Raw genomic sequence first — 57671 nt, 5'->3', positions numbered from 1 at the left:
GTTTCATAATTTTTTCAGCTTTATTATCTAATTTACAATAATTTTTCACCCCTTTAGCAGTTAATTGGCCATTAGAAAAAATATCTTCATTAAAATATCTTTTTAGCTGAATTTCTCTTGCTTTATTAACTCTCTTTTTTATATCTTGGGAAGATTCTGTTTTTGTATTTCTACTTAAATCATTGTACTCTACTGGCATAACTTCTATATGTATATCTATCCTGTCTAACAAAGGTTGACTTATTTTTCCTAAATATTTATCAATACTATTTATAGTACATGTACATTCATGATGTGGATCCCCTAAATATCCACATGGACATGGATTCATACTAGCTACTAACATAAATTTTGATGGATAATTTAAGGTTGCATTAACTCTAGATATTGTTACATTACCATCTTCAATAGGTTGTCTTAAAGCTTCCAATACATTCTTTTTAAATTCGGGAAGCTCATCCAAAAATAAAACACCATTATGAGCTAATGAAACTTCTCCCGGTTTAGGAATTCTTCCTCCACCAATTAAAGATGACGAAGAAGCAGTATGATGGGGTGATCTGAAAGGACGTTTATTTATTAATGAATTTTTATTTAATAATCCTGCCACACTATATATTTTAGTTGTCTCTATAGATTCTTCAAATGTAAGATCTGGAAGTATAGTAGGAAGTCTTCTTGCCGACATAGTCTTTCCTGAGCCTGGAGAACCTATAATAATTATATTATGAAAACCTGAAGCAGCAACTTCCAATGCTCGTTTCAATCCTTCTTGCCCTTTTATATCGGCAAAATCTTCTTCTGATTTTTCTTCAATTTTAAGTAATTTACTTATATCCCGTCTATAACTTTTTATCTTCCTATTACCCTTTAAAAAACTTATTAATTGATTTAAATTTTTAACGGGAATAATGTTTATATCATCTATTATTCCACATTCATCTTTATTTTCATAAGGTACTACTATACTTTTTATTCCCTTTTCTCTTAAAGATATAACCATAGGCAATGCGCCTTCAATTTTATTGACTTTGCCATCTAAAGCCAGTTCACCAATAAAGGCAATATTAGAAAAATTGCATTCAACAACTATACCCATAGCCGATAATATCCCTACAGCTATGGCTAGATCAATTTGAGAACCTTCTTTTTTTATATTTGCAGGAGCTAAATTAATAGTAATTCTATTTAAAGGAAACTCATATCCACTATTTTTTATAGATGTTCTAACTCTCTCTTTAGATTCTTTTATAGATATATCAGGAAGACCCACTATATTGAAAACTGGAAGGCCCTTAGATATATCCGTCTCAACCTCAACTACAAATCCGTTTAAGCCTTGCAGTACACATGTTTTAACTTTTGAATACATTGTTAACCCCTTTTCTGACTTATTTAAATATTCTTTATTTTATAGGCCTTTTAAGACCTATTTCCCCCTACTATACAAAAGCATTTTCATAATGATTTATTTTTTTAATTTTACCCAAATAAACCTCTATAATGTCAAATCTTAATTGATAACCTTTCATTCTATTAAATTTAATATAATAAAAGGCAGTATTCATAATTCTTCTTTGTTTCTTTCTATTTACAGCTTCATAAGCATATCCATAGTCAATACTAGTCCTAGTTTTTACTTCTACAAAGATTAGCATATCTCCTTTTAAAGCAATAATATCAATTTCTCCCGTTTTACTCCTAAAGTTTCTCTCTAATATGTAATAATCTTTGCCTATTAAAAAGTTAACTGCTATGCTCTCTCCAATTTTCCCTCTATCTATATGATTACTCATCTAAATCACCTTTTTTCTTATCTAAATAATAAACATAAGTAATTATCTGAGCTACAACATCATAAAGTTCAGGAGGAATTTCTTGTCCAATTTCTATTTTCATAAGATCATTCAAAAGTTCTTTATCTTCATATATTTCTATTTTTTCTTCTTTTCCTTTTTTAATTATATTTTCTGCAACATACCCTTTCCCTTTTGCAGTTATAATTGGTGCTGTATCATCTTTCGAATATTTTAATGCAATAGCTTTCTTTCCTTTTTTATTATTGTTTTTTTTCATATTCTACACTCTCACATCCAAATAATAATAAGGATTCTTATTATCTACTAATGTGTCTAAAAAATTCATCTCTTTATCTTCTATATAATTTATATTATTTAGTTTATACCCATTTTCTTCTATAATATTTTCTAACATTGTTTCATTCTTTTTAAATAAAGAAACATTTTCTTTCGTTAGATCAAAACTAATACTTACCAATTCTGCTTTAAACTCACAATATATCTTTACTCTATTTAAATGGCTCATATCTAAATTAATAAATATACTTATCTTATCACCTTTATTAAAGTTTTCTTTTCTTTTTTTTAATATAGATATAGCCCCTTTGTTTTCTTGATTTTTAATTGTTATTGGTACATAAATAAATGCCATATCTTTATTTATATTATTTAAAAAATCTAAGCTATCGCTTAGTTTCTCAAAAGTCTCTTTTGTGTTTTTATCTACTTTTGAAATACCATTTTTAATTTTATTATTTATCTCATCTATTTTTTCATTCAATTCATCATAATAGTTTTTAATATATTGACTATCTTTTCCTGTAAAAGTGAGAAGACTTCTATCCTTAAAACTCAAACTATATTTTTCATAGCCATCTTCTTTATCTAAAAAACCCAAAAGATGATCTACATCATCTTTTGAAATGATTTCCTTGCCTTCTAATATTAAAAAAAACTTTTCTAGATTATTTATTGAAATCTTCATATCATTTTTTAAAATAAACGCAATAGATTTTATACACCAACTAGACATTTTTTCTTCTGGAAGCATGTCTTTAATATGGTCATATATATAATTTAAGTCTTCCTTTTCAGGATATTCTTCTTTGTTAACAATTAAAAAGTTTCTTATCTCTTCTTTTATAGGATCATTAATATTATTAAATAATATTATTTTTTCTTCATTTGCTTTTCCTAAAATCTCTTCTATTTTACCTATAGTTTTAAGTCCCTTTATAATATTTTCCTTATTTATAGGTACATTATACTCCAACAAACTTTCTATAAATTCTTCCGATATTTCATCTTGTGAAATATTATACTCATTAAATATTTTATCAGTAATTTTTTTATTTTCAAACTTTTCTAAGCTTAATTTTGGATCTTTAATGTCTGAAATAGGGGCCAATTCTAATTTTCCATTAGAAATAGATTTAACTAAAAAACTTATTTTTTTAAACTTTGGATAATCAATATCAAACTCATTTTTACCCTTTACTTTTCCCACATTTTCCAGATCTAATAATATTGTTTCTTCCGACATATCTAGTATTTCTCCAGTGATTATGTCTCCTTCTTTGATTTTAGAGTTATTCATATCCATAAGAAAGTTCTTTAGTGGAAAAGAGTCATAAATTTTCATACTTTTTCCTCCTAAATAATGTTCTTCAAAAAAGTCAATCTGTGGATTGGAGAAGGACCTAATTTTTTTATAGCTTCTCGATGCTCTTTAGTTCCGTAACCTTTGTTTTTCTCAATTAAATATCCACTATATTTTTTCCCCCATATTTCTTCACATTGTCTGTCTCTGAAAACTTTAGCCATGATAGAAGCACAAGCTATTCCATGAGATCTAGCATCTCCCTTTATAATGCCCTTCTGTGGAATATCTAAATATATCTCTTCTGCATCAATTAATATGAAATCAGGACTTATTGAATTTCCGTCTCTATCTTTTAAATTTAATACTGCCTTCTTCATAGCTAATCTAGTACTTTCTTTAATATTAATCTTATCTATAGTTTTAGAATCTACTTGTCCAAATCCTAACGCTAAAGAACTTTCTAATATTTCACCATATAGTTTTTCTCTCTTTCTAGGTGTTAATTTTTTAGAATCTTTTACACCTTCAATAATTAGATCCTTAGGCATTATTATGGCACATGCAACTACATCTCCTGCTAAGCAACCTCTTCCTACCTCATCTATACAAGCAATATATTTATACCCCTTAGATCTTATTTCATTTTCAATTTCTAACATATAATCCCTCCAGATAAAAGCTAGGGTAATTCTAATGTTATTTTTCCTATCTTTCCTTTCCTAAAATCATCAACTATAGTGTTACTTGCCCTAGTAAAATCAATTTCTCCACCTTTTAATATGCAGCCTCTATTTCTAGCAATTTGTTCCATTACTTCATAAGTTGAATAGTTTTCTAATTCTATATTATATCGTGTTTTAACCAATTCAGGATAAATTTTTATAAGTCTCTCAAGTAATTGGAAAGCTAAATTTTCTATATCTAACAATTCATCTTTTATTGCCCCAGTAAAAGCCAAGTTTAAAGCTGAATCTTTGTCTTCTAATTTAGGCCATAATATTCCTGGAGTATCTAAAAGTTCTAAGTTCCCTTTTATTTTTATCCATTGATTCCCTTTAGTAACTCCCGGCTTATTGCCAGTCTTAGCGCCTTTTTTCCCTGATAAGCTATTTATTAAAGTAGATTTACCTACATTAGGTATACCTAGTATCATGGCTCTAACCGGCCTATTTTTTACACCTTTTTTTTGTAATCTATTCATTTTATCTTTAATAAGAATATTTGTTTTTTTAATTATTTGATTTAATCCAGTAGCATTTAAAGAATTCACAAAAACAGTAGGTATTTTTTTTGAATAAAAAAACTCCTCCCATTTCTTATTATATTCTTCATTACTTAAATCAGCTTTATTTAATATAATCAGTCTTGGTTTGTTACCAATTATATTGTCAATATCTGGATTTTTACTACTCATAGGTATTCTAGCATCAAGAACTTCATATACAATGTCTACAAGTGGTAAGCTATTTTTTATTGTCTCTTTTGTTTTTTTCATATGTCCAGGATACCAGTTTATATTCATAATATCACCAACCTAAGAATAAATAAATATTGGGACTCAATAAGCCCCAATATTTTAGTAATATGATTTTTCTTTAACTCTAGCAGATTTACCTTGTCTTTCTCTTAAATAATACAACTTAGATCTTCTTACTTTACCTTTTCTTGTAACAATAAGTTTTTCAATTCTTGGAGAGTGTAGAGGAAATGTTCTTTCTACTCCAACACCATAGGAAATTCTTCTAACTGTGAAAGTTTCTCTTACTCCACCGCCTTGTCTTTTCAAAACAGTACCTTCAAATACTTGAATTCTTTCACGAGAACCTTCTTTAACTTTATAATGTACTTGAACAGTATCACCTACATTAAATTGAGGAATATCCTTTTTTAATTGCTCATCTTCAATCATTTTTATAATATCCATAGTATAAACCTCCCTTCTCCCTAGACGTTCGTATCCTATAGATAGAGGACCGTCCGTTATACCATACCTTGTGTATTATAGCATAAGTATATTTAAAATACAATATTTATTTGATTTCTAATTCCTTATAAACCTCTTTTAACATATCTTTTTCTTCATCAGTTAAATCCTTTTTCTTCAGTAAATCTCTTCTATTTAAATATGTTATCTTCAAAGACTCGTATAATCTCCACTTTTCAATTTCCTTATGATTTCCAGATAGAAGAACTGAAGGAACCATATATCCATTAAAATCCCTAGGCCTAGTATATTGAGGATGTTCTAAAAGTCCATTATAATGGGAATCTTCTATAAATGAATCCTCGCTTCCTAATACTCCTGGAATTAGTCTTATTATAGAATCTAATAATACTAATGATGGAATTTCACCACCAGTTAAAACATAATCCCCAATGGAAATTTCTTCATCTATATAGTGTTCAACTATCCTATTATCTATTCCTTCATAATGTCCAGACAATAATATAAGATGTTTTTCTCTAGCCAATTTATTAGCCATCTTCTGGTTATATACTTTTCCCTTTGGAGATAAATATATAACCTTAGATTCACTTTCTTTAACACTCTCTATGGCCTTAGCAATTGGTTCTGGTTTCATAACCATACCTGGTCCTCCACCAAAAGGATAATCATCTACCCTTTTATGTTTATCTTCAGAAAAATCTCTTATATTTATACAATTAAGTCGAACAAGTTCTTTTTCTACTGCTCTACCTATTATGCTCCAATTAAATATAGTATGAAAAATCTCAGGAAATAAAGTTAAAATATCTATCTTCATTCTATCAATCCTTCAATAGGCTCAATAATTATTTCTTTATTTTCAATATCTACTTTTTTGATAAACTGTTTTACTGCTGGAACTAAATAATTTTTGCTATTATCTTCACTTTTTATAATATATATATCATTACCTGTATTGGTTATAACTTGAGTCACAATTCCTATTTTATTGCCATTAATATCTAGCACATTACACCCTACAATATCAAATATAAAATAAGAATCTTCTTCAAGTTTAATTTTATCTTTTTCTTCAATATATAAGTACTCATTCTTGAATTTTAGTACCTCATTTATATCATCGTATCCTACAAATTTCAATATTACAAATTCTTTTTTAGACCAATTTTTCTCAATATAAACTAATACTTTTTCTTCACCTATATAAACTTTTTCAAGTTCATCAAATCTAGAGATATCATCTGTAAGTGGATGAATTTTTACTTCTCCTTTAATCCCCTGGGTATTTATAATTTTTCCTACTTGAATATAATCCATATTTTCACCTGCCAACTGGTAGTAAAAAAGGGATTAGAAAGCTAATCCCTTACTGAATAATTTCCACAACCACTCTCTTATTTTCTTTAATAGCAGCTGCCTTCACTACTGTTCTAATAGCTTTAGCTATCCTACCTTGTTTACCTATTATCTTTCCCATATCATCTTGAGCTACTTTAAGCTCGATAATTACAGATTGAGTTCCTTCTACTTCATTAACCTCTACTTCTTCAGGATTATCTACAAGAGCTTTTGCAATCATCTCAACTAACTCTCCCACAACTTTCACCCCCTAAGGAATTATTGTTGTTCTTTGCTTTCATTCCACTTGTCATAAATTCCATTTTCTTTGAAAAGTCTCTCAACTGTATCTGTAGGTTTTGCACCATTAGTTAGCCACTTAACAGCCTTCTCATCATCAACTTTTACAGTTTTAGGCTCTGCTAAAGGATTGTAGTATCCTATTTCTTCTATGAATCTTCCATTTCTTGGAGAACGAGAATCAGCAACTACAATTCTATAAAAAGGGTTTTTCTTTGCACCCATTCTTTTTAATCTAATTTTAACTGCCATTTTTTCACCTCCTTTAAATTAAAAATATCTATTGTTAGAAAAAGGGAAGTCCAAATTTTCCTTTTTTCTTCATGGTTTTTTCCATATCAGTAAATCTTTTCATCATCTTCTTAGTCTCTTTAAATTGTTTTAACAGCCTATTTACTTCTGGTACAGAAGTTCCACTACCTTGAGCTATCCTCTTCCTTCTACTGCTATTTATTATAGAAGGATCATTTCTTTCTTCTTTTGTCATTGATTTAATAATAGCTTCTATTTTCACAATCTCTTTTTCATCTACATTTAAGTTTTTTAATTGCTTAGAATTAACTCCAGGTATCATACCTAATATTTGATCTAAGGGCCCTAAATTCTTCATTTGATCTAATTGATCTAGAAAATCATCAAAAGTAAATTGTTGACTACGAATTTTCTTTTCTAATTCCATAGCTTTTTTAGCATCAAAAGATTCTTCTGCTTTTTCAATTAAGCTTAACACGTCACCCATGCCAAGTATTCTTGAAGCCATCCTATCTGGATGGAAGGCTCTTAGTTCATCTAGTTTTTCTCCCATACCTACATATTTTATAGGTTTTCCTGTAACAGACCTAATAGATAATGCTGCTCCGCCACGTGCATCTCCATCTAGTTTAGTTAATACTACTCCAGTGATACCTAATCTACCGTTAAATGTCTCTGCTACTGTAACAGCATCCTGCCCCGTCATTGAGTCTACAACAAGAAGTATCTCATTAGGATTTACTCCATTTTTTATTCCTTCTAGTTCATCCATTAAGTTCTCATCTATATGGAGTCTACCTGCAGTATCTATTATTATTAAATCATTTCCATTTCTCTTTCCATGTTCAACTGCTGCTTTAGCAATATCAACAGGATCATTTTTATCTCCCATTGAAAATACTGGAACATCAACTTTTTCACCTACAACTTGTAATTGTTTAATGGCTGCTGGTCTATAGACGTCACAAGCTACTAATAGTGGTCTTTTATTTTGCTTTTTTAAAAGATTAGCAAGCTTCCCTGCAGTAGTAGTCTTTCCTGCTCCTTGAAGACCACACATAAGTACTATAGTTGGAGGCGTAGGAGAAAATTCTAACTTACTTTCTTTTTCACCCATTAAACTAGTTAATTCTTCGTTAACAATCTTGACTACTTGCTGTCCTGGAGTCAAACTCTCCATAACTTCTGAACCAATTGCTCTTTGTTTAACATCTTTTATGAACTTTTTTACAACTTTAAAGTTTACATCAGCTTCTAGAAGTGCCAACTTTACTTCTCTCATAGCTAAGTCTACATCTTTTTCTGTCAACTTTCCTCTGCCTTTTAATTTTCCCAGAGCATTTTGAAGTTTTTCAGATAAACTTTCAAATACCATTATATAACCTCCTGGTCACTTTCTAATATTTCTAAGGCAATCCCTTTTATTTTTTTAACATTTTCTGTAGTCTTATTAAGCCCTAGTTCTTCTGCCTCTTTTTCAATGTCATGGGAATATTTCAATATATCTTTAACTTTTTCTTTAGTAAAGGAAAACTTTTTAACCAATCCTAATTTTTCTTCATAACTATATAATCTATTTTCTGCTCTCTTTAATGTATCATAAACTCCTTGTCTACTTATACCAAGCTCTTCTCCAATTTCTCCTAAAGATAAATCATATATATAATAAAATTCTATTGCTAAGTATTGACTTTTACTTAAAAGCTTTCCATAAAAATCAAACAAGATACCTACTTCAACAATTTTGTCTACCATTTTAATCACCACAATAAGATAATACTGTCAAGTTTGAAACTTGACAGTATTATCTTATTATACTTATTCTATTTTGTCAATACTTTTTTATCCAATCAAAGCCTCTATAAAACTTTTTGTATCAAAAGGTTGAAGATCATCTATCCCTTCACCAACCCCTATTAATTTTACTGGTACATTTAACTCTGATTGGAGAGCTATAACTACCCCGCCTTTTGCTGTACCATCAAGCTTAGTAAGAACAACTCCTGTAATATCACAAGCCTCTTTAAAAACTTTAGCTTGTAAAATAGCATTTTGTCCAGTAGTAGCATCTACAACTAATAAAACTTCTTTACTAGCTTCTGGATATTCTCTTTCTACTACTCTAAAAATTTTATTTAACTCGTTCATTAGATTCTTTTTGTTATGGAGTCTTCCTGCAGTATCACATATCAGAACGTCAGATTTTCTAGCTTTTGCTGCTTGTATTCCATCATATATAACTGCTGCTGGATCTGCCCCTTCTTTATGCGCTACTAAATCTACATCAGCCCTATTAGCCCATTCTTCCAGCTGTTCAATAGCAGCTGCTCTAAAGGTATCTCCTGCAGCTATTAATACTTTCTTACCTTCTTGTTTTAAATTCCAAGCCATTTTTCCAATAGTTGTAGTTTTACCAGCTCCATTAACTCCTACTACTAAAATTATGGCTGGAGATGGCTCTATATTTAACTTTCTATCTGTTTTTGAATCTTCTACCTTTTTTAAAGTTCCCTCTATTTCTTCTTTTAAAAGTTTCCTAATATCATTTGATTCTTTAATTTTCTGTTCTTTTACTTGATTTTTAAGATTATCTATTATTTCCATAGTAGTATTAACTCCTACATCAGCAGTAATAAGAACTTCTTCCAATTCATCAAATAAATCATCATCTATTTTTCCATATGATCTAAGTATACTATCTATCTTATCTGTAACCCCTTGACGGGTCTTAGATAATCCTTTTTTAAGTTTTGTGAAAAAATCTTCTTTTTTTTCTTCGACTTCTAAACCGTTTTTAGATTCATCTAATTTATCTAGCTCTTTTTCTTCTAAGATTTCTTCATACTCCTTCTCTTCTTTAATTTCTTCTTTTTGTATATCTTCTTTTACATTTTCATCCTCTTTTTTTTTGTTTTTTTTAAAAAACTTAAACATTGTATTCCTCCTTATCTAACTTGCTTTTTCTGAATCTTTATCTGATAGTTTTATTGAAACCATTCTACTTATTCCTTCTTCTTCCATTGTTATACCATATAAAACATCTGCCATTTCCATAGAGCCTTTCCTATGGGTTATCATTATAAACTGGGTTTTATCTGAAAAACTTTTTAAATAGTTAGTATATCTTGAAATATTGGCTTCATCTAATGCCGCATCTATTTCATCAAGAATACAAAATGGTGTAGGTTTAGTTTTCAATATTGCAAATAATAAAGCTACAGCAGTTAAAGATTTTTCCCCTCCCGATAATAATGAGAGACTTTGCAGTTTTTTACCTGGAGGTTGTGCCATTATTTCAATTCCACTAGAAAGTGAATTTCCTTCATCAATTAAATACACATCAGCCTTTCCTCCACCAAATAACTCTCTAAATACCTGATTAAAATTTTGTTTAATTACATTAAAATTTTTCATGAACCTTTGTTCCATTTCTTTTTCTATGTCTTTAATAACTTTCTTCAATCCATCTTTAGCAGAAAGTAAATCTTTTTTTTGAACTTGTATAAAATCTAGCCTCTCCTTAAGCTTCTTATATTCTTCAACAGCTCCTAAATTAACTGTACCCAAATTTTTTATATCATTTTTTAATTTCTTAATTTCTTTCTGTGCTTTATCCATGTCTATAATGTCCATCTTATAGTTTAGAGCTTCTTCATAATCCATTTCATAATCTTCCAAAAGTCTAGACATATTACTTTCAATTTTAACACTGTATTTTGTATAATTAATATCTAAACGATTAACCTCTTTTTCAAAAACATTTATATTTTTCTCTATTTCTTTTAGTTTTCTTTCTTCTAAAATAAAGCTTTCCATAGATTTTTCTTTTTCTTTTTTTAATTCGTCCAATTTTGTAGAACAACTACTTAATGATAAATTTAAATCATCAGTTTCTTTTTTAATTTTTCCCTTTATATTTTTTAGCTCTTCCATTTTTATGAGATTTTTTTCATAATCTTTTTCTCTATTAGTAATATTATTTAATACATTCTCATAGTTTTTACCTGTATTTTCAATTCCATTTTTTAAAAAACTTATACTCTTTTCTAAAGAATTTATTTCTATCTTAAAATCTGTTACTTTCCTATCTGCTTCTTCTTTTATATCTTTTTCAGATTGAAACTTTTCCATACCTTTACTTATAGTTTCATCTATTAGATCTTTGTCTTTATTAAGATTTATTAGTTCTAAATTTAAATTATTTACCTGAAGATTAATATCTTTTTCTTCCTCTTTCAATTTATTTATTTCATCATTATACTTAAGTATATATGCATCATTTTTCTCATTATATTGGGTTAGCTTAGTAATTTCATTTTCTATTTTTATTATTTGAATATTTAAACTTTGAGCTTTTTTATCTCCTTCTTCAATAGATTTTTCTAAATTATTTAAACTTGTATCTAGCTTGTCTTTTTTCCTCTCATACAATACTAGTTCTTCTTTTAAATCTTTTATTTCTTTTATTAGTTCATCAATTCTAGTCTTTCTATTTAAGATGTTTGTAGAGCTTTTAGACATACTTCCACCTGTAATAGAGCCTCCAGGATTAAAAAGTTCCCCTGCTAAAGTTACTATTCTAATAGAATGATTATATTTTCTAGCTATTTTCATTGCAGAATCTATATCTTCCACTATTAAAGTCCTTCCTAAGAGGTAATCAAAAACATTTCTATACCTTTCATCAAATTTAACTAATTGAGAAGCTATCCCAATAGCGCCTTCATCCTCTATTTCTTTTATATTAATACTAAACTTCCTACCTTTTATTGAAGTTAGTGGTAAAAAAGTAACCCTACCTAATTTATTGTTTTTAAGATATTGTATAGCTTCTTTAGCATCTTCCTCAGTATTAGTTAATACATTTTGAATACTTGAACCTAGTGTGATTTCAATAGCTTTCTCATACTTTTCATCAACTTTAATAAGCTCTCCTACTACTCCTATAATACCAGTGCTTAATTTAGGATCTTTTTTTGAAGCTAATAAAAGATTTCTTACACTTTTATAATATCCTTCATAATCTTCTTCCATATTTTTTAACAGATTATAATTAGAAATTTTACCTTGTAATAATCCTCTTTTTCCATCAATTTCTTTTAATAAAATATTATATTTATTTTCTATTTCCTTTTTATTTTCTAAGTCTTCATTTTTTTTATTCTTACAAGAATTTAATGATCTCTTAATTGATTCTAATTCTATATAAAGACCATCTACTAGAGACGTTTTTTCCATTTTTTCATTTTTTAATATATCTATCTCTTTCTCAAGCTCTGTCAATCTACTTCTTATATTTTGCTTAAAAGTCTCTAAGCTATTAATTTTATTCTTTTTATCGGATATTAAATTATATATCTTAATAATACTATCTTTTTTTTCCTGTATGTTTTTTTCTTTTAATTTTATTTCGTCGATTATCTCTTCTAAGAATTTTGTTTCTTTAAAATAATCATCTCTTAATTCAGTAAGCATAATATTTTTTCTATCTAATTCCTTTTCCATCTCTTCTTTTTCAATTAGAAGTTTTTCTTTTTCTTTTAAAAAACTTTCTTTTTCTCTATTCAAACGATCTCTTTCTTCTAAATAAAACTTTTCTTTCTCATTACATATTGCAAATTCATTATCTTTTTTTTCTATGTTATTTTGAATAGAATATTTTTCCTCTTGAAGCTTTTCAATAGAATTATTTATATTCTCTATTTTGTTTTTTATAGAAAAATATTTTGTTTCTATTGTTTCTTTTATATTTAAGTTTTCTTCTATATTATTATTTGTTTTTTTTCTTTCTTTTTCAATAGATATAAGCTCTTCTTTTAATCTATCTATTTCTCTTATATAGAAATTAACTTCCAGTTTTTTGAGCCTTTGAGCTATTTCTAAGTAACTTCTAGCTTTAACTGCCTGATTTTCTAAAGGATTAACTTGTCTTTCCAACTCAAATACAATATCATTTATCCTAACTAGATTTTCCTCAGTCTTTTGAAGCTTTTTTTCTGATTCTTCTTTTCTAGTTTTATATTTAACTATGCCAGCTGCTTCTTCAAATATATGCCTTCTATCTTCTGATTTTGTACTTAATATTTCATCTACTCTACCTTGACCAATGATAGAGTAACCATCTTTTCCTACTCCTGTATCCATAAATAATTCCTTTATATCTTTAAGTCTACAAGCATTTTTATTTATATAATATTCACTTTCTCCTGATCTAAACATTCTTCTGGTTACTGATACTTCAGAATATTCTATAGGTATTGTCCCATCTTTATTATCAAATACTATAGTTACCTCAGCATATCCTAAGGGCTTCCTTTTATCAGTTCCTGAAAAAATTACATCTTCCATTTTGTTACCACGTAAAGTTTTAATACTTTGCTCTCCTAATACCCATCTAATAGCATCTGAGACATTGCTTTTGCCACTTCCATTAGGCCCTACTATTCCTGTAATTCCTTTTTTAAATTCTATTTTTGTCTTATCCGCAAAAGATTTAAAACCTTGTATATGTAGTCTTTTTAAATACAATATAAACACCTCTTACGTTTTATCTAAAAAGGTTTCCAAAACGGAAACCTTTAGTTACCTATTAACTTATTCCCAATTAAATATTTTTCAATGATTTCATCTTTTTTAATTTTATCACAAAATTCACGGGTTTTGATATAAAATATTCCAGAAGGAATATTTTCTCCATGGATTCTTACTTTACTAATTCCAAAATTATTCTTAATCCATTTTGTATTTACTGAATTTTGACCTACTAGATTTGAAATTTCTTTAGGATTTATGCTAATTGTAAGTTCATTTTTATCTTTAAGGTCTTTTTCAGAGAAATATTCATTTAAAACCATTTTATAAATATTAGATTCTACTAATTGTCTAAAAGCTGAGTGAAATGGTCCTGCTATTACATCTTTACCTAAAGTAATATTGTCAGTAGGTTGCAATCCTACTCTTATAACATTTATCTTATTATATTGGAAAAGCATTAATAAATCTGTTGAGATATCTACTGCATCCTGCAATAATAAAGGTTCATATTTATTGTTTAAATACATATTCTCTAAAAAAGTTTCCTTCACTACTAATGTAGGATAAATTCTAGTACAAATAGGATTCATTTTAATTATTTCTTTGGCAGTATATAAACTTTTCTCTTTAGTATCCCCTGGAAGTCCAATCATCATTTGGAGACCTAATTGAAAGCCAAATTGTTTTATAAGATTAGAGGATTTGTAAACATCTTCACTTTTATGACCTCTGCCACTAAGAAATAGAACTTCTTCATCTAAAGACTGAACCCCTAACTCTATAATATCTACTCCATATTCCTTTAAAAGAAGAAGTTCTCTTTCATCTATATAATCTGGTCTAGTGGATAACCTTATCCTATCTACTATTCCTTGCTTTTTATAATAGTATGCTACACCTAAAAGCTCTCTTTGCATATCTACTGAAATAGCAGTAAAACTACCTCCATAAAAAGCAATTTCAAGTCCCTTGTTATATGATGGAATAGTTTTTAAATGTTCTTTTATTATATTGTCAGCTTTTTCTCTAGTCATATCTGTACTCAATCCAGTAATTCTCCTTTGATTACAAAAAACACAATCATGTGGACATCCAAGATGGGGTACAAATATAGGAATTATATAATATTTTTTATTCATCTTTAACACCCATTCTAATTAAAACTTCTTTTGCTGCCCTTTGTTCTGCTTCTTTTTTACTTCTGCCATAACCCCTTCCAAATTCTTCTTTATCTATTAAAGCTAATATATGAAATTTTTTATCATGATCTGGTCCTTCTTCTTTTACTATTTTATATTCTATACTTGCTTTTCTATTCCTTTGTAAAGTTTCCTGCAATTTAGTTTTATAATCTATAAACAGTTCTCCTTTTTTTGAAGCTTCTATAATTTCCTTTTCTAATAGCCTTATAACAAATCTTTGAACATCCCTAAATCCTTTATCTAGATACATTGCCCCAATTAAAGCTTCCAATGCATCAGCTAATATTGAATCCCTATTTCTACCTCCAGTTGCTTCTTCTCCTTTACCTAATAATAAATAATCCCCTAATTTGATTTTTTTAGCAATTAAAGCTAGTGCAGATTCACAAACTACAGTTGCTCGTATTTTTGTTAGATTGCCTTCTGGATAATAAGGATATTTTTTATATATGTAATCGCTGACTGCAAGATTTAAAACGGAATCTCCTAAAAATTCTAATCGTTCATTGTGAATCATGTTAGTCTTTCTATGTTCATTAGCATAAGAACTATGAGTCAAAGCTCCATTTAATAGGGTTATATCTTTAAATATGAAATTTAATTCATTTTGTAGCTGACACATTGCTTTTTCCCTATTATTTTTTTTCACACAATATACCTCCAAAAATAAGAATGTTTCTAAGGTCTCGAGTTAAATCCGAGACCTGCATATCAAATTAATCTAAATCTGTTTGTGCTTGAATATATTCAACAGCATCTCTTACTGTTTGAATATTTTCTACTTCCTCATCCTCAACTTCTAGTTCAAATTCGTCTTCAATAGACATTATTAATTCCACCAAGTCTAAAGAATCTGCATTTAAATCATCTTGAAAGGAAGTATCCATAGTAATATCATCTTCTTCTACGTCTAATTGTTCAGATATCATTACTTTTAACTTATCAAAAATCATTTGTTACACCTCCTCCTATACATTAGAGTATATAATAGTTTATCGTTTTAGTCTTTAATATTTATTTATATTTTCTTCAATTTTATCAATTACTTTTTTTTCTGTAAATATTTTAGCTTGTTTTATGGCATTTTTAATAGCAAATGCATCTGAGCTTCCATGTGCTTTTATAACTGGCTTTTTAATTCCTAATAATGGAGCTCCACCATATTCTCTATAATCGAATCTTTCTTTAAAAGACTTAAGTTGAGGTTTTAACATAAGAGCTGCAAATTTTGATGATGCTTTCTTTGTAAATTCTTCTTTTAAAGTAGAGAAAAATAAATTAGCTATTCCTTCAGTTAACTTTAGTATAACATTTCCTACAAATCCATCACAAACCATTACATCTACAATTCCTTCTGGTATATCTCTTGCTTCAATATTACCATAGAAATTAATATCAGAATTTGATAATAGTTCATAAGATTCTTTTACTAGCATATTACCTTTTTCTTTTTCTGTTCCCACATTCACCAATCCTACTGTAGGTGAACTTATTCCTAAAACTTTTTCACTATAGGTTGAACCCATTATAGCAAACTGTTTCAAATATTCAGGCTTACAATCTACATTAGCTCCCATATCTAAAAGTAAAGTCATACCATTTCTAGTAGGATAAAGACTTGAAATAGCAGCTCTATCTATCCCCTTTATTCTCTTAATAAGAAATAATCCACCAGCTAAAAGAGACCCCGTATTTCCAGTTGAAATAAATGCTTCTCCATAGCCTTCATTCAATTTATTAAACCCTACTACCATAGAGGAATCTTTTTTTCTTCTTATAGCTAATGTAGGACTATCATTATTTGTAATTACTTCCTCAGTATGAATAACTTCGATTCTATCTCCATCATAGTTACTTTTATTCAATTCCTTTTCAATTAAATCCTTTTTTCCTATAAGTACAATTTCTAAATCAGATTCTCTTACTGCTTCTATACTTCCATTAACCGTTGCTTCAATACTATTGTCTCCTCCCATAGCATCTACAATGATTTTCATTTTTATCCTCCTAAAACATAGTAATTATCATACTGATATTAAATATATATTACTTAAAATAAAAATGCAATAAAAATATAAAAAAGATAGTGACTACTCTCACTATCTTTTTTATATTTACTCTACTTCTATAACTTCTCTATTCTTATAATATCCGCATGATTTACATACTCTATGAGGTAATTTTAACTCATGACATTGTGGACATTCAACAAAAGTTGATTTTGATAATCTATATGCTGAAGCTCTTCTTTTATCTCTTCTACTCTTAGAAGTTTTTCTCTTTGGTACTGCCATTAAATCCACCTCCTTATCTGCTACTCAAAAAAAATCCTTTAATTTTGCCAATCTCGGATCTATATCTTCTATTACACAATCACATTGACCTTCATTGAGATCTTTACCACATTTAGGACATAATCCTTTACAATCTTCTGTACATAATGATTTCATAGGTAAAGATATTATTATTGTGTTAATTATTGGCTGTTTTAAATTTAATTCATTTCCTTCATAATAGATTATTTCTTCATCTTTTTCATCAAAATCAGAAACTCCTTCTGATTTTTCTCTTAATTCTCCTGACAAAACCGTATTTATAGTTTGTATAAATTCTTTTAAGCACCTGTCACAGTTCTCAACATACTTAAAAGAAATATCTGCAGTTAAATAATTAGTGCCTTCCATTTTATAAATATGTCCAGACATTTTAACTGGCTCTGTAAAAGCTATATTCCTTTCACCAATATCTAAGCTTTCTAATTCTAATATTTCAGTAAAAGGAATATCATTTAAAGTTTCATCAAGAAGACTAGCTAGATTAACCTTCATTTACTTCACCTCTTAAATCTAACAAGTTTTATTATATAAAGGTGGAATACTTTTGTCAAGAAATATATTACAATTAAGCTAGCTCTTGAGTATCTTTTGCTATCATTAATTCTTCATTTGTTGGTATAACCAATACTTTAACTTTAGATGTATCTTTGCTAACTAAAGCTTCTTTTCCTCTTACATTATTCTTTTCTTTATCTAATTCTATACCTAAATTCTCTAATCCTTCACAAACCATTTCTCTAATTTCAACAGAGTTTTCTCCAATACCTGCTGTAAATACTATAGCATCTACTTCACCCATTAGTACTGTATATGCACCAATATATTTCTTAACCTTATTTACAAAAACATCTAATGCAAGTTCTGCTCTTTCATTTCCCTTTTCAGCTGCTTGTTCAATATCTCTAAAGTCACTGCTTACTCCAGAGATTCCAAGTACTCCAGATTCTTTGTTAAGCAAATTATTTACTTCTTCCATAGATAAGTTTTCTTTTTCTACTAAAAATGGAATTATAGCTGGATCAATGTTTCCAGAACGTGTTCCCATAGCTAATCCTGCTAGTGGAGTGAATCCCATACTTGTATCTATAGATTTTCCTTTTTCTACTGCACAAATACTTGCTCCATTTCCTAGATGGCAAGTTACAATATTTAAGTCCTTAATATCTTTGTCTAACATTTCTGCTGCTTTTGATGACACATATTTATGTGAAGTACCATGGAAGCCATATTTTCTAATTCCATATTTCTCATATAATTCATATGGAAGTGGATAAATAAAATTAGATTTTGGCATAGTTTGATGGAATGCAGTATCAAATACAGCAACCATTGGAGTATCTGGCATTAATTCTTTACATGCCTCAATTCCCATAATATTTGGTGGATTATGTAATGGAGCTAAATCAATACATTCATTTAAAGCATCCATAACTTCATCATCTATTTTTATTGAATTTGCAAATTTTTCTCCTCCATGTACTACTCTGTGACCTACTGCATTAATTTCGTCCATAGATTTTATAGCACCATGTGCCGGATCCACTAATGTTTTTAATACTATTTCTAATACTTCCTTATGATCTGACATAGGCTTTTCAATAACAACTTCTTCTTTTCCAGCAGTTGTATGCTTTATCTTTGATCCTTCGATACCTATTCTTTCTGATAATCCTTTTGCTAAAACTTTTTCTTCATCCATATCTATTAGTTGATATTTTAGTGAAGAACTACCACAATTAATTACTAATATGTTCATCATACATTCCTCCTGTTATTCTATTGTTTGTCACTATAAAACATAGTATTATAATTATATCAAAAAATCAACTAGTATAAACTTATGTTATAATTAAATTTAGCATATATTTTAATATAGGAGGATAAAATGAAAGTTTTAGGTATAATTAGTGAATATAATCCTTTTCATTATGGCCATCTATATCATTTAGAAAAGTCCAAGAAAATAACAGGATGTAACTTTTCTATAGCTGTAATGAGTGGCTCCTTTGTACAAAGAGGTGAACCATCATTTATAGATAAATGGACAAAAACAAAAATAGCTATAGATAGCGGTATAGATCTAGTTCTAGAACTTCCTTCAATTTTTTCAGTCCAAAGTGCCGAGCTCTTTGCTTATGGAGGAGTAAAGCTTCTAGATAGTTTAAATATTGTTGACTATATTTCTTTTGGTAGTGAATTAGGCGAATTAGAAATACTGAAATTTATTGCTGAAATTTTTGCTAGAGAACCTTATTATTTTAAATTAATGCTTAAAAAATACTTGGATGAAGGGAATTCTTATTCAGTTTCAAGAAGCTTAGCATTGGAAAGTTTTTTAAAAAAAGATGGACGTAATAAATGTAATTATACAAATATTTTAAAATCTCCCAATAACATCTTAGCTATTGAATACTTAAAAGCTCTTTATATACTTAATAGCGATATAAAACCTTTTACAATTAAAAGAGTCGGAAGTGATTATAAAGAAACACTTTTCAATAATAAATATTCTAGCGCAACATCTATAAGGAATAAGATTTTAAAAGGTGATTTAAAAGAAATAAAAAACTATTTGCCTGAAGCTACTTACTATCACATTAATCAATATCTAAATGAATATGATTCTTTCAACACAATGGAAAATTACTCCCATATACTTTTATATTTATTAAGAACAATCGATAAAAATAGTTTATCTAAAATTATGGATATAGAAGATGGATTAGAAAATAGACTAATTAATTATGGCTTTAAATACAATAATATAACTCAAATTATAAATAATACTATTACAAAAAGATATCCTAAAACCCGTATACAAAGAATACTAATCCATTTACTAATGGGAATCAATAAAGATATATTCCTTGAGCTAAAAAACACCTATCCACAGTACATTAGGGTCTTAGGAATGAATAATAAAGGAATGAATATTTTAAATAAAATTAAACAAAATACAAATATTTCAATAATAAATAAATTCGCAGATTATAAAAAAGAAAATAATCTTCAACTTCATAAAATGATATATTATGATAAAAAAAGTACAGATTTATATTTTTTAGGGCTCCAAAAGGAAAAAAGTAGAATTTCTAACTTAGATTATTTAAAATCCCCATATATTAAAAACTCAAGGACTAATTTTTAATCCTTGAGTTTTTATCTTCCCAGAACTTTATTTTTCCTTTTATTTCATCCATATGTTCTAATGCAGTCTTATAACCTATTTCCACACATTCCTCTACCAATTCAAATTGGGAAGACTCTATATGAGATAAAGGTGGTTCTATTAAAATATCTGCATATATTTTATCTGCTTCTAATATTTTCTTTGCCATTATATCTATAGATTGTTGGATGATATCAAGTAAGTGAAAAATCCTATTTCCGTATTCACTAAATCCTACATCTACTGCTATAACTATATCTGCCCCTAAATCCTTAGTTAAAGATATAGGTACCCTATCAACTACACCGCCATCTACCAAAACCTTGTTATCATAATTTACTGGTTCAAAGACACCAGGAATAGATATGCTAGATCTAATTGCACTATATAACGGTCCCTCAGTAAAGATAACTCCTTCACCTTTTTGCAAATCTGTAGCTACAATGCCCAACTTTTTATTTAAATCTTCAATATTTCTCTCTCCAGTTATCAATTTAAGTATTTCTTCAATTTTGTCTCCTTTTAAAATTCCTCTTCTAGAAACAGTAAAATCCATCCATAACTTTTTATCTATTTGTATAGCTAAATTTTTAATCATTTCTGGTTTTATACCGGAACAATATAGTCCTCCAACCAACGCCCCAGCACTGCTTCCAGTGACTATATCTACAAATATATTGTTTTCTTCTAAAGCTTTTAAAACTCCTATATGTGCAAATCCTCTAGCTGATCCTGAACCTAATGCTATACCTATTTTAGGTTTCTCTGTCATATAAATCCCCCCGTATAACTATTTATATAGATAATCTATCATATTAACAAGAATTTGAAAATATAAATATACAAAATGGAGGTATTGTCCCATGGAAAAAAATAAAATATTTAAAAAAGGTTATGTATCTACCATAATATATATAATAATTATTATATGGTTTTTGTTGAATATAATATCTCTTCCTCAAAACTGTATAGAAGCTGCTCACAGCGGATTATTAACTTGGTTTAATATTGTTATACCATCTTTACTTCCTTTTTTTATAACATCTGAATTATTGATAGGCCTTGGATTTGTTGATTTTATTGGTATATTATTAGAACCAGCAATGTCACCTATATTTAATGTCTCTGGAAAAGGTGCTTTTCCTTTAGCAATGAGTGTAACTTCAGGCTATCCTGTAGGGGTAAAGATAATTTCCAACTTAAGAAAAAACAATCATATAACAAGAATAGAAGCTCAAAGGCTACTTTCTTTTTGTAGTACCTCTGGGCCAATATTCATGATTGGTGCTATAGCCACAGGCATGTTAAACGATCCTTCATTAAGCCCTTTAATAATACTACCTCATTACTTAGGTGCTCTAACTGTTGGTATAATTTTCAGATTCTATAAAAAAGGAAAAAAAATAACCCCATATTTACATGAGCAGAATATTTTTAAAACTGCCTTTAAACAGCTATTTAAATCAAGAACAAAAAACAATAAATCCTTAGGTATTCTTCTTTCTCAAGGTGTAAAAGAAGGTATAAACTCTATGTTAGTAATAGGAGGATTTATAGTTTTTTATTCTGTACTGGTTGAAATATTAAATTCAGCATTTTTTTTGAATTTAATAATCAAAAAAATAATTTCTATATTACCTATAAATACCGATCAAAAAACTTTAAAAGCTCTAATAACTGGCTCATTTGAAATTACTATAGGGTGTAAAAAAATTGTAGAATTAAAGGAAGTCTCTTTATTATGTAAAATTATGATGATAAATTTTCTAATTGGATGGAGTGGTTTTTCAATACACAGCCAAGCCTTAAGTTTTCTAAATGAAACCGATTTAAATAGTAAACTATATGTTTTTTCAAAATTTTTACATGGTAGTTTTGCGAGTTTATATACATTTTTTATATATAACTTTAAATATAAAGATATTGTAATAACTTCCTTTAATCCTAATATTATTTCACTAGAAACATTTTCTTTTCCAAATTGGATTAACACTTTAATATCTTCTATACAATTAGAGTTTTTTATAATAATCTCCATTCTTTTATATGCAATAATTATTGGCCTGATAAATACAGTAATAAAAGTTAAATAATTTCCTCAACTATCTCAATTCTTGTCTATCTCTATCTAAAGTTTCCACTAATTGATTTAAATTATCTTGAAGTTCTTTTAAGTTACCTTGAACTTTGCCTAATATATTGTCTGCATACTCCATTGAACCTAATCTAATTTCTTTTGCATTGGTCTGAACCTTTGTCATAATTTCCTCTGCTCTTTCCTTTGCTTGTTTTGTAATTTCATCTTCCTCAACTAATTCTTTTAAGTGAGTTTTAGCCTCAGAAACAATAGTATCTGCTTCTTTTTGTGCTTCTGCAAGAATTCGCTTTTGTTCTTCTCTAACCCAGTTAGCTTGTTTAATTTCATCAGGCAATTTTATTTTTATCTCATTTAAAATTTCTAACAATTCTTCCTTACTTACTATTACTTTTTCTGAAAAAGGTACAGAAGAACTTTCTTCTAGAATATTTTCTATTTCATCTATTAACTCTAATACACTCATTGATTCTTCCTACCTCCTTTTATTTTTTCTTTTAAAGCTTTCTCTACAACCTCTGGGACTAAACATGATACATCTCCATCAAACAGAGATATCTCTCTAACTATACTAGAGCTTAAATAAGCATAATCACCACTTGAAACCATGAATAACGTTTCAATTTCATCATATAACTTTCTATTTACTAAAGCCATTTGCATTTCATATTCAAAGTCTGATACTGCTCTTAATCCTCTTACCATAGTAGTAACATTTTTTTCCTTAGCATAATCAATTAAAAGACCAGAAAAAGTATCAACTTCAACATTGTCATATTTCTCTAAACATTTTTCCAATAGTTCCTTTCTTTCCTCAACTGTAAATAAAGTTTTTTTAGATGTATTGTTTAAAATTGAAACTATTACTTTATCAAACTTTTTAGCACATCTATCAATAATATCTAAATGTCCATTTGTAATGGGATCAAAGCTTCCTGGATATATTACCTCCATTAGTCACCCTCCTTAGTGTTTATTCATAAAAGTTATAGTTTTATCCCCATATATTCTCTCATCTACTTTATTTAAGGCAAAAATATGTGTATCTAATATTAATTCACTTTCATGTTCTATAATGATAATTCCTTCATTTTTCAATAAATTATTTTCACATATGGACTCTAATACACTTAAAATTAAGTTCTTCCTATAAGGAGGATCCATAAAAATATAGTGAAAATTCATGTTCTTCTTTCCTAAAATCTGTATAGCTTTAAATACATCATTTTTATACACTTTAGATTTTTCATTAAAATTTGTAGCATCCAAATTATATCCAATGGTCTTAATACTATTTAAAGAATTGTCAATAAAGTAGCATTCTTTTGAGCCTCTACTCAAAAACTCTATCCCCACTGAACCAGAACCTGAAAACAAATCTAATACTAAACTATCTTCTTTTATATCGCCTAATATGTTAAATAAAGATTCTTTTATTCTGTCTTGAGTAGGTCTGGTATCTAACCCTTTTGGTGACTTCAATCTATGTCCTTTCCTACTTCCTGAAATTACTCTCAACAAACCAACTCCTCTTTTGATGTAATTCTATTTTAACACAACTTTTATCTACAATAAAACATAATATACTAATTAAAAATTATATCATCAGTTTTTCCTTTAAACATATCTTTAATCTTTTCCTTTAACAATTTATATTTAGCATCCTCAAGATAAGGATCAGAATTTAAAATCTCAGCAGCTTCCTTTTGGGCTATTTTCAATATATTTATATCTGTAAATAGATTAGCAATTTTCAAATCTGGAAGGCCATGTTGTTTAGTCCCAAAAAATTCACCTGGTCCTCTCAATTCTAAATCTTTTTCAGATATTTTAAAACCATCATTAGTTTTTTGCATTATTCGCATTCTCTCTTGTGATATTTTACTTTTCCCCTCATTAATCAAAATACAATAAGATTGATATTCTCCTCTTCCTACCCTTCCTCTTAACTGATGGAGCTGAGCTAATCCAAATCGTTCAGCATTATAGATAACCATTATACTTGCATTTGGAACATTTACTCCAACCTCTATTACTGTAGTGGAAACTAATATATCAACTTTTCCATCTTTAAACTCATTTATAATTTCTTCCTTTTCTTCTGCTTTCATCTTTCCATGAAGTAGACCAACCTCGAAATCTTTAAAAACTTCACCTTTGAACCTTTCATATAATTCTTCACAAGCTTTTACGTTTAATGTATCAGATTCTTCAATCAAAGGTGATACAATATATGCCTGTCTGCCTTCTTTAATCTGTTTTTTAATAAATTCAATCAATCTTTTTTCCATACCAATCCCTATTGAATAAGTTTCTATAATCTTTCTTCCAGGAGGCAATTCATCTATAATAGATATATCTAAATCTCCATATAATATAAGAGCCAAAGTTCTAGGAATAGGTGTAGCAGTCATTACCAATACATCTGGATTCAATCCTTTTTGACTTAGAACTGCTCTTTGACTAACTCCAAATCTATGTTGCTCATCGGTTATAGCAAGGCCTAATCTATTGAATTTTACATTATCCTGAATAATAGCATGGGTTCCTACAAGTATATCTATATTACCGTTTTTCAAATCAGCTAAAATTTCGTTTTTTTTGCTTTGAGATAAACTTCCTACTAATAGTTCACATCTGATATCATAATCCTTTAGCATGCTTTTAATAGTCTCAAAATGCTGTGTAGCTAATATCTCAGTTGGTGCCATCATAGTTGATTGATATCCAGATTTCCATGCTTTAAACATTGCTAAAACTGCAATAACAGTTTTCCCTGAACCTACATCACCTTGTACTAGTCTATTCATTTGCTCATATGACTCCATATCTCTTTCGATCTCTTTTAAAACTCTCTTCTGAGCATTGGTAAGTGTAAATGGCAATTTATAAATAAATTCTTTTAATTCATCTACCCTTTCAAAACTAATTCCTTTATTGTTAGATTTAGTCTTATTCTTTATTATAAAAAGACCTAATTGTAAAGTTAAAAGCTCTTCAAACACTAATCTCTGTCTTGATTTTAAAAATTTTTCCCTGCTTTGAGGAAAGTGAATATTTAAAATAGCTTCTTTAACAGATATTAAATTAAATTTGTCTATAATACTTTTAGGAAAAATCTCTTTTACATTACTTATATAAGATTTTAATGCATTATTGACTATTAGGGTCATTTCATTATTAGTTAATTTATCAGTTAAAGAATATATGGGAACTATTCGTCCTACTTTTTTATTTGAAGAGCCTTCTTTTTCATAGGTCGGATTTTGTATTTGAATTTCATTAGCAATCCTTTTAACTTTCCCATTTATTGTTAGTTTTTCCCCTATTCTAAAATTATCAGCCAAATAATCTTGGTTAAACCATGTTAGATATGCCATTCCAGTATTATCTTTTACTGGAATTTTTAAAATAGAAAGATTTCTTCTAGGCCTTAATACATTGGGGCGACCAGATATACTTACCCTAAAACTCATCTTTTCTCCATTTACAGCATTAGATATATTATTAAATTTCCTTCTATCTTCATAACCTCTTGGGAAAAAATAGATTAAATCTTCTACGGTATTAATGCCCATTTTTCTCAATTTAACTGCTCTTTTTGGTCCAACCCCTTTTACATATTGAACTGACATAGATAATCCATCCATTTTTTCACCTCAAATAAAGATATTTCCCCTACCTTCAAGGTAGGGGATTAAGTAATTACTCAATTGAAAAAATATAATAATATAGCGGCTGTCCGCCATAAACTACTTCAATATCATAGTCATCAAATTCTGCTTCCAATAATTCAGCCAACGTATTGGCTTCATCTTCATCTATATTTTCACCATAAAAAATAGTTATAAGTTCAGTATTTTCATCAACAACTTTTTTAATAAGCTCTAGAGAAACCTTTTGAATATCTTTTCCTATAGCTTTAATATCTCCTTTGCAAATACCAATAATATCATCTTTTTTTATCTTTATATTATCTATTTCTGTATCCCTAACAGCATAAGTAACTTGCCCTGTTTTTACATTTTCTACAGCCGATTCCATAGCTTCAAAGTTCTCATCTATACTTGCTTCCTGATTAAAATTAAGAAGGGCAACAATTCCTTCTGCTACAGTTTTAGTAGGAAATACATAGAGGTTCTTTTCACTCATTTCTTTTGCTTGCTTAGCAGCAAGGATTATATTTCCATTATTAGGAAATATAATTATATTTTCACCGCTCACCTTTTCCACGGCATTTAGTATATCTTCTGTACTTGGATTCATAGTTTGCCCACCAGGAATTACATAGTCTACATTTAAATCCTTAAATACTTTAGAAATTCCATCTCCCATTGATACAGTTATAAAACTATATTTTTTAGATTCTTTTTTAGTATCTATTTCTATTACATTATTATGATTATTTTCATATTCTTCTTCCTCTATTAATAAATTTCTATGTTGTATCCTCATATTATCTATTTTTATATCATTTAATTCTCCAATAGATAATGCTTTTTCTAAAACCAATCCTGGATTATTTGTATGAACATGAACCTTAATTAAATCTTCTCCTCCTACAACCATTAAGGAGTCTCCATATAAAGCTAATTCCTCTCTAAACTTTTCAACATCTGCTTTTGTATTGTTTATTATAAATTCAGTACAATATCCAAATTTAATATCACTTGTTTCTAATTCATCCCTATGAACTTGTTTTCCATCCTTCTTCTTCCCCGCAGACTTACCTAAGTATTCAATTTCTCCTTTACTAGTTAAAGCTCTAAAAGCTCCAGTTAATATTACAATAAGCCCTTTTCCTCCTGCATCGACTACTCCCGCTTGTTTTAAAACAGGAAGTAAATTAGGAGTATTATCCAGTGATTTATTCCCATGTTCTATTACTTCGCTCATAAAAATAATTATATCTTTTTCCTTTTTTGCTAAATCTGATGCATATTCTGCACATTCTCTAGCAACTGTAAGAATAGTACCTTCAGTAGGCTTCATAACCGCTTTATATGCCATATCTGCTGCCAATTTGAAAGATTCAGCTAAATCCATTGTATTGACTTCTTCTTTCCCTTCTAATCCACTTGCAAATCCTCTAAAAAGCTGAGACAATATAACGCCAGAGTTTCCTCTAGCTCCCATAAGAGAACCACTACTAGCAGATTTAGCTACTTGGCTAATAGTACTATCTTCTTCTAATTCTAAGATTTGCTTAATAGCAGATTGAACAGTTAAAGACATATTTGTACCTGTATCCCCATCTGGTACCGGAAATACATTGAGTGCATTTACATCCTCTTTATTTTCTTCTAAGTAATTTGCTGCGCCAATAAATGCCTTTCTAAGCAGCATACCATTTACATATTCAATTCTCAACGTTAGTACCTCCCCTTACTACTTTTGAACTCTAATTCCTTGCACATGTACATTTATTTTTTCTATTTTAAGTCCTGTTAAGTTTTCTACATTATATTTAACTTTTTCTATAATATTACCTGCAACAACTGAAATTTTAACTCCGTATTGTAAAATAACATGTAAATCTATAGTTATATTATTTTCTTTTGTATGGACTTTAACACCTTTAGATAAATTTTCCCATTTAACTAATTCAAAAAGACCTTCTGTTGCATTCTTATTAGCCATTCCAACTATTCCGTAGCACTCCATAGCTGAAAGACCTGCAATAGTAGCTATTACACCATCATCTATACTAACCATTCCAAAATCATTATCAAATTTGCCAGGCATTTTAAATCTCCTCCCTAAAACTAGATTTATTTATGACTATATTTTACCTTATTGTAATAAATAGTTCAACTATTACCAATTCATCTTTTTATATTATAACCTTCTTTCAATCTTGCAATCACACCATTTATTGTGTTAAAATATAAAGTGTTATTTTTAGATAATATATCTATATTAAATAGTATTTTTAATAGTTAGTCAAGGAGGTGTTTGCATGGCTAAATATTGCCAAGTATGTGGAAGAGGAAAAAGTCATGGTCATAAAGTGTCTTTTTCAAATAAAAAACATAATAGAACTTGGGCGCCAAATATAAGAAGAGTTAAAGCTGTTGTTGATGGCTCTCCAAGAAGAATCTATGCTTGTACAAAATGTTTAAAATCTGGAAAGGTTACAAGAGCATTATAAAAAAAATGGCTTCCCGTGAATACATCGGAAGCCTTTTTTTATCCATTTTTAATAAAATACAATCCAGCACATATAAAAATGAGTCCAAATATAAAAAACCATATACTTGAAGGAACAACTTTTAAAATTATTAATGTTCCTATTAAAACTAATAAAAAACCAAATATTTTTTCTACTGTCCATCTATAATGAATTTTCCTAAAAAACTTTTTCACTTTTATCACCTCAATATAGTCTTTAATATATATTATTCAAAATATATTTCATGGGTTACAAAAGAAAAAAATAGCTCTCTTAAAGTAATTAAAATTACCTTGAGAAAACTATTTTTATTAATTTCTTAACATATTCTATATTATTTTAATCTTTAGATTTAACTATAAGACATATTCCTTCTTCAACCTTTATATATCCTTTTCTTTCTACTATTTCATTGCTTATTCCAAATGTAGAAGAAAAATGAAAATCATCCCTATCTGTTTCATATAGAAAGCCTTTTAAAGTAACCTTTGCTCCACTTGAATTAATAGGGATTACAGATACAAAAGTACCTTCTTCTTTTTCAATCTCTAACTCATTATCTGTTATATATATAGTATTCTTTTCATTTATTATCATTCCTTTTATCCCTTTTTGGAACAAATTATATAATAAATATATATTAGCTAAAGTATGATCAATTCTCGTTCCTATAACTCCCATAAGAATGATTTCTTCAAATTTCCTATCTACTAAATATTTTAAGGCTAATTCTGTATCCGTATAATCTTTATGAGAAGGGAACTTTAAAACTTGAATATTTTCCTCTTTTATTTTATTTAAAACATCTTTCTCGATAGAATCTAAATCCCCAACTACTAAATCTGGTTTTATGTTAGCCTTTAAAATATAATTTGTTCCTCCATCAGCGGATATTATGAAATCTACGCTTTTTGATATATCTTTCAACTGATTTAAATCATTAATTTCTCCATTAGAAACAACTAATCCTTTCATAAAATCCTTCCATTCTTTTTATTATTTTTCAATTCTACTTAAAGGTTTCCACAAAAGTAATAATATTATAGATGAAATAATAAGTTCTGGAACTAAATATCCTGCATTATATGCCGTAGAATATAACCAAGGATTTTGATCCCCTGCATATTCAGCAAAAAATATTACTCCTGAAAGAAGATGAGATATAAATCTTCCTCCTATTGATAACAATACACCTAAAAATATTATAAAATAATCTTTTGCATTTGTTTTTCCATTCTTCATAGTTGCTATTCCAGCTAAACCTAAAAAGCCGTAAGCTATAGGATAATCTAATAAGAATTGTAGGGGGTGGTAAAAATAAGGTTTTAAAATAAAATGTAATATTCCATATATAGCACCAACAAACACTCCTGGTCCAACTCCCCATCTCATAGCAAAAAACATTATAGGAATCATACTTCCTGCTGTAACAGATCCCCCTTGAGGAGCTTGATATATTTTAATATAGCTTAATAAAATAGATAACGCAATCATAACTCCTCCTTCAGCTAACATTCTAGTACTCCATTTTCTTTTCATCTTGTCCACCTTCCTTTAAAGTATTAAAATTAAAACCCATTACCTGAAAAGTAATGGGTTTATTTATCCACAATAAAATACTACTTCCCTCCGCTAGCATTACCTAGTTCAGGTTTAAGGGTCGAAACACTAAAAATTTCCTCTCAGCCATTTAAGCTCCCCTTGTAAATATATTTAATTTTAATCTCATTGTATCATAAATACTCTCAATGTAAATATTAAACTTCTTTAAACATCTTAACTCTCCCTGTTATATCATCTGATTTAAAAATATCTGATCCTACTACTAATATATCTGTGCCCCAGTCTACAACTTGCCTTGCATTGTCTAGTTTAATTCCTCCATCCACTTCTATTTTCACATCTAATTTTTTATCATCAATTAATTTTCTAAGATATTTAATCTTTCTTTCCATAGCTGGAATAAAGGATTGTCCACCAAATCCAGGATTAACAGTCATAATAAGTACCATATCAATATCATCTAATAAATATTCAATATTTTTTATAGGAGTTGAAGGATTTAAAGAAACTCCTGCTTTCTTTCCAAAACTTTTAATACTTTGAATAGTCCTGTGAAGATGTATAGTAGATTCTTCATGTACTGTAATAATATCTGCTCCTGAGTTAGCAAAATCTTCAATATATCTTTCAGGTCTATCTATCATTAAATGTACATCAAAAGGAATATCAGTAATATTTCTTATTTTTTTTATAACTGGTGGTCCAAAAGTTATATTTGGAACAAATATACCATCCATTACATCTAAATGAACATAATCTGCTCCACCTTCTTCAATTTTTTTTATCTCTTCTCCTAATTTACTAAAATCCGAAGATAAAATTGATGGTGAAATCTTTGCCATATCAGTACCTCCTAGTATTTCTTTTTATTTCATCTAAAAAATTTAAATAGTTATTATATCTTTCTTTACTTATATTTCCTAATTCCAATTGTTTTTTTACTTCACAATCAGGTTCTTTAACATGTAAACAACTATTGAACTTACAATGCCCACTATATTTTCTTATATCTTTAAAATATTGCTGTAATTCACCCTCTGTCTCAATAAAATCTAATTTTAAAGAGCTAAAGCCAGGAGTATCCAATACATATCCTCCAGCATCTAATTCTATGAGTTCTACATGTCTTGTAGTATGCTTTCCTCTTTTAGTCTTCTCACTTATTTCACCTGTTTTAAGCTTTAGATTTGGCTGTATTCTATTTAAAATAGAAGATTTTCCTACTCCTGAAGGCCCTGCAAATACAGTTACTTCATCTTTAAGAACTTCTTTTAAAGTGTCTATTTCTTTGTTTAAAGTACAACTAGATAGTATAACTTTATATCCCATATTAGAGTAATTTTCATAAATATTTTTTCCAATTGAATTATTATCTAAGTCTATCTTATTTATAACTATAACTACATTTAATTTCTGTTCTTCTGCCAACACTAAAAACCTATCCAGAAGCCACAGATTCAAAGATGGACTTTTAACACTCATTACTATTACAGCTTGGGTTACATTGGCTACAGGGGGCCTTATAAGCTCTGTTTCCCTTTCCATAATCTCCTCCACATAACCTGTCATATCCAAATTATTTTCTCGTATCTTCACTCTGTCCCCTATAAGGGGAGTTATTTTATTCTCTCTAAAAACTCCCCTTGCTCTACATTCATATATTCCAGTATCTGTTTTTACATAGTAAAATCCACCTATGCCTTTAACAATAATTCCTTCTACCATCTATTACCTCCTAGGTTTAATTATCATAAGTTTTTTTAATAATTATTGTTGGTCTTCTGCTGGAGAAAGATCCTCATCATCTTCCGGATCTTTGCCTTGTCCTGGTTTAGGAGTATCCCCTGGTTTAGAAGTATCCCCTGGTTTAGGAGTATCCCCTGGTTTAGTAGTATCTCCTGGCTTAGTAGTATCTCCTGGTTTATTAGTATTTTCCGGTTCTTTTCTATCTTCTTTCTTAGGTTTTTCTGGTCCACTACTTACAACTAAATCTATGCTGGTATTTTGTTGAACTTCAGTGCCTTGCTGATAACTTTGCCACAATACTATTCCTTTTTCTACACTATCATTAGATTGATATCTAATATTACCAATTACTAAACCTTTAGCTACGATAGCTCGCTTAGCTTCATTTTCCTGCAAACCTACAAGGTTAGGTATAGTTGAAGTTCTAATTTCTGGTCCTTTGCTAATAACTAGATCTATTGCACTACCTTCTTCTACTTCTGTATCAGGTTGAGGACTTTGGCTTATAATTATATTTTTAGGAATACTATCACTATATCGATAGTCTATATTTCCTTCTTTAAGACCTAAATCATCTAATACAAATTCTACTTCGCCTAAATCTTTCCCAGTTAATTTTGGTACCTTAACTTTTTTCTTACCTTTACTAACGGTAACTTCAATGGGGAAACCTTTTTTTACCACTTTTCCTGCTTCTTCATTCTGCCACATTATTTCTCCTTCTTTAAAATCCGAACTATAGGATCTATCTTTAACAATAAATTTAAGGCCCATTTCTTCTATCTTTTCTTTAGCTATTTCTTCTTGAACGCCAACTAAATCTGGTACTTCTACTTCCCCAGGCATAAAACTTTCTTTAAACTTTAAAAATCCAAAAGCTATACCATTTACCAATAAAAAAGCAAGTAAAATCCCTAAAAATACTGCTTTCTTACTCCCTTTTTTATCTTTTTTCTTTTCTGGCTTCTTTTTCTTCTCATTTTCATTTAATCCTTTTTTCTTTTCTTTCTTATTACTTTCTACTGCCGGTAATATTATAGTCTGTGAATCAAAATTACTAGTATTGTCAGTAAGCTCTACATCTCCACCTGAGTACTTTACTTTTCTAAGATCTTTTAACAATTCTTCTGTATTTTTATACCTTCCCATTTGGTCTTTCCTAGCAGATTTCATAATAATATGCTCAATGTTTTTAGGTACACTACTATCAATATGACTAGGAGGAGTTATCTCTTCTTCTACATGCTTCAACGCAACAGAAATAGGACTTTCTCCTTCAAAAGGTATTTTACCAGTTATCATTTCATACATCACTATACCAAGGGAATATATATCTGACTTTTCATCTGTAAATTTTCCCCTTGCTTGTTCTGGTGAAAAATAATGTACTGAACCAATAACACTAGAAGTATTGGTCATAGTTGCAGATGTAGCCGCTCTAGCTATACCAAAATCTGTAACCTTAATTCTTTTATCATCTGTCACCATAATATTGTGAGGTTTTATGTCTCTATGAATTATATGATTTTTATGAGCATGCCCTAATGCCTCAGCAATTTGTATAGTATAGTCGATAGTTTCTTCTGGACTTAACTTACCTTTTTCATCTATAATATCTTTTAATGTCTTACCTTTTATATATTCCATAACAATGTAGTGAATATCATTTTCTACACCAACATCATATACGCTAACAATATTAGGATGAGATAAACTAGCTGCAGCCTGAGACTCATGTTTAAATTTTTTTATAAATTCTTCATCATTGGTTAACTCATCTCTTAGTATTTTCACAGCTACATATCTATTTAGCAATCTACATCTTGCTTTATAGACTAATGCCATTCCTCCTTCGCCAATCTTTTCAATTATTTCATATCTTCCTCCTAAAACTTTTCCAGTTATATCAACCACATTATCACCTCAATTCACACCAATTTAATAGCTATAACAGTCACATTGTCAATTCCGCCTAATCTATTGGCTTTCTTTACTAAACTATTACAATTTTTTTGTAAGTCTATTTTATTTATTAGAATTTCTTTTATCTCATCATCATTCATCATATTAGTTAATCCATCTGTGCATAATAACAAAATATCGTCTTTATAAATATCTTCAACTATAATATCTGTTATTACTTCCTCATCTGTACCAATGGCCCTAGTTATTATATTCCTCTGGGGATGACACTCAGCTTCTTCTTCACTTATACTCCCTTTCTTAACCATTTCTGCTACAAGAGAATGGTCTTCAGTTATTTGAATAAATTTGTTATTCCTTAATAAATAGGCTCTACTATCACCAACATGGCCTATATATAATTTGTCTTCAGAAATATAAGCCATAGTTATAGTTGTTCCCATTCCATGAAACTCATCATTTTCAATAGATTTTTTATAAATTATTGTATTGGCTTTTTCAACTACAGACCTGATAAATTTTGAAATATCTACTTTATTTTTTTTAAATTCTTCTTTTTTTTCTATGAAAAAATCTTTAACAATTTCTACAGCCATATTGCTTGCTACTTCTCCTGCTTTATGTCCACCCATTCCATCAGCTACAATAAATAAAGGTAATTCAGTATCCTCTGAAACAAAATAAGAATCTTGATTGTTTTTCCTTACTTTTCCCTTATCTGTACTCACTCCAATAAACATATTATCACCTCGCCAAGCAATCTCGCTTATTAGCCTTTTACATATTTTCTCCTTAATTGACCACAAGCTGCATTAATATCTGAACCCATTTCCCTTCTAACAGTTGTAGCTATTCCATTTTGATTCAATCCATCTTTAAATTCTTTTATAGCATTTCCATTAGCTTTTATTTTATTGTATTCTTCAATAGGGTTTAAAGGAATTAAATTCACATGGCATAAAAGTCCTTTTAATATTCTACTTAATTCTTCCAAATCTTCTTTTCTATCATTTACACCATTGATTACAGTATACTCAAAAGTTACTCTTCTATTGGTTTTTTCTATATAATAATAACATGCAGCTAAAATTTCTTCTATTTTATATTTGTTCCCTATAGGCATTATCTTTTTTCTTTCTTCATCAAATGGAGAATGAAGAGATATAGATAAAGTAATTGGAATATCTTCATCAGCTAATTTATATATTTTAGGAACTACTCCACAAGTGGATAAAGTAACATTTCTATATCCAAAATTTTGCCCTTTACTATCATGTAATATATTTAAAAACTTAATTACATTCTCATAGTTATCTAGTGGCTCTCCACTTCCCATTAAAACAATATTGCTAAGTTTTGTATTAAGGTCCTTTTGAATATTATAAACCTCACTTAATATTTCTCCTGGAGTTAAATTTCTTACAAGCCCTTCTTTAGTAGAGGCACAAAATACACATCCCATTCTACAACCTACTTGGGTTGAAATACAAGCTGAAATTCCATATTTGTATTTCATAGCTACACTTTCAATTATATTACCATCTTCTAATAAAAATAAGTACTTTTTTGTATCATCTATTTTTGAATCATATCTCTCTAAGATGGAAATATCTCCTATAGTATAGTTTTTTTTTAGCTTGTCCCTGAGAGTTTTAGACAGAGCTGTTATTTTAGATATTGAAGTCTCCATATTTTTATGAATAAAATTAAAAACTTGTTCTCCCCTATATTCTTTCTCTCCTAGTTCAAGAAATAAGTCTTTAGTTTCTCTTAAAGATAAATTTTTAAGATCTGTTTTTTGCAAAAATATCCTCCTAACTTTTCTTAATTAAATATTATATCATAACCGGTAAATTTTTATTTATCTTTTTTTAAAAGCTTTGCTATAAAAAATCCATCAGTTCCATGAATGTGAGGAAATAATTCAATATATCCTTTTTCAGCAGTTTCAATATTTTTCTTTGACTCTAAAAGATGATCAAAACCAACTAATTGAAATTCATTATTTTCTGTAATAAAGTTTCTAATCATATTAATATTTTCTTCCCGTTCAATAGTGCAAGTACTATATATTAAAATACCACCTGGTTTTAAATATTTACTGGCATTTCTTAATATGATATATTGCATTTCTTTTATTTTCTCTATATCATCTTCCTTCCTATTCCACTTTATCTCTGGTCTTCTCCTTATTAATCCTAAACCACTACAAGGTGCATCCACTAGTACATAATCTGATTTTGAAAGTAGTTTTTCATCTAACTTTAAAGCATCAAATAATTCTGTATTTATTATATCTATTCCTAATCGATTAGAGTTTTCTTTAATCAATTTTAACTTATGATCATAAATATCCCTTGCTATTATCTTCCCCTGGTTTTCCATGTATTGGGCTATATGTGTAGTTTTACCGCCAGGCGCACTACATATGTCTACTACAATATTATTTTTCCCAGGAGTCATTATTTGAGAAACCAACATACTACTTTCATCTTGTATAGTAAACAAACCCTTTTTAAACTCATCTGTATTAGTAATTTTATAAGGGTTCTCTATTATCAATCCATCTGAAGCATATTTAGTTTCTGAAATATTATATCCCTTAGCTTTCAATAATTTTTTTAAAGTTTCTCTATCGATTTTTAATCTATTTGTTCTAATATTTAATTTTGGTTTCTCATTATTTACCTTGCACAATTCTAATGTGAAATCTTCTCCAAATTCATCTATCCATCTTTTAACCATCCACTGAGGATGAGAATATTTAATTGATATATAATCCATAGTATTTTTTATATCTATATCCAATATATTTGCTCTTTTTCTAATAATATTTCTAAGTACACCATTTACATAGGAAACTGAACCTTTGTGAGAATATTTTTTTGCTAATTTTACAGATTCATTTACAGCTGCACTATTTGGAACCTTTTCCATAAAGACGATTTGATATACACCTATTCTTAAAATTTCTAAAATAATAGGATCTATTTTTTTGATTTTTATTTTAGAAACCTTTGATATTATCCAATCTAAATATAATCTATTCTCTAATACTCCATAGACTATTTCTCTTGTAAAATTTTCATCTAATTTATTTATATTTGAAGCCATATGTTTATTCAAAGCTATATTTGAATAAGCACCTTTTTTATTTATCTCAATCAATATTTTAAGGGCAACTTCTCTCATATTCTTTTCCATATATTCACCTCCAAAGATATTATATACAAAAATCACAAAAAAATAAGAGGTGAATCTCACCTCTTTAATTTCTTCTATCAGATAAAGAAATAAGTCTTAATAATTGTCCAATTGCTACTAATGTTGCCGCCACATAAGTTAATGCAGCTGCACTTAATACTTTTTTAGCTGGCCCTATCTCATTTCTTGTAACTATTCCAGAATCCAATTGATCCAAAGCTCTTCTACTAGCATTAAATTCTACTGGTAAAGTCACAACTTGGAATAATACTATTGCTAAATACAATATTATTCCCGCTTCTAATAATACTGGACTTATTAAAAATCCTAAAAAGATTAATATCCAAACAAATCTGGCACTAATGCTTGCAATAGGCGCAATATTATTTCTTAAAATGAGAGGAAAATAGCCTTCTGCATGTTGAATCGCATGACCAACCTCATGAGCGGCTACACTTAAAGAAGCTATAGAATTGCCATTATAAACATTACTGGACAATCTAATCACATTGGTTCTAGGATCATAATGATCTGTAAGCTGTCCCCCAATTGGCTCTATTCTAACGTCATGTAAGCCATTTCTATCTAATATCATTCTTGCTACTTCTCTGCCTGTATAACCTGAATAACTTGGAACCCTTAAATACTTATTAAAAGTTGTGCTTACTTTAATCTGAGCATAGAAAGATATTATTAAAGCTATCATGAGTAAAAAATAATAATCCATACTCACCCTCCTTTAAATTATATTATCTTATATGATAATATAGTTTTTCTATTAATACAATTATTTTAAAACTGTTCCTATATCTATTTTATTCCCTCTGATAAAATCTTTTACAGCCATACTTCTTTTCCCTGGAAACTGTAATTCTTTGATTATAACACAAGAGTCTATACAATTTACAAATATTCCTTCATCTGATACCTTAACTATTTCACCATTTTTTCCATCTTTAAATTTAGAACTTAGTTCAACTTTGTGGACTTTTATATTATTCCCTCTATAAAAAGTATAAGCACTAGGCCAAGGCTTTAAACCTCTTATAAGATTTTTTATTCTTTCTCCAGATTCATTCCAATCAATTCTTCCCATTTTTTTATTTAGCATTGAAGCATAGCTGGACTTTGAATCATCTTGACTTTCAGGAGTAATATTTCCACTATATATACCCTTTAGTGCTTCAACTATTAGTTTTCCACCTATGTTAGATAACTTATCATGTATAGTTATAGCATCATCATCTTCTTCAATGTTTATATATTCTTTTAAATACATATCTCCAGCATCTAATTTTTCAACCATTTCCATAATAGTTACTCCTGTTTCTTTTTCCCCATTTATAATAGCCCAATTTATAGGTGCTGCTCCTCTGTATTTAGGAAGTAATGAAGCATGTATATTTACACAACCATATTTAGGAATTGACAAAACATCTTTTTTTAAAATTTGACCATAAGCAGCTACAACTATAAAGTCTGGATTAATTGCCTTTAGCTTTTTTATACTATCTTCACTATTTATATTATCTGGTTGAAAAACTTCCAAGTTTAATTCCTCGGCTTTTGATTTTACAGGAGTAGGCAAAAGCTTTTTTCCTCTTCCTTTTGGTTTATCCTTTTGAGAAACTACTAAAGAAATGTCAAATCCCTCTTCATGTAAACTCTCTAATGGACATACAGCAAATTCTGGCGTTCCCATATAAATAATCTTCATAAAACCCCTCCTAATCTTCTACCTCTTCTACAACTTTATCTATAAATAGTACCCCATTTAAATGATCTATTTCGTGACAAAGTGCTCTTGCTAGGAGTCCTGTTCCTTCAATATTTTTTTCCTTTCCATCTATATCTAAATACTTAACCTTTACCCTTTCAGGCCTTAAAACCTTTCCAGTTCTATTTGGAACACTTAAACATCCTTCTATATCTAAACTTTCTCCTTCTTTTTCAATTATTTCTGGATTTATCAGTTTTAAAATTCCTTCTCCCACATCAATAACTACAACTTTTCTTAAAATACCAACTTGTGGAGCTGCTAAACCAACACCTTCATTTTCATACATAGTTTCTACCATATCATTTAGAAGAGTTTTTATTCTATCATCTATTTTAGTAACTTCTCTAGATTTTTTCCTTAAAATAGGATCATTAACATATCTTAATCGTCTAATTGCCATATTTATTCCCCCTATAATATTGAATTTGGATTTATATCTATACTAAACTTTATATTCTTATATTCTTTATTTTGGCTATTATATATACATACCCTGTTCACTATGTTTTTTAACAGTCTTAAATTTTTTTTATCTGATTTAATAATAATTTGCCATCTGTAATTATTATTAAGTTTTTCTAATGGTGCAGGATTTGGTCCAAATATATTTCTTGCCAACTCTCCTTTATTTATTTCCTTTAATTTTTCTAATATTTTACTATATACATCTTTAGATGATTTAGATACCTTATTTTCATCTCTTCCATATATAATTATGGTTATAATATCTATAAAAGGTGGGTAACCAAATTCCTTTCTTAATAATATTTCTTTATTGTAAAATTGAATATAATCATGTTTTTTTGCCATCTGTATACTAAAATGTTCTGGGTTATAAGTTTGAACTATAACTTGCCCTTCAAAATTTCCTCTTCCTGCTCTACCTCCTACTTGTGTTAAAAGCTGAAATGTTCTCTCAGAAGATCTGAAGTCTGGCAAATTTAAACTAGTATCTGCTGCAATTATCCCTACTAAAGTTACAAGTGGAAAATCTAATCCTTTAGTTATCATTTGAGTTCCTATTAATATATCTATATCACCATTTTTCATGTTTTTTAAGATTCTAGCATGACTTCCTTTTCTAGAAGTAGTATCTACGTCCATCCTTGCTGTCCTTGAGTAAGGAAAAAGTTTTTTTATTATTTCTTCTATCTTTTGAGTGCCTGAACCAAAATATTTAATATACTTACTACCACATTCAGGACAAATTCTAGGAGGACTGGATATCATGCCACAATAATGGCATTTTAATCTATTCTCAGAAAAATGATATGTTAAAGATATATCACAGTTTTCACATTTTGCTACATAACCGCATTTTCTACAAGATATAAAAGTTGAATATCCCCTTCTATTTAAAAATAAGATTGTCTGTTTATTATTCTTTAAATTTTCTTCTATGGCATTGTATAGTTTTACACTTAATATGGATTTATTTCCTGAGTTTAATTCTTCTCTCATATCTACTATATTCATAGCAGGCAACTTCTTATTATTAATTCTATCTGATAAAGTTAAAAGTTTAATTTCACCACTTCTTGCCCTATAATAGGTTTCAATCGAAGGAGTTGCAGTTCCAAGTACTAATGAAGCTCCTTCAAGTTCGCATCTTTTTTCTGCTACTTCAATTGCATTATATTTAGGATTCATACTAGATTTATAGCTATTTTCATGTTCCTCATCTATTATTATAAGACCTAAATTATCAAAAGGGGCAAAAACAGCAGATCTTGCACCAACAACTATATTTACTTTTCCTTCTTTTATTCTTCTCCATTCATCAAATCTTTCTCCAGAAGAAAGCCTACTATGTAGTACAGCTACCTTTTGTCCAAATCTTCCTACAAATCTTTCTACTGTTTGAGGTGTAAGCGAAATTTCCGGAACTAATACTATGGCTTGTTTCCCACTCTTTATAAGATTTTCAATTAATTGAAGATATATTTCTGTTTTCCCACTTCCTGTTACTCCATGTATCAAAAATTTATTTCCTTCTTCATTTCTTATTGTATCTAATATTTCATTTAAACAATATTCTTGCTTATCTGTTAGCTTATGCTTTTTATATTGGGATATTCCATCAGGAATTGGACTTCTCAGAACTTCTTTTTCAATAATCTTTATTTCTCCTTTTTTTTCTAAAGACTTTACAACTGAATTAGATGTATTTGTTTCCTTTAATAGTTTTTTTAGAGAAATTTCTCCTGCTTCGTATAAAAACTTTATTACTTCTTGTTGCTTAAATGCTCTATTGTCAATTTTAGAAAGTATTTCTTCTAATTTCATATTATCATTTTTTAAAGTAATATACTTTTCATATTTTTTATGAATTTTTGTTTCAATTTCTAAACTAGTCAGTATAATTCCTTTTTCTTCTAACTTTTTTATATATTTTCTTATATTGTTATCTTTAATTTCTTTTTTTAATTCACTAAAAGATACCTTCTTCTTATCATTTAATATACTAATTATATTTTTTTCCTTTGGAGATATCTGTTCCATATTAAAACTTTGCTTATCATTTACATAGATATAGGTATTAATTTTTTTAAAATCTCCCGGAGGCATAACAGCATATAATGAATCTAGATAAGAGGATAAATAATTTTCCTTCATCCACAAACTTAATTCTAGCATTTTTTCAGAAATAATAGGTTTATCATCTAATAAATCTTTAATATACTTTAATTTAGAAATATTTCCATTGTATTTTTCTATCTTTATTACAAGACCTTTTATATACCTATTCCCTCTTCCAAATGGAACTAAAACTCTCATACCTTGCTTCAAATCTTCTTCCATATCCTTTTTAATTGCATAAGTATATGGTTTGTCCGTTTTCGAAGATCTATTGTCAACTATTACTTTAGCAACCATTGTACTCATAATTACCAATCCTCTTTATATATTAAAAATTAAAAGCTAGATGAAGCCCTATCTAGCTTTTAATCAACAACTCTACTACTTTATCTAAAATTATATTTGCCAACTTGTTTTTTTCCATTAAAGGATAATTTTCTACTTCTCCACCTCTATCTATAATGGTTACAATATTCGTATCAGCTTTAAATCCAGCTCCTTCTTTTAAAACATCATTTGCTACTATGAAATCAAAATTCTTTCTTTCCATTTTTCCTTTTGCATATTCTATAATGTTTTCTGTTTCTGCTGCAAATCCAACCATTATTTGAGATTTTTTCATTTCACCAAAATGCTTTGCAATATCTGGATTCTTTATAAATTTCATCTCTAAAACATCATTGTTTTTCTTAATCTTTGAATTACTTACTTCGTTAGGTCTATAATCTAGTGGCGCAGCTGCTTTTATTAGAACTTGACAATCATCAAATTCTGCTTCTACAGCAGATAACATCTCTCTTGTAGTGTTTATTTTTACTAATTTTATACCTGTAGGTGGTTCTATATTAGTAGGTCCAGTAATTAGAACTACTTCACCACCTCTTTTTTTTGCTTCCTCTGCTAAAGCATAGCCCATTTTTCCACTAGAAAAATTTGTCATATATCGTACAGGATCTAATGGTTCTATAGTTGGTCCCGCTGTTATAACTATTTTTTGATTTTTTAAATCTCCATCTTTAAAAAAATCTTTTACATGCTCTATTATATCTATAGGTTCTGCCATTCTGCCTGCTCCATATGTTCCACAAGCTAGAAGACCATTTCCAGGTTCTATAAATTCATAACCAAGTTTTGTTAACTTTTCTATATTTTCTTCCACAATTGGATTGCAATACATATGAGTATTCATAGCAGGAGCAAACATTACTTTAGCTTCTGTAGCCATAATGACTGTAGAAAGCATATCATCCGCTATTCCATTAGCTATTTTTCCTATTGTATTAGCTGTAGCAGGAGCAATTAGAACTAAGTCTGCTTTCTCTGCCAATGAAATATGTTCAACTTCCCAAGATTTAAGTTTTTCAAAAATATCAACATAAACCAAGTTTTGACTTAAAGTTTGAAAAGTTAAAGGAGCTACAAACTCAGTTGCAGCTTCTGTCATTATAACTTCAACATTTGCATTAAGTTTCTTTAATTTACTTACTAAATCAGCAGTTTTATAAGCTGCTATTCCTCCAGTTACTCCTACTAGAATATTTTTTCCTTTTAACATTTTCTCACCTACTTAAGACCTTTAATATCTGGACGTTTATAACTTATTTTATCTTCTGCAATTTCTTCTATAGCAATGCTAACTGGCTTAGTTGACTCTGTATCTATATAAGGTTCATTGCCATCAACTAATTGTCTTGCCCTTTTAGCTGCTAACATAACTAAAGTATACCTACTATCTGCTTTTTTTGTTATTTCATTAATAGAAGGATATAACATGAAAGACCTCCTTAAGATAATATTTTATTTATTAATTTACTTTGTCTATCCACACTACATTTTTCAGCTGATATTATAGATTCTATTTTTTCTACAGCCTCTATAACTTTATCATTTATAACTAAATAATCATATTTTTTTATATATTTTACTTCCTCAAAAGCATTCTTATACCTTCTTTTTATATCATCTTCACTCTCAGTTCCTCTTTTTATAATTCTATTTTTTAATTCTTCCATAGATGGAGGTAAAATAAATATAAAAACTCCATCTGGATAGATTTCTTTTATCTGTAATGCTCCTTGAACATCTATTTCTAAAAATACATTTTCTCCATTTTCAATCTTTTCCAGAACAAACTTTTTTGGAGTTCCATAAAAATTACCATGTACATGAGCATATTCTAAAAACTCATTTTTGTTAATCATACTTTTAAATATTTCCTCTGTTAAAAAGAAATAGTTTTCTCCATCTACTTCTCCTTTCCTAGGTTTTCTTGTAGTTGCTGATATGGAAATACTCATATCCTTATTTCGTTTTAAAAGCTCTTTACATATAGTACCTTTTCCACATCCTGATGGACCAGATACCACAACTAGTAAACCTTCTGCCATATTTATATGCCTCCTTGATTTAGTCCATTTCTACATCTATAACTTCTTTATTGTTTAGTCTATGAGCTACAGTTTCAGGTTGAACAGCAGAAAGAATAATATGATCACTATCTGTAACAATTACTGCTCTAGTTCTACGGCCATAGGTTGCATCAATTAACATGCTCCTATCCCTTGCCTCTTGTATCATCCTTTTTATTGGTGCTGATTCTGGACTAACTATAGCGATAATTCTGTTTGCTGACACTATATTTCCAAAACCAATATTTATTAGCTTAATATTCATAACAAGACCTCCTTAAATTACTCTACATTTTGAATTTGTTCTCTAATTTTCTCTATTTCACTTTTTACTTCTACAACTAATCTACTAATAGCTATATCACTAGATTTTGATCCAATTGTATTTATCTCTCTGTTCATTTCTTGAACCAAAAAATCCAGCTTTCTTCCTACTGATTCATTGCTATTTAGACATTCAGTAAGCTGATCTATATGACTATATAACCTTACTATCTCCTCATCAACACTACTCTTATCAGCAAAAAAAACAACTTCATTCGCCAATCTACTTTCGTCTAACTCATATTTATTATTTAAAAGTTCTTCCACCCTATCTTCTAATTTCTCTTTATATTCTACAACTACTAAAGGAGCTCTTTCTTCAATTTCTCGGACCATATTTTTTATATTTAAAGCCTTCTCTTTTATATCATAAGCAAGCTGATTTCCTTCTTTAGATCTCATATCTATTAAATTATCTAATGCTTCCTCCAAAGCTTCTTTTAAACATAACCATATTTCATTTTCATCATCTTTTTTTCTCTCGGTTTTAACTATCTCTGGCATTCTTACAATATGATTTATAGTTATTTTTTCATTTATATTTAAAGTATTTGCCATTCTTTCTAGTGCTTCTTTATAAGCTAATGCTAGTGGAATATCCACCTTAACATCTATATTATTGTCATCTACATATTCTAAATCAATATAAACCTCTATTCTTCCTCTTTTTATATTTTTCTTTATTAATCTTTTTATATTTTCTTCCATATAATTGATATGTTTAGGCATTTTTATTATAATATCGTTATATCTATGGTTAAGAGATTTTATTTCTACATTAAAGTTATGTATTTTATCACTACTTTCTCCTCTACCAAATCCAGTCATACTCATTAACATGGTATTCATCCTTTCCGGTCCGTTATAGTCAATTCTACCATATTTTTTATTACTGTCAAAGCAAGTTTCAATATTAATTATATGGCATATAAAATTTTTTTACTATAATATATTACAAAAATTTAATTTTTCTTCATTCTGCAGCAGTTATTTATTTATTATCAAGTAGATGATATACTTAATTTAATAAATTAAATGGAGGAATAAAAATGTCTTTTGATGGAATAGTAACAAATGCTTTAGTAAAAGAATTTAAAGAAACAATAACTGGTGGAAGAATTGATAAAATTTATCAACAAGAAAAAGATGAAATACTTATTCATATTCGTAACCTTGGAAATAATTATAAATTACTCCTTTCGGCTAGTAGCAACAATCCAAGAGCTTATTTAACTGATTATTCAAAACAAAATCCTAATACTCCTCCCATGTTTTGCATGTTCTTAAGAAAACAATTACAAGGAGGAATAATATTAGATATCAATCAACATGAACTAGATAGAATAATTACTATTGATGTTAAATCTTTAGATGAAATGGGAGATATCAGTATAAAGCAGTTAATCATTGAAATCATGGGAAAACATAGTAATATAATTTTAATTGATAAATCATCTGAAATCATATTAGACTCAATAAAAAGGGTACCTGAAAGTATCAGTCGAGTACGTCAAGTTCTTCCAGGACTTAAATACCAATACCCTCCTTCTAACGATAAATTAAATCCTTTGTATATAAATTTTGATACATTTTTAAATAAGTTGGATAACAATAATAAAAATGTTCAAGTTTTTAAATTCTTATATAAAAATTTTATTGGTTTAAGTCCTCTTATTAGTAAAGAAATTTGTTATAGAGCCCATATAGATGAAAGGCTCACTATAAATGCCTTGACAAAATTAGATGTAAAAAACCTATATAGTTCTTTTAATTCATTAATGAATGATGTTTTAGAAAAAAATTTTAATCCCCATTTTATAAAAAATGATAAAACCAATGAAATTTTAGCATTTCATGCTTTAAACCTCAGTCAGTATGAATGCATGTATAAAATAAGCAATCAATCCATCAGTGCTATTTTAGATAATTATTATCATAAAAAAGATACTATAGATAGAATTAAGCAAAAATCATTGTCAATAAGAAAAACTATTCAAACTAAATTAGAGCGAGATTTAAATAAATTGGCTAAACAAAAACAAGAGCTATTAGACTCTAAAAAAAGAGAAAAATATAAAATATATGGAGATTTAATCTCTGCAAACATATATAAAATTGATAGAGGAATAGACAGCATTGATTTAGAGAACTTTTATACAGAAAATTTAGATCTAATAAATATTCCTTTAGATCCTAAATTATCTCCTTCTCAAAATGCTCAAAAGTACTATAAAAAATATACAAAACTTAAAAATGCATCTAAATTATTAGAAAAAGAAATTCCTAAAACAGAAGATGAAATTGAGTATTTAGAAAATATATTAGTCAGTATTGAAAACTGTACAGAAATAGAAGAATTAGATGAAATTAAAGAAGAATTAATAAATGAAGGTTATTTAAAAGGCAAAAACAGGAAGAAAAAGAAAGATAAAAAACAAAATTCTTCTAAACCTTATCATTTTATTTCTTCTGATGGTTTTCATATTTATGTAGGAAAAAATAATAAACAAAATGATTATTTAACACTTAGATTTGCAAATAAGGAAGATATTTGGCTTCATACTAAAGATATACCTGGAAGTCATGTCATCATACGTAAAGAAAATATGGAAGTACCCCAGAATACTTTGTATGAAGCTGCTATTTTATCTGCTTTTTACAGTAAATCTAAGAACTCAGAAAATGTAGCTGTTGATTACACCGAAAAAAAACATGTGAAAAAACCAAATGGAGCAAAGCCTGGAATGGTCATATATGAGCAAAACAGTACTATTTACGTAACTCCCAAAATTGAAGAAATTAGCAAAATAAAGAAGGCAGAAGTTTAAAACTTTTGCCTTCTTTATTCCTTGATTAATACTTGATCAACTTTATCTGTTTCCTTAAATTCAACACTTACTATTTCTTCCCTTGATGTAGGCACGTTTTTTCCTACATAATCAGGCCTTATAGGTAGTTCTCTATGTCCTCTATCTATTAAAACTGCTAACTGGACTTTTTTAGCTCTTCCCTTATGAACCAAAGCATCTAGTGCTGCCCTTACAGTTCTACCTGTATATATTACATCATCTACTAGAACAACTGTTTTATTATTAATATCAAAATCAAACTTAGAATTATTAATTACTGGACTTTCACCTATTTCCGTTAAATCATCCCTATAAAATGTTATATCTAATACTTCTACTGGAATTTCTTCTCCTTCAATTTCAAATATTTTTTTAGAAAGTCTTTCTGCAAATGGAACCCCTCTTGTCTTTATACCTACTAGCAAAAGATCTTTTGTGCCCTTATTCCTTTCTAATATTTCATTAGCTATTCTTGTAGTTGCCCTTTGAATTGCTTTTTCATCTAAAATAATAGCTTTAGCTGTCAAAATTAACCCTCCTTAACTTTTTTTAAAATACTTATAAAATAATTTGGTAGTTTTGATTCAAATTCTAAATAGTCACCTTTTCTAGGATGATAAAAGCTCAACCTCTTTGCATGGAGCAATTGACCTTTTAATCCAAATATACTTTTTTTATTTGAATATACTGCATCTCCAACTACTGGATGTCCAATATAAGCCATATGAACCCTTATTTGATGAGTACGTCCAGTTTCTAATTCAACTTCTAGTAAAGTGTATCTGTTGAATCTCTCTAAAACTTTAAAATGGGTTATTGCTTCTTTGCTGTTTTTATCAATCACCGTCATTCTTCTTCTATCCACAGGATCTCTACCTATAGGAGCATTAATAACTCCTTTGTCTACCTTAACATTTCCATAAACTAGACAATAGTATATTCTTTTTACTCTGCGTTCTTTTATTTCATTAACTAAGATACTGTGAGAAAAGTCATTTTTGGATATTATTAAAAGTCCTGAAGTGTCTTTGTCTAATCTATGAACTATTCCAGGCCTTTCTTGTCCCCCCATAGTAGAAAGGCTATCCATATGATATAAAAGAGCATTTACTAAAGTACCAGAATAATTTCCAGATGCAGGATGTACAACCATACCTTGAGGCTTGTCAATTATTGCAATATCATCATCTTCATATAATATATTTAGTGGAATATTTTCAGCAGGTATGTTTATTTTTTTAGGTTCTAATATTTTTATTTCTATATAATCTCCTGTTCTAACTAAATATCTAGGTTTAATTTTCTTTCCATTCACAGTTATTAAACCTTCTTTAATCATTTTCTGTATATTAGATCTCGATATTTCCTTAAGTTCTTCGGCTAAATAAGAATCTATTCTAATATCCTTATCTTCATCTACATATATCTCAATAATATTCATTGTATCCTCCCTACACCCTATACTTATCAAATAAAACCATATATACAATTAATATAGTAGATATCACTATGAAACTATCTGCAATGTTAAATACTGGGAATTCATATCCATTTCTAAATTTAACTGAAATAAAATCTACTACATAACCAAATCTAACTCTATCTATTAAATTTCCAATAGCTCCAGCCATAAGCATAACTAAGGAAATCTTGATACTTTTGTTCAAATAATAAATATTCTTTTTCAAAAAAAATAATATCAATACTATTACAATTATAGTTACTAAAACAAAAAATACTCTTCTGTTTTGTAATATTCCAAAAGCTGCACCAAAGTTCTCCACATAACTAAACTCTAAGAAATCTTCTATAATTACTAAGGGCTGATTGCCTTTTAAATATTTTATAGCTCCATACTTAGTTAGTTGATCTAATAAAATAATTAATACAAATATTATGTAATACAATATTATTTCCTCCTTAGCCAATAATCATATATTTATATTCTAATCTATTAAGCTGATTATTACAATAAAAAAGCTAGTTGTATTTAACTAGCTTTTAAAATATATTACTTATAATGTATCTTTATAATATTTTTCTGATAATTTTTCTACCTCTTCAACAATTCCATCTTGAGATTCGTCAAATATACCTTGATCATCTCCTGTTGTATTGGAAGGATCTTTTTCTACTTTATTATATCTAGCTACTGCTTGATAGCTATCTTCCCTATCAAAGTTCATATCAGTTTCATCAGATACCTCAACATTCCTTCTTTTGAAAGGATAGTCTCTATCCTCTTCTTCTGGCCTGAAACTCATTTTAACATCCAAAGGTATCTTTTTATTTGAGCACTCTAAACATAGTTTTGTATATGGTATTAGTTCTAATCTGTCTTCTTCAATATTCACTCCACAACCTTCACATATTCCATAATCCCCCGATTTTAGTTTTTCAATGGAATTTTCAATTTCATATATAATATCCTCATTTTTATTTTTTAACCCTTTATCATGTTCCATCATAAACATTTCTGTTCCTAGATCTGCCGGATGATTATCATAAGAAGATAGCTCTGTCCCATATTCCTCCATAGCACCTGGATGATTGTCCTGCATTTTTTTTAACATATCTTCAATTCTCTTTTTTTCTCTCAATAAAAGTTTTTTATAGTGTTCTATTTTATTTTGCTCCATTGTATACCTCCATCAAAGATTTTCTTTAACTATTTTTACAATTTCAGCAATAAAATCGCCAATAAGAGGTAAATTCAATTTTATTAGTTCTTGCAGAAAATAAAGAAATAAAGCACCTAATAAAGTGAACCCAATAGCCATACCAAATCCTCTTGCGATCCCTTGAATAAAATTAATATAAATAAGTCTTTTCCTATTATTTATATAATCTACATACTCATTTATTTTAGTCTTTTCTAAAGCTAAAGCTATATTATCAATTTTTTCATCAAGCTCTTTTGTTTTTTTCAATTTACTCCCCTCAAAACTAATATTCCCAATTTAAAAAATAAAATGTAAAATAAATTATATTGTTTTTAAGCTGCAGAAAATGCTAATAATAAAAAGAAAAACAAAAGACTATTTTTATTATAGTCAGCATCCCATATCCATGTAAGAATAAGAAAGAAAAATAAAAGGTAATCATCATTATCTTTATTTTTAAATCCCATAATAACAACCCTCCCATTATCATACTATGCTTTACAGTATGATAATGGGAGGGTTGATTTATAGTTATATTAAACTTTTGTTTTTTCTATCTCATTAACCAATTTTTTAAATTCATCAAAATCTAAAGACTGAAACCCATCTGATAAGGCTTTAGAGGGTTCAGGATGTATCTCTATAATTACTCCATCTGCACCAATAGCTAATGCAGCTTTTGTAGCAGGAAGAACTAATTCTCTCCTTCCAGTACCGTGGCTCGGGTCTATAAGTATAGGATATTCTGTCTTGGATTTAATGATCGGTACACTCATTAAGTCTAAAGTATTTCTAGTATAATTCTCAAATGTTCTTATTCCCCTTTCGCATAAAATAATATTTTCATTTCCTTCACTTCTTATATATTCTGCAGCCATAATCCATTCTTTAATAGTTGCACTCATTCCTCTTTTTAAAAGTATAGTCTTATTTAGTTTTCCTACTTCCTTTAATAAAGTATAATTTTGCATATTTCTTGATCCAATTTGAATTATATCTATATATTCATAGGCTTTTTCCACATCTCTCGGATCCATAACCTCTGATACAATTTCAAAATTATACTTATTCTTTATTTCTCTCAATATTCTAAAGCCTTCAAAACCTAAACCTTGAAAAGAATCAGGACTAGTTCTAGGTTTAAAAGCACCTCCCCTTAAATATCTAACATTAAGAGAATCTAAAAAACATCCTATTTTCTCCATTTGAGCATAGCTTTCTACAGCACATGGTCCTGCAATTATTGTAAAATCTCCATCTCCGATTTTTGATTTATTCATATATATATTCCTCCAAAAACTATAGTTCATATATATTATTTATATCAATTCTAACTTTATGTCAATATTTAAAACAAAAAAGAGGAGGCTAAGCCCCCATATTATCAATGTCTTCTATGTTTTCTTTTCCTTCTGAATTTTCCACTTTTTCAGCATCTTTGCTATAAATATCATCAATATCTTCTCTTATTTCATTAATTGATGCCTCTTCCATTTCACTATAATAATCTTCCAATGTGGAAAGCTGAGCTTCAATTAAAGACTTAAATCTAGTTTTGAAAACATAGATTTCTTTTCTTAAACTTTCGTACTCTTTCTGTATTTTAAGTACTTCATCATGGGCATCAGTTATTATTCTTCTCGACTTTTCTTCTGCTTCCATAATAATTAAATCAGCTTTTTGTTTTGCTGTAGTAGTAACCTCTTCTGCTGTACCTTGAGCTACTACTAAAGTATTTTTCAATGTTTCTTCAAGATTATTATATTGCTTTAAATGATCATTTAAAAGAGTAATCTTATCTTTTAATTCTATATTTTCTTTATAAAGCTTCTCATAATCTATAATTATTTCATCTAAAAAGCTATCTACTTCTGACTCTTTATATCCTCTAAAAGAATTATTAAACTCTTTATTTTGTATATCTAATGGTGTAAGCATTTCATTCACTCCATTTACTTAAATATTGTAATACTTGCTTTAACCCTATTCCTTTTAGTTTTTCCAAATACTCTAGATAAAATAAATCTCCCATATCCTTTAACAGAGACCAAGTCTCCTTCATTTACTTCAAAAAAAGGTTTTGAAATAGGTTCCCAATTCACTTTTATTTTTCCATGTTTAATAAAATTTAAACTATCATTTCTAGATAAATTTAAAGTACTGCTTACTATTGCATCTAATCTTAAAGAGGGTATAGTAATATACTTTTCTTTATAGTCCTCTTTCCCTTTCCTTATTTCTTCCCTGCAAATTGATTCTACTTTTACATTCTTATTTCCTACTTTTTTTAAATTAAATATTATATAATCAGATATAGAATCATCAACTATAACTTGAGCATCATCTTCATGTAGTAAAATATCTCCAACTTTTCCTCTAGTTATTCCTAGCCCCATTAAAGAACCTAAAAAATCTTTATGTGTCAACCCTTCTATATTTCCACTTATAGATAATGGAACAATAGGAGCTTGGATTTTTTCAAATGATAAATAATCAGGATAAATAGAAATTATTTTTCTTTCTGCATTTATAAGACCACCATCTTCCGAATAAGAAATATTGTCAAATCTATTTAAAATTGATTTTGACAGTCTCCTAGAATAAGGGTCCAAAAAATCTGTACTCTGTATGCTATGCTTATCTATTACAATCTCTATTTTATCTAACAATTTCCTCATATTTAATATCTGGTCTTTATCATTTATATGGGAAACATATTTTTCTTTATCTTTAATCATATATAATCACCAAAATCTATAAAATAATCCTTGCAATAATGTTGGAAATAATTCTTAAAAACAATACTGCAATTAACGGCGAAAAATCAAATGGTCCAGTATCTAAACCAATTTTATAAAGCAATTCTCTGCAGGGAGCCAAAATAGGCTCTGTCATATCATATATAAAACGTCCAAAAATATTGTTCATATTTATTGGTAAAAAAGATAGTAAAATTCTTATAAATATAAATGTTTCAATTATATTAAATAAAATACTCAAAGCTCTGTAAAAAACCATCATATCATTACCTCATTATATATTATTTTATATCTTACCAAGAAAATAATCCTTTGCTTTTTAAATCTTCTTTTAAATGTCCATCAATTTCTACATTGTTTGGAGCAAGTATAAAAATATCCTTTGTAACTTTATGAATATTGCCTTCTAAAGCATATAATCCTCCATTCATGAAGTCAAATACTTGTCTCTTACAATCTGTATCTAATTGTTCTAAATTTACAACTACAGTTTTCCTTATTTTTAAGTCTTCAATAATACTAGGTGCTTCTTCATAACTTAGTGGTTCATGAACTACTAATTTCATGTTTACATTATTATGAATACTAACTACATTATTATTAACCCTCATCTGTCGTGCCCCTTCTAACTCCTCATCATACTCTTCATAATCATCTTCACCATACTCTTCTTCTAAATCTTCAAGACCCATAAAATACTTAAACTTATTTAACATATTTGCCATACTCTTCCCCCCTTAATATATTCTTTTTCCAAATAAAGCTGTACCTAGTCTAACCATATTAGAGCCTTCTTCTATAGCCACTTCATAATCATTGCTCATACCCATTGATAAATATTTCATTTCAATATTTTCATAATTCCTGTTCCCTATTTTATATCCTAAATTTCTTAAATCCCTAAAAACATATCTTATTTCTTCAGGATTCTCAACATGCGGTGCCATAGTCATTAAACCTTTAACTCTTATATTTTCCATTTCTAATATCTTTTCAATAAAAGGCACAACCTCTTCTTTCTTTAAGCCAAACTTAGACTTTTCTTCTGAAATGTTAACTTGAATAAGCACATCTTTTACTATGTCTTTGGCTTTTGCTCTTTTATTGATTTCCTTAGCTAGGGATAATCTATCTAAAGAATGTATCAAGTTAACTTTATCAATTATATACTTTACTTTATTGCTCTGAAGATGTCCTATCATATGCCAATTTACATCATCATTTATATTATCGTATTTTTTTTTTATTTCCTGAACCTTATTTTCCCCTATATTATTTATACCTAAACTAATACTTTCATTTATTATGTCTACATCAACAGTTTTAGTTACAGCAATAATATCTATATTTTCATTTTTTCTTCCTGATCTTATTAGTGCATTTTCAATGTTTTCTTGGACTTTTAGTAAATTCTCTTTAATATTAATTTAAATCCCCCCTTGTTGTCAGTCTACTATCTGTCCTTCTTTTATTTTTCCATTGTTTAAAAGAATTTCATCAAATAATTTTACCGTTTTAACTACCTCATCACTTCCCTTTATATTTATATTATTGTTTTTATCCCCACTTGAAATAATAGCATATTCTTCATTTTTACCTAGTATTTCTATTGGCCTAAACTTTATTATTCCACTTATGTCCTTAATATAAACACCCTTAATGCCATCCTTTTCAGATATTGATTTTATAGGAACTTTCAATCCTTCATGTCTAGATTTAACTAATTCTACATCAACTATTCTCTTGTCATAATGATCATGAAAAAAAGAATTAAAGTTAATAACCATTACAGCTTGTCTTCCTTTTTTGTTTATTTTTAAAATTTTTCCCTTTACTTTTTGATCATCATTATCTATAAACACATTTATGTTGTCCCCTTCTTTCAAGGGAGAAATTGTTTTTATATTGTCCACTTGAACTAAGATATACCAGTTATGATTGTCCACTATTTTAAATAGTGTATCTTTGACGTTAACTTTAGCTCCATCTTTAATAGTTTTTATATTAATTTGACTTTCTAGTTTTTTAACATCATCTATATCGTAATTAAGAACATTTTGAGTAGAATATAAATTTTCTATACCATCAATCTTATAGCTTACTATTCCTGATTCTTTAGATATATAGTTAATAGTATTATTGGCAATTTCTTTTGTAAGTCTTTCTTTCTCTTTTTTTAAATTTTCTAAAGTTTGACTTGCAAGAGTGTTCTTACCATCTATATTTTTCTGTTTCCCTAAAGAAACATATAGTTCTTCTTTTAAATCTGATACTTTCTCATAATTTTCATAATTAATACTATCCTGTATATCATCTAATACTTCATTTGCATTTTTATTAACCTTATCCTTATCAGACTCCATAGTTTTCTTTTCTTTTCTTATTTTTTCTATACTATCAATTTTCTTGTTTACCTCTTTTAATTCATCTTTGAGAGAAGAATTATTATCAATTAAAGAGATTTGAGCAACTTTTGTTCCTAGTTTTACTCTTTCTCCTTCTTTCTTATAAAGCTTTATCTTTCCTTCACCTTCAGAACTATATACTCTTTCATCTTTAATAATAAACCCTTTTAATTTAACCTTATCTTCTAATATTCCTTCTTCCACAATGGCAGTTTTCAAAGTTGAAGCATGCAATGCTGGAACACTTCTAAAGATTAAATATATGAATACAAAAGCTATGAAAAAAGTCCTTATTTTCTTTTTTTTACTTCGTTTCTTATCTCTTTCTTTTCTAGACATAAGTGACCATCCTTTTAATTATAGGTAATAATACTATATTTTCTATATATATTCTGTTTTTCCTTCTATATTTTTTAAAAAATATTAGGTCTAAAGTCCTATTTAATTAAAAAGTTTTAAAAAATTTGCCATATTTACTTATTATCTTGAACTTTTTAATATTATCAATAGCAAATTTTTTTACTTCATCTTTGTGGGTTACTATAAGCATAGACCTATCTTTTCTCTTTGCACCAATTAGAATACCTTCAACTTTTCTATTCCCTTTTAAAATAACCTTAATTTCATCTCCTGACTTAACTTTATGTCCATCGAATATAAATTCTTTCATATCTGCTTCATCTATATGTTCTTGAGTTACTGATTTTTTATTTATAACTATCATATTATTCTTTAAGTAAATTTTCTCTTTCATAACTGAAAATATATATCCAAATACACTAACAATGAACAACATAAATAAAATAACTCTAGTATTTCCAAACAATTTTCTATTACCTCCATATTTTATGTTTTCATATTATAAGTATATCATAATTAAATAATTACTTAAACCCGCTATATCTATAAGTCTTATAGCAAAATAATATATAAATAGCTATTCTACAGATTATGATATATTTGCATTTTTTAAATAAATATCATATAATTATACTGTCCAAATAAAAATCGGGATGTGGCGCAGTTTGGTAGCGCACAAGTCTGGGGGACTTGGGGCCGCTGGTTCAAATCCAGTCATCCCGACCATTTTATATTTTTGTATATCGTTGTAACATTGAAAAATAGCCATTCTTATTTTTATGTTTTTGATACATTTGAGTGTTTTTTGTTAAAATTGGCACGAATGGCACGCAAATTGGCACGGATTTTTGATACAAAAAAGACTAGTCAATCAAATAGATCGGCTAGTCTTTTTACCATTTAATCATTAGTAGATTTCTTATCATATTCTTCTTTGTTTTTACGCAAATGAAATAAAATTAAAGCGGCAAATATAAGACTTAAGATAGACCAAATCTTTAAATCTGCATAAGTACCTACATTAGATATGCCTATTAATCCCCCTAAAACATAGAAAACTATTGCAGTAATTGTCATGCCTTTGCTAGTTCTAGACATAATAGCAATTATTCCGCCTATTAGCATAAAAATAGACAACATAAGCCCTGCCGTACCACTCACCTCTCCATTTTCGGTTATAGTATTGCCTAGTCCAGCAACACAGCTTTGAAGTGATACAATTAAAAATAGAACTATACTTATAACCCCTATCACTTTTTTCATGAATTCTCCCCCTTTTGTAAGAAATATACAAAAACCAACATTGTAAGGTGTTATTAATTATTCTTTAGGATAATCTGCTTTAATTAATACAGGTTTATCAGTAAAAGTTTCTTCCAATGCTTGTATTTCAATTTCTATAGAGTTTTCACTAGTTGGAGAATATGCTGCTTCCACACCTTCTAGGGTTGTCCCTGGTCTTACTTCTTTCGTCATCTTATCAACATCTGCATCGTCTCCCTCTATAACTGCCATTTCCAGCTCTGCTCCATCTTGAAATACTTGAGTTCCCATAGATCCCATATAGCTAGTAGTCTCTTCACTATTGTTAGTCCAATCCAAATTTATTATTATAGCAGGATTCCCTTCATAATCCTTTCCTAATTTAACTGAATTAATCTTTACCTTATAAGAACCAGCCTCAAATTCATCACCTATTTTTACTTCCTTGTCTTCATTTTTAGAGCCTGTTTCTTTAGAATCATTTTGTTCAACTGCCGTTGAGTCCCCTTGTTTATTAGACGATTCAACATCATCTCCCCCATTACTACAAGCAACAACGCTAAATGACATTAATACAGCCATAAATATAGCCAATAGCTTTTTCATAATATCCCTCCATTTGATATGTTTTATGTATATAACTAAATATATCAAACATAGGAAATCATTTCAACTTTTGAAACGCCCCTATAGTGTCATAAAATCTCGAAAAATTAATATATCTATACACCAATTATATCGATAGCATTAAATCAACATAAATATGAAGGGAATAGAAGGGCGATTTTAGGTAAGGTTAGCAAAATAAAAAGACTAGCTTAACAGCTAGTCTTTTTATTTACTCGAAACATAATACTTGCAATTCTCTTTTTTAATATGTAATTTTATATCACTTAAAAAGCCAAGACATAAAAACAATAAATAGGGCCGATGCAAAGAAACTATTCATATAGAACGAAATAGGATATATGACATGTCAACACTTTTTTGGACAGTTTTTTACCGAACAATATATTTAAACTTTCTTGAATTTATTTGCAAGTCTAAGATTATTTATTTAATCCCGTCAAGGGTAAATAAACTCGCTATCGCTCGC

Annotated in this window: 67 protein-coding genes, 1 tRNA gene and 1 riboswitch (1 of these 69 running past the window's edge); of the genes, 5 read left to right on the top strand and 63 right to left on the bottom strand. The window is 28.5% G+C overall.

What is annotated here, in order from left to right; all coding sequences use genetic code 11:
• From FYJ27_RS09315 to FYJ27_RS09210, 22 genes are all read right to left on the bottom strand, one after another.
• A protein-coding gene (locus tag FYJ27_RS09315; protein WP_154484577.1) for a YifB family Mg chelatase-like AAA ATPase crosses the window boundary here: on the bottom strand, positions 1-1372 show its 5' portion. The gene continues 158 nt to the left of window position 1, outside the view; 1372 of the gene's 1530 nt are visible here — the first part of the coding sequence; its start codon is at positions 1370-1372; its stop codon lies off the left edge, out of view.
• Positions 1373-1442: 70 nt separating this feature from the next.
• Positions 1443-1796: a YraN family protein gene (locus FYJ27_RS09310; protein WP_154484576.1), complete on the bottom strand. Its 354-nt coding sequence runs from the start codon at positions 1794-1796 to the stop codon at positions 1443-1445.
• Positions 1789-2076, bottom strand: a complete 288-nt coding sequence (locus tag FYJ27_RS09305) for an EscU/YscU/HrcU family type III secretion system export apparatus switch protein (protein ID WP_154484575.1) — start codon at positions 2074-2076, stop codon at positions 1789-1791. Before FYJ27_RS09305 ends, FYJ27_RS09310 begins: the two co-directional genes overlap by 8 nt.
• A gap of 3 nt (positions 2077-2079) precedes the next feature.
• Positions 2080-3441, bottom strand: coding sequence for a hypothetical protein (locus tag FYJ27_RS09300; protein ID WP_154484574.1), 1362 nt, complete (start codon positions 3439-3441; stop codon positions 2080-2082).
• A gap of 11 nt (positions 3442-3452) precedes the next feature.
• Positions 3453-4061, bottom strand: coding sequence for a ribonuclease HII (locus FYJ27_RS09295; RefSeq protein ID WP_154484573.1), 609 nt, complete (start codon positions 4059-4061; stop codon positions 3453-3455).
• Positions 4062-4081: 20 nt separating this feature from the next.
• Positions 4082-4924 (bottom strand): ribosome biogenesis GTPase YlqF, encoded by an 843-nt coding sequence (gene ylqF, locus FYJ27_RS09290; RefSeq protein ID WP_154484572.1) that lies wholly within the window; start codon positions 4922-4924, stop codon positions 4082-4084.
• Positions 4925-4978: 54 nt separating this feature from the next.
• Complete coding sequence (rplS, locus tag FYJ27_RS09285) at positions 4979-5326, bottom strand: 50S ribosomal protein L19 (protein WP_154484571.1); 348 nt, start codon at positions 5324-5326, stop codon at positions 4979-4981.
• Positions 5327-5432: 106 nt separating this feature from the next.
• Complete coding sequence (gene trmD / locus FYJ27_RS09280; protein ID WP_154484570.1) at positions 5433-6167, bottom strand: tRNA (guanosine(37)-N1)-methyltransferase TrmD; 735 nt, start codon at positions 6165-6167, stop codon at positions 5433-5435.
• Complete coding sequence (gene rimM, locus FYJ27_RS09275) at positions 6164-6667, bottom strand: ribosome maturation factor RimM (RefSeq protein WP_154484569.1); 504 nt, start codon at positions 6665-6667, stop codon at positions 6164-6166. The genes trmD and rimM overlap by 4 nt, the downstream gene beginning before the upstream one ends.
• Positions 6668-6716: 49 nt before the next feature.
• Positions 6717-6947, bottom strand: coding sequence for a KH domain-containing protein (locus FYJ27_RS09270; protein WP_216383860.1), 231 nt, complete (start codon positions 6945-6947; stop codon positions 6717-6719).
• A gap of 20 nt (positions 6948-6967) precedes the next feature.
• A complete protein-coding gene (rpsP, locus tag FYJ27_RS09265; protein WP_154484568.1) occupies positions 6968-7240 on the bottom strand; it encodes a 30S ribosomal protein S16 in 273 nt (90 codons plus the stop codon).
• A 34-nt stretch (positions 7241-7274) separates the two neighbouring features.
• The gene (ffh, locus tag FYJ27_RS09260) at positions 7275-8615 is read right to left on the bottom strand and encodes a signal recognition particle protein (RefSeq protein ID WP_154484567.1); all 1341 of its coding nucleotides are present in this window, start codon (positions 8613-8615) and stop codon (positions 7275-7277) included.
• Positions 8615-8995, bottom strand: a complete 381-nt coding sequence (gene ylxM / locus FYJ27_RS09255) for a YlxM family DNA-binding protein (RefSeq protein ID WP_154484566.1) — start codon at positions 8993-8995, stop codon at positions 8615-8617. The genes ffh and ylxM overlap by 1 nt, the downstream gene beginning before the upstream one ends.
• A gap of 87 nt (positions 8996-9082) precedes the next feature.
• Positions 9083-10174, bottom strand: a complete 1092-nt coding sequence (gene ftsY / locus FYJ27_RS09250; protein WP_154484565.1) for a signal recognition particle-docking protein FtsY — start codon at positions 10172-10174, stop codon at positions 9083-9085.
• Between the two features lie 15 nt (positions 10175-10189).
• Entirely contained in the window at positions 10190-13768 is a 3579-nt protein-coding gene (gene smc / locus FYJ27_RS09245; protein ID WP_154484564.1) for a chromosome segregation protein SMC, read from the bottom strand.
• 50 nt (positions 13769-13818) lie between these two features.
• A complete protein-coding gene (locus tag FYJ27_RS09240) occupies positions 13819-14913 on the bottom strand; it encodes an elongator complex protein 3 (RefSeq protein WP_154484563.1) in 1095 nt (364 codons plus the stop codon).
• Positions 14906-15625, bottom strand: a complete 720-nt coding sequence (rnc, locus tag FYJ27_RS09235) for a ribonuclease III (protein WP_226807441.1) — start codon at positions 15623-15625, stop codon at positions 14906-14908. Before rnc ends, FYJ27_RS09240 begins: the two co-directional genes overlap by 8 nt.
• Before the next feature lie 67 nt (positions 15626-15692).
• On the bottom strand, positions 15693-15929 hold the full coding sequence (gene acpP, locus FYJ27_RS09230) for an acyl carrier protein (protein WP_154484562.1): 237 nt from the start codon (positions 15927-15929) through the stop codon (positions 15693-15695).
• A 54-nt stretch (positions 15930-15983) separates the two neighbouring features.
• On the bottom strand, positions 15984-16973 hold the full coding sequence (plsX, locus tag FYJ27_RS09225) for a phosphate acyltransferase PlsX (RefSeq protein WP_154484561.1): 990 nt from the start codon (positions 16971-16973) through the stop codon (positions 15984-15986).
• A gap of 117 nt (positions 16974-17090) precedes the next feature.
• On the bottom strand, positions 17091-17270 hold the full coding sequence (rpmF, locus tag FYJ27_RS09220) for a 50S ribosomal protein L32 (RefSeq protein ID WP_154484560.1): 180 nt from the start codon (positions 17268-17270) through the stop codon (positions 17091-17093).
• 24 nt (positions 17271-17294) lie between these two features.
• Positions 17295-17804, bottom strand: coding sequence for a YceD family protein (locus FYJ27_RS09215; protein WP_154484559.1), 510 nt, complete (start codon positions 17802-17804; stop codon positions 17295-17297).
• A gap of 73 nt (positions 17805-17877) precedes the next feature.
• Positions 17878-19068 carry an acetate/propionate family kinase gene (locus FYJ27_RS09210; RefSeq protein WP_195839113.1) on the bottom strand — a complete coding sequence of 397 codons (1191 nt, stop codon included), beginning with the start codon at positions 19066-19068 and terminating at the stop codon, positions 17878-17880.
• Between the two features lie 129 nt (positions 19069-19197).
• Here FYJ27_RS09210 and FYJ27_RS09205 point away from each other — a divergent pair, with 129 nt between their 5' ends.
• Positions 19198-20460: a nucleotidyltransferase gene (locus FYJ27_RS09205; protein ID WP_154484557.1), complete on the top strand. Its 1263-nt coding sequence runs from the start codon at positions 19198-19200 to the stop codon at positions 20458-20460.
• Here FYJ27_RS09205 and FYJ27_RS09200 read toward each other — a convergent pair.
• Entirely contained in the window at positions 20450-21253 is an 804-nt protein-coding gene (locus FYJ27_RS09200) for a patatin-like phospholipase family protein (RefSeq protein WP_154484556.1), read from the bottom strand. The genes FYJ27_RS09205 and FYJ27_RS09200 overlap by 11 nt on opposite strands.
• A gap of 91 nt (positions 21254-21344) precedes the next feature.
• Between FYJ27_RS09200 and ylbJ the strand changes: the two genes are divergently transcribed.
• Positions 21345-22574 carry a sporulation integral membrane protein YlbJ gene (gene ylbJ / locus FYJ27_RS09195; RefSeq protein WP_154484555.1) on the top strand — a complete coding sequence of 410 codons (1230 nt, stop codon included), beginning with the start codon at positions 21345-21347 and terminating at the stop codon, positions 22572-22574.
• 9 nt (positions 22575-22583) lie between these two features.
• Here the strand turns inward: ylbJ and FYJ27_RS09190 are convergent, their stop codons facing one another.
• Genes FYJ27_RS09190 through FYJ27_RS09165 form a run of 6 tightly spaced genes read right to left on the bottom strand, consistent with a single transcriptional unit; the run spans position 22584 to position 28321 of the window.
• A complete protein-coding gene (locus tag FYJ27_RS09190; protein ID WP_154484554.1) occupies positions 22584-23042 on the bottom strand; it encodes an ATPase in 459 nt (152 codons plus the stop codon).
• Entirely contained in the window at positions 23039-23530 is a 492-nt protein-coding gene (coaD, locus tag FYJ27_RS09185; RefSeq protein WP_154484553.1) for a pantetheine-phosphate adenylyltransferase, read from the bottom strand. The genes FYJ27_RS09190 and coaD overlap by 4 nt, the downstream gene beginning before the upstream one ends.
• Before the next feature lie 12 nt (positions 23531-23542).
• Complete coding sequence (rsmD, locus tag FYJ27_RS09180; RefSeq protein ID WP_320055293.1) at positions 23543-24115, bottom strand: 16S rRNA (guanine(966)-N(2))-methyltransferase RsmD; 573 nt, start codon at positions 24113-24115, stop codon at positions 23543-23545.
• 47 nt (positions 24116-24162) lie between these two features.
• Positions 24163-26226: an ATP-dependent DNA helicase RecG gene (gene recG, locus FYJ27_RS09175; RefSeq protein ID WP_154484551.1), complete on the bottom strand. Its 2064-nt coding sequence runs from the start codon at positions 26224-26226 to the stop codon at positions 24163-24165.
• 55 nt (positions 26227-26281) lie between these two features.
• On the bottom strand, positions 26282-27946 hold the full coding sequence (locus FYJ27_RS09170) for a DAK2 domain-containing protein (protein WP_154484550.1): 1665 nt from the start codon (positions 27944-27946) through the stop codon (positions 26282-26284).
• An 18-nt stretch (positions 27947-27964) separates the two neighbouring features.
• Entirely contained in the window at positions 27965-28321 is a 357-nt protein-coding gene (locus FYJ27_RS09165; RefSeq protein ID WP_154484549.1) for an Asp23/Gls24 family envelope stress response protein, read from the bottom strand.
• A gap of 214 nt (positions 28322-28535) precedes the next feature.
• On the opposite strand from FYJ27_RS09165, the gene rpmB reads away from it, so the two are divergent.
• Entirely contained in the window at positions 28536-28727 is a 192-nt protein-coding gene (gene rpmB / locus FYJ27_RS09160) for a 50S ribosomal protein L28 (RefSeq protein WP_154484548.1), read from the top strand.
• 38 nt (positions 28728-28765) lie between these two features.
• Here rpmB and FYJ27_RS09155 read toward each other — a convergent pair whose 3' ends face one another.
• The 18 genes from FYJ27_RS09155 to FYJ27_RS09070 form a co-directional block, all read right to left on the bottom strand.
• Complete coding sequence (locus FYJ27_RS09155; protein WP_154484547.1) at positions 28766-28942, bottom strand: hypothetical protein; 177 nt, start codon at positions 28940-28942, stop codon at positions 28766-28768.
• Positions 28943-29087: 145 nt separating this feature from the next.
• On the bottom strand, positions 29088-29723 hold the full coding sequence (locus FYJ27_RS09150; protein ID WP_154484546.1) for a thiamine diphosphokinase: 636 nt from the start codon (positions 29721-29723) through the stop codon (positions 29088-29090).
• A gap of 21 nt (positions 29724-29744) precedes the next feature.
• A complete protein-coding gene (gene thiT / locus FYJ27_RS09145; protein WP_154484545.1) occupies positions 29745-30287 on the bottom strand; it encodes an energy-coupled thiamine transporter ThiT in 543 nt (180 codons plus the stop codon).
• A 68-nt stretch (positions 30288-30355) separates the two neighbouring features.
• A riboswitch (TPP riboswitch) is annotated at positions 30356-30460 on the bottom strand.
• Positions 30461-30505: 45 nt separating this feature from the next.
• Positions 30506-31153: a ribulose-phosphate 3-epimerase gene (gene rpe, locus FYJ27_RS09140; RefSeq protein WP_154484544.1), complete on the bottom strand. Its 648-nt coding sequence runs from the start codon at positions 31151-31153 to the stop codon at positions 30506-30508.
• Between the two features lies 1 nt (position 31154).
• Complete coding sequence (gene rsgA, locus FYJ27_RS09135) at positions 31155-32036, bottom strand: ribosome small subunit-dependent GTPase A (RefSeq protein WP_154484543.1); 882 nt, start codon at positions 32034-32036, stop codon at positions 31155-31157.
• 42 nt (positions 32037-32078) lie between these two features.
• Positions 32079-33971 carry a Stk1 family PASTA domain-containing Ser/Thr kinase gene (pknB, locus tag FYJ27_RS09130; RefSeq protein WP_326831065.1) on the bottom strand — a complete coding sequence of 631 codons (1893 nt, stop codon included), beginning with the start codon at positions 33969-33971 and terminating at the stop codon, positions 32079-32081.
• Positions 33972-33985: 14 nt separating this feature from the next.
• Positions 33986-34720, bottom strand: a complete 735-nt coding sequence (locus tag FYJ27_RS09125; protein WP_154484542.1) for a Stp1/IreP family PP2C-type Ser/Thr phosphatase — start codon at positions 34718-34720, stop codon at positions 33986-33988.
• A 29-nt stretch (positions 34721-34749) separates the two neighbouring features.
• On the bottom strand, positions 34750-35784 hold the full coding sequence (gene rlmN, locus FYJ27_RS09120; RefSeq protein WP_154484541.1) for a dual-specificity RNA methyltransferase RlmN: 1035 nt from the start codon (positions 35782-35784) through the stop codon (positions 34750-34752).
• Between the two features lie 53 nt (positions 35785-35837).
• Positions 35838-37184, bottom strand: coding sequence for a 16S rRNA (cytosine(967)-C(5))-methyltransferase RsmB (gene rsmB, locus FYJ27_RS09115; protein WP_154484540.1), 1347 nt, complete (start codon positions 37182-37184; stop codon positions 35838-35840).
• Between the two features lie 64 nt (positions 37185-37248).
• Positions 37249-37911 (bottom strand): zinc metallopeptidase, encoded by a 663-nt coding sequence (locus FYJ27_RS09110; protein WP_154484539.1) that lies wholly within the window; start codon positions 37909-37911, stop codon positions 37249-37251.
• Between the two features lie 60 nt (positions 37912-37971).
• Positions 37972-38901: a methionyl-tRNA formyltransferase gene (fmt, locus tag FYJ27_RS09105; protein ID WP_154484538.1), complete on the bottom strand. Its 930-nt coding sequence runs from the start codon at positions 38899-38901 to the stop codon at positions 37972-37974.
• A 10-nt stretch (positions 38902-38911) separates the two neighbouring features.
• Complete coding sequence (gene def / locus FYJ27_RS09100; protein ID WP_154484537.1) at positions 38912-39364, bottom strand: peptide deformylase; 453 nt, start codon at positions 39362-39364, stop codon at positions 38912-38914.
• 11 nt (positions 39365-39375) lie between these two features.
• On the bottom strand, positions 39376-41850 hold the full coding sequence (gene priA / locus FYJ27_RS09095; protein WP_154484536.1) for a primosomal protein N': 2475 nt from the start codon (positions 41848-41850) through the stop codon (positions 39376-39378).
• Positions 41851-41902: 52 nt separating this feature from the next.
• Positions 41903-43099: a bifunctional phosphopantothenoylcysteine decarboxylase/phosphopantothenate--cysteine ligase CoaBC gene (coaBC, locus tag FYJ27_RS09090; RefSeq protein WP_154484535.1), complete on the bottom strand. Its 1197-nt coding sequence runs from the start codon at positions 43097-43099 to the stop codon at positions 41903-41905.
• Positions 43100-43107: 8 nt separating this feature from the next.
• Positions 43108-43317, bottom strand: coding sequence for a DNA-directed RNA polymerase subunit omega (gene rpoZ, locus FYJ27_RS09085; protein ID WP_154484534.1), 210 nt, complete (start codon positions 43315-43317; stop codon positions 43108-43110).
• A gap of 11 nt (positions 43318-43328) precedes the next feature.
• Positions 43329-43931: a guanylate kinase gene (gene gmk, locus FYJ27_RS09080; RefSeq protein WP_154484533.1), complete on the bottom strand. Its 603-nt coding sequence runs from the start codon at positions 43929-43931 to the stop codon at positions 43329-43331.
• A gap of 19 nt (positions 43932-43950) precedes the next feature.
• Positions 43951-44217 (bottom strand): extracellular matrix/biofilm regulator RemA, encoded by a 267-nt coding sequence (gene remA / locus FYJ27_RS09075; RefSeq protein WP_154484532.1) that lies wholly within the window; start codon positions 44215-44217, stop codon positions 43951-43953.
• 17 nt (positions 44218-44234) lie between these two features.
• Positions 44235-45116 (bottom strand): YicC/YloC family endoribonuclease, encoded by an 882-nt coding sequence (locus FYJ27_RS09070; RefSeq protein WP_154484531.1) that lies wholly within the window; start codon positions 45114-45116, stop codon positions 44235-44237.
• Between the two features lie 209 nt (positions 45117-45325).
• On the opposite strand from FYJ27_RS09070, the gene FYJ27_RS09065 reads away from it, so the two are divergent.
• On the top strand, positions 45326-47104 hold the full coding sequence (locus tag FYJ27_RS09065; protein ID WP_154484530.1) for an Rqc2 family fibronectin-binding protein: 1779 nt from the start codon (positions 45326-45328) through the stop codon (positions 47102-47104).
• Between the two features lie 14 nt (positions 47105-47118).
• On the opposite strand, the gene pyrR is transcribed toward FYJ27_RS09065, so the two are convergent.
• The 14 genes from pyrR to FYJ27_RS09000 form a co-directional block, all read right to left on the bottom strand.
• Positions 47119-47652, bottom strand: coding sequence for a bifunctional pyr operon transcriptional regulator/uracil phosphoribosyltransferase PyrR (gene pyrR, locus FYJ27_RS09060; protein ID WP_154484529.1), 534 nt, complete (start codon positions 47650-47652; stop codon positions 47119-47121).
• A 2-nt stretch (positions 47653-47654) separates the two neighbouring features.
• Positions 47655-48566, bottom strand: coding sequence for an RluA family pseudouridine synthase (locus tag FYJ27_RS09055; RefSeq protein ID WP_154484528.1), 912 nt, complete (start codon positions 48564-48566; stop codon positions 47655-47657).
• Positions 48567-48576: 10 nt separating this feature from the next.
• Entirely contained in the window at positions 48577-49053 is a 477-nt protein-coding gene (lspA, locus tag FYJ27_RS09050) for a signal peptidase II (RefSeq protein WP_268234921.1), read from the bottom strand.
• An 87-nt stretch (positions 49054-49140) separates the two neighbouring features.
• Positions 49141-49764 (bottom strand): TraR/DksA C4-type zinc finger protein, encoded by a 624-nt coding sequence (locus FYJ27_RS09045; RefSeq protein ID WP_154484526.1) that lies wholly within the window; start codon positions 49762-49764, stop codon positions 49141-49143.
• A gap of 12 nt (positions 49765-49776) precedes the next feature.
• The gene (locus tag FYJ27_RS09040) at positions 49777-50055 is read right to left on the bottom strand and encodes a DUF5665 domain-containing protein (RefSeq protein WP_154484525.1); all 279 of its coding nucleotides are present in this window, start codon (positions 50053-50055) and stop codon (positions 49777-49779) included.
• Positions 50056-50120: 65 nt separating this feature from the next.
• A complete protein-coding gene (locus FYJ27_RS12925) occupies positions 50121-50255 on the bottom strand; it encodes a hypothetical protein (protein WP_268234920.1) in 135 nt (44 codons plus the stop codon).
• A 69-nt stretch (positions 50256-50324) separates the two neighbouring features.
• A complete protein-coding gene (locus FYJ27_RS09035) occupies positions 50325-51068 on the bottom strand; it encodes a bifunctional 3-deoxy-7-phosphoheptulonate synthase/chorismate mutase (protein WP_154484524.1) in 744 nt (247 codons plus the stop codon).
• A gap of 88 nt (positions 51069-51156) precedes the next feature.
• The gene (locus FYJ27_RS09030) at positions 51157-51726 is read right to left on the bottom strand and encodes a DivIVA domain-containing protein (RefSeq protein ID WP_154484523.1); all 570 of its coding nucleotides are present in this window, start codon (positions 51724-51726) and stop codon (positions 51157-51159) included.
• A 14-nt stretch (positions 51727-51740) separates the two neighbouring features.
• Complete coding sequence (locus FYJ27_RS09025) at positions 51741-52526, bottom strand: YlmH family RNA-binding protein (protein ID WP_154484522.1); 786 nt, start codon at positions 52524-52526, stop codon at positions 51741-51743.
• 16 nt (positions 52527-52542) lie between these two features.
• Positions 52543-52809 (bottom strand): YggT family protein, encoded by a 267-nt coding sequence (locus tag FYJ27_RS09020; protein WP_154484521.1) that lies wholly within the window; start codon positions 52807-52809, stop codon positions 52543-52545.
• 31 nt (positions 52810-52840) lie between these two features.
• Positions 52841-53272 carry a cell division protein SepF gene (locus tag FYJ27_RS09015; protein ID WP_154484520.1) on the bottom strand — a complete coding sequence of 144 codons (432 nt, stop codon included), beginning with the start codon at positions 53270-53272 and terminating at the stop codon, positions 52841-52843.
• A 12-nt stretch (positions 53273-53284) separates the two neighbouring features.
• Positions 53285-53968, bottom strand: coding sequence for a YggS family pyridoxal phosphate-dependent enzyme (locus FYJ27_RS09010; RefSeq protein ID WP_326831067.1), 684 nt, complete (start codon positions 53966-53968; stop codon positions 53285-53287).
• A 24-nt stretch (positions 53969-53992) separates the two neighbouring features.
• Positions 53993-55291, bottom strand: a complete 1299-nt coding sequence (locus FYJ27_RS09005; protein WP_154484519.1) for an HlyD family efflux transporter periplasmic adaptor subunit — start codon at positions 55289-55291, stop codon at positions 53993-53995.
• A 106-nt stretch (positions 55292-55397) separates the two neighbouring features.
• Entirely contained in the window at positions 55398-55778 is a 381-nt protein-coding gene (locus FYJ27_RS09000; RefSeq protein WP_226808449.1) for a hypothetical protein, read from the bottom strand.
• A gap of 183 nt (positions 55779-55961) precedes the next feature.
• On the opposite strand from FYJ27_RS09000, the gene FYJ27_RS08995 reads away from it, so the two are divergent.
• Positions 55962-56038, top strand: a tRNA-Pro gene (locus FYJ27_RS08995).
• A gap of 174 nt (positions 56039-56212) precedes the next feature.
• Here FYJ27_RS08995 and FYJ27_RS08990 read toward each other — a convergent pair.
• On the bottom strand, positions 56213-56575 hold the full coding sequence (locus FYJ27_RS08990) for a hypothetical protein (RefSeq protein WP_154484518.1): 363 nt from the start codon (positions 56573-56575) through the stop codon (positions 56213-56215).
• Between the two features lie 57 nt (positions 56576-56632).
• Positions 56633-57181 (bottom strand): DUF5067 domain-containing protein, encoded by a 549-nt coding sequence (locus FYJ27_RS08985; protein WP_154484517.1) that lies wholly within the window; start codon positions 57179-57181, stop codon positions 56633-56635.
• Positions 57182-57671: the final 490 nt, after the last annotated feature.

It is taken from the genome of Anaerosalibacter bizertensis (assembly GCF_009696605.1).
Classification (GTDB): Bacteria; Bacillota; Clostridia; order Tissierellales; family Sporanaerobacteraceae; genus Anaerosalibacter; species Anaerosalibacter bizertensis.
This window is presented reverse-complemented; position numbering and strand designations above follow the sequence as displayed.

What these genes read in the sequence shown, in the direction of transcription:
- FYJ27_RS09305 (WP_154484575.1), bottom strand. Translation starts at nt 2,076, where the DNA reads ATGAAAAAAAACAATAATAAAAAAGGAAAGAAAGCTATTGCATTAAAA.
- FYJ27_RS09065 (WP_154484530.1), top strand. Translation starts at nt 45,326, where the DNA reads ATGTCTTTTGATGGAATAGTAACAAATGCTTTAGTAAAAGAATTTAAA.
- remA (WP_154484532.1), bottom strand. Translation starts at nt 44,217, where the DNA reads ATGAATATTAAGCTAATAAATATTGGTTTTGGAAATATAGTGTCAGCA.
- FYJ27_RS09200 (WP_154484556.1), bottom strand. Translation starts at nt 21,253, where the DNA reads ATGACAGAGAAACCTAAAATAGGTATAGCATTAGGTTCAGGATCAGCT.
- rpsP (WP_154484568.1), bottom strand. Translation starts at nt 7,240, where the DNA reads ATGGCAGTTAAAATTAGATTAAAAAGAATGGGTGCAAAGAAAAACCCT.
- acpP (WP_154484562.1), bottom strand. Translation starts at nt 15,929, where the DNA reads ATGATTTTTGATAAGTTAAAAGTAATGATATCTGAACAATTAGACGTA.
- ftsY (WP_154484565.1), bottom strand. Translation starts at nt 10,174, where the DNA reads ATGTTTAAGTTTTTTAAAAAAAACAAAAAAAAAGAGGATGAAAATGTA.
- ffh (WP_154484567.1), bottom strand. Translation starts at nt 8,615, where the DNA reads ATGGTATTTGAAAGTTTATCTGAAAAACTTCAAAATGCTCTGGGAAAA.
- FYJ27_RS09310 (WP_154484576.1), bottom strand. Translation starts at nt 1,796, where the DNA reads ATGAGTAATCATATAGATAGAGGGAAAATTGGAGAGAGCATAGCAGTT.
- rplS (WP_154484571.1), bottom strand. Translation starts at nt 5,326, where the DNA reads ATGGATATTATAAAAATGATTGAAGATGAGCAATTAAAAAAGGATATT.
- ylxM (WP_154484566.1), bottom strand. Translation starts at nt 8,995, where the DNA reads ATGGTAGACAAAATTGTTGAAGTAGGTATCTTGTTTGATTTTTATGGA.
- rpe (WP_154484544.1), bottom strand. Translation starts at nt 31,153, where the DNA reads ATGGCAAAGATTTCACCATCAATTTTATCTTCGGATTTTAGTAAATTA.
- coaBC (WP_154484535.1), bottom strand. Translation starts at nt 43,099, where the DNA reads ATGTTAAAAGGAAAAAATATTCTAGTAGGAGTAACTGGAGGAATAGCA.
- FYJ27_RS09070 (WP_154484531.1), bottom strand. Translation starts at nt 45,116, where the DNA reads ATGTTAATGAGTATGACTGGATTTGGTAGAGGAGAAAGTAGTGATAAA.
- def (WP_154484537.1), bottom strand. Translation starts at nt 39,364, where the DNA reads ATGGCAATTAGACGATTAAGATATGTTAATGATCCTATTTTAAGGAAA.
- FYJ27_RS09055 (WP_154484528.1), bottom strand. Translation starts at nt 48,566, where the DNA reads ATGAATATTATTGAGATATATGTAGATGAAGATAAGGATATTAGAATA.
- FYJ27_RS09045 (WP_154484526.1), bottom strand. Translation starts at nt 49,764, where the DNA reads ATGGAGCAAAATAAAATAGAACACTATAAAAAACTTTTATTGAGAGAA.
- FYJ27_RS09205 (WP_154484557.1), top strand. Translation starts at nt 19,198, where the DNA reads ATGAAAGTTTTAGGTATAATTAGTGAATATAATCCTTTTCATTATGGC.
- FYJ27_RS09035 (WP_154484524.1), bottom strand. Translation starts at nt 51,068, where the DNA reads ATGAATAAATCAAAAATCGGAGATGGAGATTTTACAATAATTGCAGGA.
- gmk (WP_154484533.1), bottom strand. Translation starts at nt 43,931, where the DNA reads ATGGCAGAAGGTTTACTAGTTGTGGTATCTGGTCCATCAGGATGTGGA.
- FYJ27_RS09150 (WP_154484546.1), bottom strand. Translation starts at nt 29,723, where the DNA reads ATGAAAGGATTAGTTGTTTCTAATGGAGAAATTAATGATTTAAATCAG.
- fmt (WP_154484538.1), bottom strand. Translation starts at nt 38,901, where the DNA reads ATGAAGATTATTTATATGGGAACGCCAGAATTTGCTGTATGTCCATTA.
- FYJ27_RS09300 (WP_154484574.1), bottom strand. Translation starts at nt 3,441, where the DNA reads ATGAAAATTTATGACTCTTTTCCACTAAAGAACTTTCTTATGGATATG.
- rpmB (WP_154484548.1), top strand. Translation starts at nt 28,536, where the DNA reads ATGGCTAAATATTGCCAAGTATGTGGAAGAGGAAAAAGTCATGGTCAT.
- FYJ27_RS09125 (WP_154484542.1), bottom strand. Translation starts at nt 34,720, where the DNA reads ATGTTTATTGGAGTGAGTACAGATAAGGGAAAAGTAAGGAAAAACAAT.
- FYJ27_RS09165 (WP_154484549.1), bottom strand. Translation starts at nt 28,321, where the DNA reads ATGCCTGGCAAATTTGATAATGATTTTGGAATGGTTAGTATAGATGAT.
- rsmB (WP_154484540.1), bottom strand. Translation starts at nt 37,184, where the DNA reads ATGGAAAAGAATATGAGAGAAGTTGCCCTTAAAATATTGATTGAGATA.
- trmD (WP_154484570.1), bottom strand. Translation starts at nt 6,167, where the DNA reads ATGAAGATAGATATTTTAACTTTATTTCCTGAGATTTTTCATACTATA.
- FYJ27_RS09240 (WP_154484563.1), bottom strand. Translation starts at nt 14,913, where the DNA reads ATGAATAAAAAATATTATATAATTCCTATATTTGTACCCCATCTTGGA.
- rpmF (WP_154484560.1), bottom strand. Translation starts at nt 17,270, where the DNA reads ATGGCAGTACCAAAGAGAAAAACTTCTAAGAGTAGAAGAGATAAAAGA.
- thiT (WP_154484545.1), bottom strand. Translation starts at nt 30,287, where the DNA reads ATGAAAAGAAAATGGAGTACTAGAATGTTAGCTGAAGGAGGAGTTATG.
- rimM (WP_154484569.1), bottom strand. Translation starts at nt 6,667, where the DNA reads ATGGATTATATTCAAGTAGGAAAAATTATAAATACCCAGGGGATTAAA.
- FYJ27_RS09005 (WP_154484519.1), bottom strand. Translation starts at nt 55,291, where the DNA reads ATGTCTAGAAAAGAAAGAGATAAGAAACGAAGTAAAAAAAAGAAAATA.
- recG (WP_154484551.1), bottom strand. Translation starts at nt 26,226, where the DNA reads ATGGATGGATTATCTATGTCAGTTCAATATGTAAAAGGGGTTGGACCA.
- FYJ27_RS09215 (WP_154484559.1), bottom strand. Translation starts at nt 17,804, where the DNA reads ATGAAGGTTAATCTAGCTAGTCTTCTTGATGAAACTTTAAATGATATT.
- ylbJ (WP_154484555.1), top strand. Translation starts at nt 21,345, where the DNA reads ATGGAAAAAAATAAAATATTTAAAAAAGGTTATGTATCTACCATAATA.
- FYJ27_RS09210 (WP_195839113.1), bottom strand. Translation starts at nt 19,068, where the DNA reads ATGAACATATTAGTAATTAATTGTGGTAGTTCTTCACTAAAATATCAA.
- FYJ27_RS08985 (WP_154484517.1), bottom strand. Translation starts at nt 57,181, where the DNA reads ATGAAAAAGCTATTGGCTATATTTATGGCTGTATTAATGTCATTTAGC.
- FYJ27_RS12925 (WP_268234920.1), bottom strand. Translation starts at nt 50,255, where the DNA reads ATGGGATTTAAAAATAAAGATAATGATGATTACCTTTTATTTTTCTTT.
- FYJ27_RS09015 (WP_154484520.1), bottom strand. Translation starts at nt 53,272, where the DNA reads ATGGCAAATATGTTAAATAAGTTTAAGTATTTTATGGGTCTTGAAGAT.
- rpoZ (WP_154484534.1), bottom strand. Translation starts at nt 43,317, where the DNA reads ATGTTATATCCTTCTATTAATGAAATAACAAAAAAAGCAGATAGTAGG.
- plsX (WP_154484561.1), bottom strand. Translation starts at nt 16,973, where the DNA reads ATGAAAATCATTGTAGATGCTATGGGAGGAGACAATAGTATTGAAGCA.
- FYJ27_RS09025 (WP_154484522.1), bottom strand. Translation starts at nt 52,526, where the DNA reads ATGATTAAAGATAAAGAAAAATATGTTTCCCATATAAATGATAAAGAC.
- FYJ27_RS08990 (WP_154484518.1), bottom strand. Translation starts at nt 56,575, where the DNA reads ATGAAAAAAGTGATAGGGGTTATAAGTATAGTTCTATTTTTAATTGTA.
- FYJ27_RS09295 (WP_154484573.1), bottom strand. Translation starts at nt 4,061, where the DNA reads ATGTTAGAAATTGAAAATGAAATAAGATCTAAGGGGTATAAATATATT.
- ylqF (WP_154484572.1), bottom strand. Translation starts at nt 4,924, where the DNA reads ATGAATATAAACTGGTATCCTGGACATATGAAAAAAACAAAAGAGACA.
- priA (WP_154484536.1), bottom strand. Translation starts at nt 41,850, where the DNA reads ATGAGTACAATGGTTGCTAAAGTAATAGTTGACAATAGATCTTCGAAA.
- coaD (WP_154484553.1), bottom strand. Translation starts at nt 23,530, where the DNA reads ATGGAGGTAATATATCCAGGAAGCTTTGATCCCATTACAAATGGACAT.
- FYJ27_RS09190 (WP_154484554.1), bottom strand. Translation starts at nt 23,042, where the DNA reads ATGAGTGTATTAGAGTTAATAGATGAAATAGAAAATATTCTAGAAGAA.
- rsgA (WP_154484543.1), bottom strand. Translation starts at nt 32,036, where the DNA reads ATGGTAGAAGGAATTATTGTTAAAGGCATAGGTGGATTTTACTATGTA.
- FYJ27_RS09110 (WP_154484539.1), bottom strand. Translation starts at nt 37,911, where the DNA reads ATGGATTATTATTTTTTACTCATGATAGCTTTAATAATATCTTTCTAT.
- FYJ27_RS09020 (WP_154484521.1), bottom strand. Translation starts at nt 52,809, where the DNA reads ATGATGGTTTTTTACAGAGCTTTGAGTATTTTATTTAATATAATTGAA.
- FYJ27_RS09030 (WP_154484523.1), bottom strand. Translation starts at nt 51,726, where the DNA reads ATGCTTACACCATTAGATATACAAAATAAAGAGTTTAATAATTCTTTT.